The organism is Actinotignum sp. usb-actsch-rep-73 (assembly GCF_059082735.1).
Genome location: NZ_JBHNPV010000073.1, coordinates 1 through 57,671 on the forward strand (window position 1 = coordinate 1; position 57,671 = coordinate 57,671).

Annotated in this window: 53 protein-coding genes (1 of these 53 running past the window's edge); 44 read left to right on the forward strand and 9 right to left on the reverse strand. The window is 56.1% G+C overall.

The window, feature by feature from the left end; genetic code table 11:
* The first annotated feature begins 150 nt into the window (after positions 1-150).
* From AC5RE1_RS05790 to miaB, 14 genes are all read left to right on the forward strand, one after another.
* The gene (locus AC5RE1_RS05790) at positions 151-1,470 is read left to right on the forward strand and encodes a M16 family metallopeptidase (protein ID WP_493938450.1); all 1,320 of its coding nucleotides are present in this window, start codon (positions 151-153) and stop codon (positions 1,468-1,470) included.
* A gap of 21 nt (positions 1,471-1,491) precedes the next feature.
* Positions 1,492-2,244, forward strand: coding sequence for a 4-hydroxy-tetrahydrodipicolinate reductase (dapB, locus tag AC5RE1_RS05795; RefSeq protein ID WP_103633544.1), 753 nt, complete (start codon positions 1,492-1,494; stop codon positions 2,242-2,244).
* Complete coding sequence (locus AC5RE1_RS05800) at positions 2,241-2,816, forward strand: GNAT family N-acetyltransferase (protein ID WP_006681720.1); 576 nt, start codon at positions 2,241-2,243, stop codon at positions 2,814-2,816. Before dapB ends, AC5RE1_RS05800 begins: the two co-directional genes overlap by 4 nt.
* A 60-nt stretch (positions 2,817-2,876) precedes the next feature.
* Positions 2,877-3,773: a 4-hydroxy-tetrahydrodipicolinate synthase gene (gene dapA / locus AC5RE1_RS05805; protein ID WP_006681719.1), complete on the forward strand. Its 897-nt coding sequence runs from the start codon at positions 2,877-2,879 to the stop codon at positions 3,771-3,773.
* A 53-nt stretch (positions 3,774-3,826) separates the two neighbouring features.
* A complete protein-coding gene (locus AC5RE1_RS05810; protein WP_006681718.1) occupies positions 3,827-5,518 on the forward strand; it encodes a ribonuclease J in 1,692 nt (563 codons plus the stop codon).
* A gap of 115 nt (positions 5,519-5,633) precedes the next feature.
* Positions 5,634-6,584, forward strand: coding sequence for a PfkB family carbohydrate kinase (locus AC5RE1_RS05815; protein ID WP_493938451.1), 951 nt, complete (start codon positions 5,634-5,636; stop codon positions 6,582-6,584).
* 125 nt (positions 6,585-6,709) lie between these two features.
* The gene (locus tag AC5RE1_RS05820; protein ID WP_179370502.1) at positions 6,710-9,487 is read left to right on the forward strand and encodes a DNA translocase FtsK; all 2,778 of its coding nucleotides are present in this window, start codon (positions 6,710-6,712) and stop codon (positions 9,485-9,487) included.
* Between the two features lie 18 nt (positions 9,488-9,505).
* Positions 9,506-10,144 carry a CDP-diacylglycerol--glycerol-3-phosphate 3-phosphatidyltransferase gene (gene pgsA / locus AC5RE1_RS05825; RefSeq protein WP_179370501.1) on the forward strand — a complete coding sequence of 213 codons (639 nt, stop codon included), beginning with the start codon at positions 9,506-9,508 and terminating at the stop codon, positions 10,142-10,144.
* Positions 10,145-10,302: 158 nt separating this feature from the next.
* A complete protein-coding gene (locus AC5RE1_RS05830; protein ID WP_006681714.1) occupies positions 10,303-10,617 on the forward strand; it encodes a helix-turn-helix domain-containing protein in 315 nt (104 codons plus the stop codon).
* A 3-nt stretch (positions 10,618-10,620) separates the two neighbouring features.
* Entirely contained in the window at positions 10,621-10,857 is a 237-nt protein-coding gene (locus AC5RE1_RS05835; RefSeq protein WP_006681713.1) for a DUF3046 domain-containing protein, read from the forward strand.
* 217 nt (positions 10,858-11,074) lie between these two features.
* The gene (recA, locus tag AC5RE1_RS05840; RefSeq protein WP_006681712.1) at positions 11,075-12,169 is read left to right on the forward strand and encodes a recombinase RecA; all 1,095 of its coding nucleotides are present in this window, start codon (positions 11,075-11,077) and stop codon (positions 12,167-12,169) included.
* Positions 12,170-12,174: 5 nt separating this feature from the next.
* Positions 12,175-12,777 carry a regulatory protein RecX gene (locus tag AC5RE1_RS05845; protein WP_179370500.1) on the forward strand — a complete coding sequence of 201 codons (603 nt, stop codon included), beginning with the start codon at positions 12,175-12,177 and terminating at the stop codon, positions 12,775-12,777.
* A 41-nt stretch (positions 12,778-12,818) separates the two neighbouring features.
* Positions 12,819-13,313, forward strand: a complete 495-nt coding sequence (locus AC5RE1_RS05850) for a CinA family protein (RefSeq protein WP_006681710.1) — start codon at positions 12,819-12,821, stop codon at positions 13,311-13,313.
* Between the two features lie 10 nt (positions 13,314-13,323).
* Positions 13,324-14,868, forward strand: a complete 1,545-nt coding sequence (miaB, locus tag AC5RE1_RS05855) for a tRNA (N6-isopentenyl adenosine(37)-C2)-methylthiotransferase MiaB (protein ID WP_493938452.1) — start codon at positions 13,324-13,326, stop codon at positions 14,866-14,868.
* Positions 14,869-14,981: 113 nt separating this feature from the next.
* Here the strand turns inward: miaB and AC5RE1_RS05860 are convergent, their stop codons facing one another.
* Positions 14,982-15,536 carry a type III secretion system chaperone family protein gene (locus AC5RE1_RS05860; RefSeq protein WP_179370499.1) on the reverse strand — a complete coding sequence of 185 codons (555 nt, stop codon included), beginning with the start codon at positions 15,534-15,536 and terminating at the stop codon, positions 14,982-14,984.
* Positions 15,529-15,975: a YbjN domain-containing protein gene (locus AC5RE1_RS05865; RefSeq protein WP_006681707.1), complete on the reverse strand. Its 447-nt coding sequence runs from the start codon at positions 15,973-15,975 to the stop codon at positions 15,529-15,531. Before AC5RE1_RS05865 ends, AC5RE1_RS05860 begins: the two co-directional genes overlap by 8 nt.
* A 149-nt stretch (positions 15,976-16,124) precedes the next feature.
* On the opposite strand from AC5RE1_RS05865, the gene miaA reads away from it, so the two are divergent.
* Positions 16,125-17,111, forward strand: a complete 987-nt coding sequence (gene miaA / locus AC5RE1_RS05870) for a tRNA (adenosine(37)-N6)-dimethylallyltransferase MiaA (RefSeq protein ID WP_179370574.1) — start codon at positions 16,125-16,127, stop codon at positions 17,109-17,111.
* 10 nt (positions 17,112-17,121) lie between these two features.
* Positions 17,122-18,030 carry a diaminopimelate epimerase gene (dapF, locus tag AC5RE1_RS05875; protein WP_179370498.1) on the forward strand — a complete coding sequence of 303 codons (909 nt, stop codon included), beginning with the start codon at positions 17,122-17,124 and terminating at the stop codon, positions 18,028-18,030.
* A gap of 55 nt (positions 18,031-18,085) precedes the next feature.
* Here dapF and AC5RE1_RS05880 read toward each other — a convergent pair whose 3' ends face one another.
* The gene (locus AC5RE1_RS05880; protein ID WP_179370497.1) at positions 18,086-18,703 is read right to left on the reverse strand and encodes a class I SAM-dependent methyltransferase; all 618 of its coding nucleotides are present in this window, start codon (positions 18,701-18,703) and stop codon (positions 18,086-18,088) included.
* Positions 18,704-18,819: 116 nt separating this feature from the next.
* Here AC5RE1_RS05880 and hflX point away from each other — a divergent pair, with 116 nt between their 5' ends.
* The 3 genes from hflX (at position 18,820) to AC5RE1_RS05895 (ending at position 23,413) form a co-directional block, all read left to right on the forward strand.
* Entirely contained in the window at positions 18,820-20,358 is a 1,539-nt protein-coding gene (gene hflX, locus AC5RE1_RS05885; RefSeq protein ID WP_006681703.1) for a GTPase HflX, read from the forward strand.
* Entirely contained in the window at positions 20,355-22,316 is a 1,962-nt protein-coding gene (locus AC5RE1_RS05890; RefSeq protein ID WP_179370496.1) for an ATP-dependent DNA helicase, read from the forward strand. Before hflX ends, AC5RE1_RS05890 begins: the two co-directional genes overlap by 4 nt.
* Before the next feature lie 107 nt (positions 22,317-22,423).
* Entirely contained in the window at positions 22,424-23,413 is a 990-nt protein-coding gene (locus AC5RE1_RS05895; RefSeq protein ID WP_179370495.1) for an L-lactate dehydrogenase, read from the forward strand.
* Between the two features lie 101 nt (positions 23,414-23,514).
* On the opposite strand, the gene lexA is transcribed toward AC5RE1_RS05895, so the two are convergent.
* Positions 23,515-24,213: a transcriptional repressor LexA gene (lexA, locus tag AC5RE1_RS05900; protein WP_179370494.1), complete on the reverse strand. Its 699-nt coding sequence runs from the start codon at positions 24,211-24,213 to the stop codon at positions 23,515-23,517.
* A gap of 189 nt (positions 24,214-24,402) precedes the next feature.
* On the opposite strand from lexA, the gene AC5RE1_RS05905 reads away from it, so the two are divergent.
* Together AC5RE1_RS05905 and nrdR are read left to right on the forward strand one after the other, a co-directional pair.
* A complete protein-coding gene (locus tag AC5RE1_RS05905) occupies positions 24,403-24,873 on the forward strand; it encodes a LysM peptidoglycan-binding domain-containing protein (RefSeq protein ID WP_006681699.1) in 471 nt (156 codons plus the stop codon).
* 70 nt (positions 24,874-24,943) lie between these two features.
* On the forward strand, positions 24,944-25,489 hold the full coding sequence (gene nrdR / locus AC5RE1_RS05910) for a transcriptional regulator NrdR (protein WP_006681698.1): 546 nt from the start codon (positions 24,944-24,946) through the stop codon (positions 25,487-25,489).
* Positions 25,490-25,516: 27 nt separating this feature from the next.
* Here nrdR and AC5RE1_RS05915 read toward each other — a convergent pair whose 3' ends face one another.
* The 3 genes from AC5RE1_RS05915 to AC5RE1_RS05925 form a co-directional block, all read right to left on the reverse strand.
* On the reverse strand, positions 25,517-27,238 hold the full coding sequence (locus tag AC5RE1_RS05915; protein ID WP_006681697.1) for an AMP-binding protein: 1,722 nt from the start codon (positions 27,236-27,238) through the stop codon (positions 25,517-25,519).
* Positions 27,239-27,319: 81 nt separating this feature from the next.
* Positions 27,320-28,525 carry a phosphoglycerate dehydrogenase gene (gene serA / locus AC5RE1_RS05920; RefSeq protein WP_040318683.1) on the reverse strand — a complete coding sequence of 402 codons (1,206 nt, stop codon included), beginning with the start codon at positions 28,523-28,525 and terminating at the stop codon, positions 27,320-27,322.
* 65 nt (positions 28,526-28,590) lie between these two features.
* The gene (locus AC5RE1_RS05925) at positions 28,591-30,846 is read right to left on the reverse strand and encodes a UvrD-helicase domain-containing protein (protein WP_179370493.1); all 2,256 of its coding nucleotides are present in this window, start codon (positions 30,844-30,846) and stop codon (positions 28,591-28,593) included.
* A gap of 258 nt (positions 30,847-31,104) precedes the next feature.
* Between AC5RE1_RS05925 and AC5RE1_RS05930 the strand changes: the two genes are divergently transcribed.
* A complete protein-coding gene (locus AC5RE1_RS05930; protein ID WP_285067866.1) occupies positions 31,105-32,265 on the forward strand; it encodes a PAC2 family protein in 1,161 nt (386 codons plus the stop codon).
* A 38-nt stretch (positions 32,266-32,303) separates the two neighbouring features.
* Here the strand turns inward: AC5RE1_RS05930 and AC5RE1_RS05935 are convergent, their stop codons facing one another.
* Positions 32,304-33,131: a fused MFS/spermidine synthase gene (locus AC5RE1_RS05935; protein ID WP_179370492.1), complete on the reverse strand. Its 828-nt coding sequence runs from the start codon at positions 33,129-33,131 to the stop codon at positions 32,304-32,306.
* Between the two features lie 62 nt (positions 33,132-33,193).
* On the opposite strand from AC5RE1_RS05935, the gene dinB reads away from it, so the two are divergent.
* From dinB to dnaE, 22 genes are all read left to right on the forward strand, one after another.
* The gene (gene dinB / locus AC5RE1_RS05940) at positions 33,194-34,444 is read left to right on the forward strand and encodes a DNA polymerase IV (RefSeq protein ID WP_179370491.1); all 1,251 of its coding nucleotides are present in this window, start codon (positions 33,194-33,196) and stop codon (positions 34,442-34,444) included.
* A 35-nt stretch (positions 34,445-34,479) separates the two neighbouring features.
* Entirely contained in the window at positions 34,480-34,878 is a 399-nt protein-coding gene (locus tag AC5RE1_RS05945) for a DUF3040 domain-containing protein (RefSeq protein ID WP_179370490.1), read from the forward strand.
* A 582-nt stretch (positions 34,879-35,460) separates the two neighbouring features.
* Positions 35,461-35,892, forward strand: coding sequence for a division/cell wall cluster transcriptional repressor MraZ (gene mraZ, locus AC5RE1_RS05950; protein WP_006681690.1), 432 nt, complete (start codon positions 35,461-35,463; stop codon positions 35,890-35,892).
* A gap of 119 nt (positions 35,893-36,011) precedes the next feature.
* Complete coding sequence (rsmH, locus tag AC5RE1_RS05955) at positions 36,012-36,992, forward strand: 16S rRNA (cytosine(1402)-N(4))-methyltransferase RsmH (protein WP_179370489.1); 981 nt, start codon at positions 36,012-36,014, stop codon at positions 36,990-36,992.
* On the forward strand, positions 36,989-37,384 hold the full coding sequence (gene ftsL, locus AC5RE1_RS05960) for a cell division protein FtsL (protein ID WP_006681688.1): 396 nt from the start codon (positions 36,989-36,991) through the stop codon (positions 37,382-37,384). The genes rsmH and ftsL overlap by 4 nt, the downstream gene beginning before the upstream one ends.
* 11 nt (positions 37,385-37,395) lie before the next feature.
* Entirely contained in the window at positions 37,396-39,156 is a 1,761-nt protein-coding gene (locus tag AC5RE1_RS05965; protein WP_006681687.1) for a peptidoglycan D,D-transpeptidase FtsI family protein, read from the forward strand.
* A gap of 40 nt (positions 39,157-39,196) precedes the next feature.
* Complete coding sequence (locus AC5RE1_RS05970) at positions 39,197-40,603, forward strand: UDP-N-acetylmuramoyl-tripeptide--D-alanyl-D-alanine ligase (protein WP_006681686.1); 1,407 nt, start codon at positions 39,197-39,199, stop codon at positions 40,601-40,603.
* Positions 40,600-41,685 carry a phospho-N-acetylmuramoyl-pentapeptide-transferase gene (gene mraY / locus AC5RE1_RS05975; RefSeq protein ID WP_006681685.1) on the forward strand — a complete coding sequence of 362 codons (1,086 nt, stop codon included), beginning with the start codon at positions 40,600-40,602 and terminating at the stop codon, positions 41,683-41,685. The genes AC5RE1_RS05970 and mraY overlap by 4 nt, the downstream gene beginning before the upstream one ends.
* Positions 41,682-43,106, forward strand: a complete 1,425-nt coding sequence (gene murD, locus AC5RE1_RS05980) for a UDP-N-acetylmuramoyl-L-alanine--D-glutamate ligase (protein ID WP_006681684.1) — start codon at positions 41,682-41,684, stop codon at positions 43,104-43,106. Before mraY ends, murD begins: the two co-directional genes overlap by 4 nt.
* A complete protein-coding gene (locus AC5RE1_RS05985; RefSeq protein WP_006681683.1) occupies positions 43,107-44,390 on the forward strand; it encodes an FtsW/RodA/SpoVE family cell cycle protein in 1,284 nt (427 codons plus the stop codon).
* Between the two features lie 5 nt (positions 44,391-44,395).
* On the forward strand, positions 44,396-45,511 hold the full coding sequence (locus AC5RE1_RS05990; RefSeq protein ID WP_006681682.1) for a UDP-N-acetylglucosamine--N-acetylmuramyl-(pentapeptide) pyrophosphoryl-undecaprenol N-acetylglucosamine transferase: 1,116 nt from the start codon (positions 44,396-44,398) through the stop codon (positions 45,509-45,511).
* 60 nt (positions 45,512-45,571) lie between these two features.
* Positions 45,572-46,909: a UDP-N-acetylmuramate--L-alanine ligase gene (gene murC, locus AC5RE1_RS05995; RefSeq protein WP_050998829.1), complete on the forward strand. Its 1,338-nt coding sequence runs from the start codon at positions 45,572-45,574 to the stop codon at positions 46,907-46,909.
* Positions 46,881-47,021, forward strand: coding sequence for a hypothetical protein (locus tag AC5RE1_RS06000; RefSeq protein WP_165544437.1), 141 nt, complete (start codon positions 46,881-46,883; stop codon positions 47,019-47,021). Before murC ends, AC5RE1_RS06000 begins: the two co-directional genes overlap by 29 nt.
* Before the next feature lie 121 nt (positions 47,022-47,142).
* Complete coding sequence (locus AC5RE1_RS06005; protein ID WP_006681680.1) at positions 47,143-47,955, forward strand: cell division protein FtsQ/DivIB; 813 nt, start codon at positions 47,143-47,145, stop codon at positions 47,953-47,955.
* Positions 47,956-48,082: 127 nt separating this feature from the next.
* Positions 48,083-49,348: a cell division protein FtsZ gene (ftsZ, locus tag AC5RE1_RS06010; protein WP_006681679.1), complete on the forward strand. Its 1,266-nt coding sequence runs from the start codon at positions 48,083-48,085 to the stop codon at positions 49,346-49,348.
* A 3-nt stretch (positions 49,349-49,351) separates the two neighbouring features.
* Complete coding sequence (locus AC5RE1_RS06015; protein WP_006681678.1) at positions 49,352-50,116, forward strand: purine nucleoside phosphorylase YfiH/LACC1 family protein; 765 nt, start codon at positions 49,352-49,354, stop codon at positions 50,114-50,116.
* 180 nt (positions 50,117-50,296) lie between these two features.
* On the forward strand, positions 50,297-50,767 hold the full coding sequence (locus AC5RE1_RS06020) for a cell division protein SepF (RefSeq protein WP_006681677.1): 471 nt from the start codon (positions 50,297-50,299) through the stop codon (positions 50,765-50,767).
* 10 nt (positions 50,768-50,777) lie between these two features.
* On the forward strand, positions 50,778-51,086 hold the full coding sequence (locus AC5RE1_RS06025; RefSeq protein ID WP_006681676.1) for a YggT family protein: 309 nt from the start codon (positions 50,778-50,780) through the stop codon (positions 51,084-51,086).
* 281 nt (positions 51,087-51,367) lie between these two features.
* Positions 51,368-52,009: a DivIVA domain-containing protein gene (locus AC5RE1_RS06030; RefSeq protein WP_006681675.1), complete on the forward strand. Its 642-nt coding sequence runs from the start codon at positions 51,368-51,370 to the stop codon at positions 52,007-52,009.
* Positions 52,010-52,182: 173 nt separating this feature from the next.
* A complete protein-coding gene (gene lspA, locus AC5RE1_RS06035; protein WP_006681674.1) occupies positions 52,183-52,731 on the forward strand; it encodes a signal peptidase II in 549 nt (182 codons plus the stop codon).
* The gene (locus tag AC5RE1_RS06040) at positions 52,724-53,641 is read left to right on the forward strand and encodes an RluA family pseudouridine synthase (RefSeq protein WP_006681673.1); all 918 of its coding nucleotides are present in this window, start codon (positions 52,724-52,726) and stop codon (positions 53,639-53,641) included. Before lspA ends, AC5RE1_RS06040 begins: the two co-directional genes overlap by 8 nt.
* Before the next feature lie 231 nt (positions 53,642-53,872).
* Complete coding sequence (gene dnaE, locus AC5RE1_RS06045) at positions 53,873-57,424, forward strand: DNA polymerase III subunit alpha (protein ID WP_103633634.1); 3,552 nt, start codon at positions 53,873-53,875, stop codon at positions 57,422-57,424.
* Positions 57,425-57,538: 114 nt separating this feature from the next.
* On the opposite strand, the gene AC5RE1_RS06050 is transcribed toward dnaE, so the two are convergent.
* On the reverse strand, positions 57,539-57,671 hold the 3' portion of the coding sequence (locus AC5RE1_RS06050) for an RNA-binding S4 domain-containing protein (protein ID WP_006681671.1). The gene runs 101 nt beyond the window's last position; 133 of the gene's 234 nt are visible here — the last part of the coding sequence; the start codon falls outside the window, past its right edge; it ends in the stop codon at positions 57,539-57,541.

The window sequence follows — 57,671 nt, forward strand, 5'->3', positions numbered from 1 at the left end:
TATTTTTCAGTCAATACTGCTCTGCCTGAACGTCTCCAACCGGTTGAGCATTGAGCAAGTAGACTCACACACGTGGACGTTGTGAACCTCCGCCTGAACAATCGGGGGAACATCGCGTTAACGGCCAGAAGAAAAGGAAATGGAAGACTCGTGAGCGAACCGATCGAACTGACACTCGATGCGATCGACAATCAGCTACTGGATGACATTGATGGCGATCTGCGACGGACAGTGACTTCGTTTGGTACGCGTATCATCACCCAGCACATTCCTGCCACGCATTCTGCTGGAGTCAGCATGTGGGTTCCTGTGGGATCTCGCGATGAAACCCCCGAAGTCGCAGGTTCGACCCACTTCCTTGAACATCTGTTGTTTAAAGGGACGGATACTCGCTCCGCTTTTGACATCGCCGAAAGTTTCGACCGTGTGGGCGGAGAAACGAATGCGGAAACCGCGAAGGAGCACACTGCATACTGGGCTCGCGTCGTTTCGACCGATCTCACAATGGCGGTGGGGACGATCGCTGACATGTTGACCAACTCGCTCTTGGATCCGGCAGAGTTTGAAATGGAACGAGGGGTCATCCTCGATGAGCTCGCGATGTCAAAAGACTCTCCGACCGAGAACGTCCACGAAGCATTCCATCAGGCAATTCACGGTGATACTCCGCTTGGTCGCCCGGTGGGTGGCACCCCTGACATTATTAGCGCTGTCAGTCGTGACAAGGTGTTCGAGCACTATCACCGCCACTATGCGCCGAACAACTTGATCGTTGCAGTTGCCGGCGATATCGAGCATGAAGCAGTCGTGAACATGGTGACCGATGCTCTGTCGGCGTCCAATTGGGCATCACAGCTGAAATCATCCAGCCGGCCTCGTCAGCGCCGCTCGAAGCTCGCAACCAACGAAGGCGTTCAGTCGGCGGAAATAGTGAGGCGTCGCGATGTTGAACAAGCTCACGTTGTGATCGGCACCAGGGGGTTTCGCGCACTCGCTGATGAATTCCCGACCTTTAACGTTTTGCTCAATGTGCTGGGCGGGTCGATGTCGTCGCGCTTGTTCCAGGAAGTTCGCGAGAAACGAGGCTTGGCCTACACGACCTACGCTTTCGGTTCGTCCTACGCGGAAACCGGTAGCTTCGGCATGTACGCGGGCACATCGCCGGCGAAGGTAGACGAGGTCGAAAAACTCATGCGGAGCCAATTGGAGTTGCTCGCAAGCGAAGGCCCGACCGCCTCAGAGATGGAGCGCGTACGAGGCCAAGTGCGAGGCTCCGTCGTGCTGGGCCAAGAAGATAACTGGTCGCGCATGATGCTTATTGGTCGCGCTGAAGTGTCTGGCCGATACAAGTCCATCGAACAAGCAATTGACGCGATCAACCAGGTGAGCGCTGAAGATGTGAAGGCCATGGCCACCGACCTTGCACACCGTGATTTCTCTCGTGCTCTCGTCCTTCCGAACAACGCCTAAAGACAAGAAGAGGAACTCATCATGATTCACGTAGCAGTCATTGGCGCTCAAGGCCGTATGGGCGCGACCGTCGTTGAAGCAGTGAACGGTGCAGACGACATGGAGTTCGTCGCTGGTCTTGATGCTTCGGATCAGATCACAGCCAGTAACCTTGGTGGCGCCGAGGTTGCCGTCGATTTCTCAACGCCGTCTGTTACTGAAGCAAATGTCCACGCACTGCTGGACGCTGGGGTGAACGTCGTTGTGGGCACAACGGGGTGGAGTGATGAATCCTATGAGCGTGTGCGCGTCCACGCTGAAGAATCTGGCCGTTGCGTCCTGATCGCACCGAACTTCGCGATGTCTGCCGTGCTGGCGATGAAGTTCGCTGCGCTGGCCGCCCCGTATTTCGAGTCCGCTGAGGTTATTGAAATGCACCATCCGAACAAGGTGGATGCGCCTTCCGGTACTGCGGTTGCCACTGCGAAGGGGATCGCAGCGTCGCGCGGAAAGGCCGGATGTGGTCCCATGCCTGATGCCACCCAGTCGGATCCACTGGGTGCCCGCGGGGGAGCCGTAGACGGCGTGCCCGTCCATGCTGTCCGCCTGCGTGGCCTGACAGCCTCGGAAGAGATCCTGCTGGGCAACCCTGGTGAACAGCTGGTGATCCGCACGGATTCCTTCGACCGTTTCTCTTTCATGCCCGGCGTTTTGTTAGGCGTGCGTGAAGTGAGCAAGCATCCGGGTCTGTCGATCGGCTTGGATACTGTCCTTGACCTGCCGGGGCTTCTATGAGCATCGACCTTGGTATGCCGGGAGCAGGTGCACCTCAGTCTGTTTCGAAGTTGCCCGACCGATCGGTTCGCCCCGCATTGGCTCAGGATGCGCCACAGATTGCGCGTATTCAGGCAGCCTCGCTCAAGAGGCTCTTCGGCGCGAGCGCACAGGTGGGCGAACAGGTTCTTGTGCAACAGTGGGCAACAACATTGACTGCTCCTGCTCCCGCTGGGTGCTTCACTCTTGTTGCCCTCCACGCCAACGTGGTCGCCGGTTATGCTCTGGTTGTTCCCGGCGATGATTTCACCGCCGGTGATGGTAGCGCCATTACGGGCCCCTCGTTAATTGCCGAAATGGACGTGGACGAAAGTTTCCGTCGAAGCGGACACGCCTCTCGCTTGGTGCAGGCGTGCGTCGATGTTTCGCGTGCGACCGCCCTCAGTACGTGGATTGATTCAAGGGACGAGGCCCGGATCCGTTTCTTCACCTCGTGCGGGTTTGGGCCGGCAGGGGTGAGGCGCACATTCCCCGACATGCCTGATGTTGTCCAACACCTGTGGTGGACTTCGACGCAGACACCTGACGAGTGATAGGCGTTCACCTAGTGAACTTTGGGCTGTTTCGATGCCTCCGCGTCATATGCTCAACCCATGAACTACACCCCGCGCCGTCTTTTCGGCTCCCTCGCAACCGCAATGGTGACCCCGTTTCACGCTGACGGGTCAATCGATCTCGACTCCGCGGTCCGTTTGGCGAAGAAACTCGTTGACGACGGGTCTGACACAGTTTTGCTGTCTGGAACGACTGGCGAATCTCCGACGACCCATCAGCCGGAGAAGGATGAACTGACGGTTGCTGTGAAGGAAGCTGTGGGTGACCGCGCGTTTATTCTCTGCGGTGCGTGCTCGAACGACACCGCGCACGCTGTGCGTATTGGTGAAGGGGCGCAGGCGTCGGGGGCTGATGGTCTGCTGGTTGTCTCCCCGTATTACAACCGTCCCTCTCAGATGGGTCTGCGTGCCCACGTTCGCGCTATTGCGGACGCAACTGATCTTCCCGTCATGCTCTACGACATTCCGGGACGTACCGGCTTGGCGTTCAGTGATGAGACACTGGACGACCTTGCCACCCACCCGCGTATCAAAGCTGTTAAAGATGCCACAGGCAACGTTGAACAGGGCGTCGAACGAATGCACCGAACTAAGCTCGAGTACTACTCGGGTGATGACGGCTTGAACTTCGCTTGGATGACCGGCGGAGCCTCCGGTTTCGTGTCGGTCGTGTCACATGTTGCCTCGTCGCACTATCGGAAGATGATCGACCTGCTGGATGCCGATAAGGTCTGGGAAGCCCGCGAACTTGCCTACTCGCTTCGCCCGCTGGTGGCTGCCATCATGGGCGGGGGACAGGGGGCTGTCATGGCAAAAGCAGCCCTGTACCTGCAGGGCGTCATTGAAACGCCGGTTCTGCGTCTGCCGTTGGTGGGAGCCTCGAATGACGAAATGGAATCCTTGAAGTCTGCGCTGAAAGTGGCCGAACTGCTCTGACTTGGGTCTGAGTGTTCACGGATTTCCCCTGAGGTCGTGGCACACTTAGACCTATGAAGTCCCTGTATGAGAACCTTTCCGAACCCGCACCCCTAGAAGAGGGCGCCATTCGCATCATCCCACTTGGTGGCTTGGGTGAAGTGGGCCGCAACATGAACGTGCTGGAGTTCGACTCCAAACTCCTCGTTGTCGACTGTGGCGTTCTTTTCCCTGAAGAAACCCAGCCGGGTGTTGACCTGATTCTCCCGGACTTCTCTTGGATTGAAGACCGCATGGACGACGTTGTCGGCATGGTCCTCACCCACGGTCACGAAGACCATATCGGCGGTGTTCCGTACCTGTTGAAACTCCGCGAAGACATCCCAATCTACGGTTCGGAACTGACGCTGGCATTCGTCGAACCGAAGCTTCGTGAGCACAAGCTGACCACCGACAACCTGCATGTCGTAGCAGAAGGTGACCGAATCACTATTGATGACTTCGATCTTGAATTCGTCTCCGTGACCCACTCGATCCCCGACGCTCTGGCTGTCTTTGTCCGCACCCCGGCAGGAAAACTACTGATCACCGGTGATTTCAAGATGGATCAGCTTCCCCTTGACTCTCGCCTGACCGACCTTCGTGCCTTTGCTCGCTTCGGTGAAGAGGGCGTGGACCTGTTCATGGTTGACTCCACGAACGCTGAGGTTCCCGGCTTCATCACTCCCGAACGTGAAATCGGCCCTGTCCTCGATCGAGTATTCGGTGAAGCTCCGGGACAGATCGTCGTTGCATCCTTCGCCTCGCACGTCCACCGCGTCCAGCAGGTTATTCAGGCTGCGGCGCACCACGGGCGGCACGTTTGCCTGGTGGGGCGCTCAATGGAACGCAATATGCGCATCGCTCAGGAAAAGGGCTACCTGACTATTCCCGAGGGCGTTATTGTCGATGCGCGCACCATTGAAATGCTTGAACCCTCCAAGCGTGTCTACATGGCAACCGGCTCGCAGGGTGAACCAATGGCCGCGCTGTCCCGTATGAGCCTTGGAACTCACCGTAGCGTCTCCATTGAGCCCGGCGACATGGTGGTCCTAGCGTCCTCTCTGATTCCTGGAAACGAAAACTCCGTCTACCGCGTCATCAACGACCTCATGCGCCTGGGCGCACGCGTCGTGCACAAGGCGAACGCGAAGGTTCACGTATCCGGCCACGCCGCTGCAGGCGAGCTGATTTACTGCTACAACATCGTGCAACCCACCAACGTCATGCCGATTCACGGCGAGGTCCGCCACCTGGTCGCTAACGGACAACTTGCCGTGAAGACCGGTATCTCACCCGACAACGTGGTGCTGGCAGAAGACGGCGTCTGCGTCGACTTGAAGGACGGCATGGCACGCGTCAGTGGAGCCGTTCCCTGCGAATACGTGTACGTCGACGGTCGCTCCATCGGCGAAATCTCTGAACACGAGCTTGAAACTAGGCGCACGCTCGGCTCCGAAGGCTTTATCTCCGTCTATGCCGTCGTTGAACACGATTCAGGTATGGTGCTTTCTGCGCCGATCATCCGCGCAATCGGTATGGCAGAAGATGATTCGGTCTTTGAAGAGATTCAGCCGGACGTCGAAGTAGCGCTCGCGGAAGCGGCGGCTCCCGGTGGAGTCGACCCCTACGTTCTCCAGCAGGCAATGCGTCGTGTGATCGGTCGTTGGGTGGCGCGCAAGCTCCGCCGTCGTCCGATGATCGTCCCAGTCGTTGTAGAACAGTAGAAGAGGCACACGTGGGGATCTCTTCACCGCACGAGCGTTTGAGGGGGTCCCTATCGCGTACTCTGGTGTCAGCAACCTCAACGAAGAGCCTCAAACTCAAAGAAGCGTGGAAGAAATGACAGGTCGTTTTATCTCAACCCACTCGGTGGTGCTTGTTCTTCCGATGCACATTTCACATTCACCGGTTCGTGGCGCTTCCATCCATGCCGATGCTTCTAGCTCGCGTCCCGGGGGTGGTTTTACAACCCTATCTGCGGTGGCAGCTCTCGGTATCCCGGCTGCGCTGGCTTCCCCGTTAGGCACTGGACCGAACTCGTTCACTGTTCGTCGTCAGCTTGTTGAAGCTGGAGTTGAGGTTCTTATTCCAGAACTGGTGGGTGACATCGGCGTCGCAATGCAGTTGATCGAACCCGATGGGTCGATGACCTCGATTGTGACGTCCGGTGTTGAGTCAGAGCCGTCGCGTACAGCGTTGGACTCTCTTGTTCTTACCCCTGGCGACTTGATCCATATTGCTGCCTCTGACTTGACGAATCCTCATTCTGCGAAGGTCCTTGCGGGATGGGCTGCAGCCCTGCCGTCATCTGTCACTCTTGTTGTGGCCGTTTCCCCGGCAGTTGAGCAAGTTCCCGTAGAACTATGGCGCCAGCTGTTGCATCGTACTGACGTCGTGACAATGAATGTCCGTGAATCGAACACCTTGGCGTCGATCCTCGACTCTTTTGAGCCCGGCACGGGAGTGCGTCACCTCATGCGACCCGAAGCTGCGCTGGTCCGTCGCACGGGCGCGTCGGGGTGCGAATTGCAACGCACACAGACTGATGAACCCGTTATGATCCCCGCCTACAAGACGCACGTCGTCGACACCGCTGGTGTCGGTGATACACACATCGCGACAATGTGCGCCACTCTGATCACCGGCAAAGACGTTGCGGAAGCATGTCGTATCGCGAACGCGGCTGCCGCAATTGCGCTCTCTCATGAATCTGCTCTTCCTGTTCCCTCACGCGAACAGATTGATATCGTCATGGAAACGGGAACAGTCGAGAGCCTCGCGGCACTGTAGAGACTGCACGTGCGCCTCTTTCTTCTATTCGCAGACGTGTCACGAGTGTGAGATCCGCGTGAGACTGCGCTTTAACGGCGCGCCGATCACGATTCGCCAGGTCTACGGGTAGCGTTTTGATCATCATGGCTAAAAGCAACCCATCTGCCCGAAATGGCTCGAACGCCAAGTCGCGCCAGCGCACGTCGAATCAGAAGCAGGCTCAACCCGAGATAACGGAGAAGCCGGGGCTCCTTGCCTCGTTCTTCTCAGCAATCGGGCGTGGCATTGCCTCGATGGTTCGCGCGTTCAATGCAGCTGATGTGCAAGTAAAGCGCGACGGCCTTGCGTTTGTGCTTCTTGCGCTAGCGATCGTTGTCGCCCTGCGCGAGTGGTTCCACATTTCCGGCCAGGCTGGGGATGTATTGCACCACGGGGCAGCCGGCCTCGTTGGTCTATTCTCTGTCGTTGTTCCACTGGCACTTGTCGCACAAGCCGTAGAACTCTTCCGCGCGCGCTCCGGAAACCATGCCTTGCCACACCACACTGCGGGTGGCATTGGGTTGACGGTTGCCCTGACCGGTTTGGTGCATATCAGTCAAGGAAATCCGGCATTCGATGACCTAGCAGCTATTGAATCGGCCGGTGGCATTATCGGCTGGTTTATCGCGCGCCCACTGACGCTTCTGCTGTCAGGGTGGGGGGCTGGCGGAATCCTCATTCTTTTGGGCATTTATTCGATCTTGCTGGCAACTCGTACGCGTGTTGCCGATGTTCCGGCTGCTCTCGCCTCCTTCTTCCGTTCGCTGACCCACCGCGGTGGAGAGGAAGAAATGAGCGATGAAGAACGTGCACGCGAACGCAGGCGTCGTGCGCGCGAGGATCTTGCTGCCGGCGATGATCCTTTCCTTGAACAATATGACGGTGATGAGTCGTTCCGTTCCCCACAGATCAGCGATGACCCGACGGTTGTCCTTGAGCAGGATGCGAATGCGGAAAAGTTTGTTGATAAGCCGGCGCGCAAGTCTCGGTTTGCGAAGAAGGCTGAGCTTTCCCCCGATCCGCAGGACATGCCAACTCAGGTGATTTCCCTGCCTGATGCGACTGCTGGCATCGATGGGCTGACCGCTGATATAGCGACCTCCGAAGTCGATGCGCGTGGGGGAGCGACAAATATTCCTGCTCCGCCGATCACCGATCCTCCTGCTCAGCCCGGTTTCCAGCCGAACTTGGACGATGCAATCACGTACACGCTTCCCCAGGCCAGTCTTCTTGTTGCCGGCCCGCCGCACAAGACGCGCTCCGAGGTCAATGATCAGGTTGTCAATGCGCTGATGCAGGTGTTCGCTGACTTCAACGTTGATGCGAAGGTCACCGGTTTTTCACGAGGTCCGACAGTGACGCGCTACGAAGTTGTTCTTGGTGCCGGCGTCAAGGTCGACAAACTGATGAACCTGACGAAGAACATCGCGTATGCGGTGGCTTCAGCTGACGTGCGTATCCTTGCTCCGATTCCTGGAAAGTCAGCGATCGGCATTGAAATTCCGAACGCTGACCGCGAAAACGTGGCGCTGGGTGACGTATTGCGTTCCGGCGCTGCTATGCGTAACCAGCATCCGCTGGTCGTCGGCGTGGGTAAGGACGTCGAAGGCGGGTACGTTGTCACGAACCTCGCAAAGACTCCTCACATGCTGGTCGCTGGCCAGACGGGTTCCGGTAAGTCGAGCTTCGTGAATTCGATGATTACGTCGATCATGATGCGTGCGACGCCCCAGCAGGTGCGCATGATCCTGGTTGATCCCAAGCGCGTGGAACTGACGATTTACGAAGGAATTCCGCACCTGATTTCGCCGATTATCACTGATCCGAAGAAGGCTGCTGAGGCTCTCGAATGGGTCGTGCGCGAAATGGATGCGCGTTACGATGATCTGGCTGAGTATGGCTTCAAGCACATTGACGATTTCAATAAGGCTGTGGCGTCCGGTCAGGTTCAGGCAAAGCCCGGTCTGCAACGCACGCTTCACCCGTACCCGTATTTGCTGGTGGTGGTTGATGAGCTCGCCGACATGATGATGGTCGCTCCGCGCGATGTTGAAGCCTCGATTCAGCGCATCACTCAGCTGGCGCGTGCCGCTGGCATCCACTTGGTGCTGGCGACGCAGCGTCCGTCTGTTGACGTTGTGACCGGCTTGATTAAGGCGAATATCCCCTCGCGTTTGGCGTTTGCTACCTCGTCCCTGACTGACTCTCGCACGATTCTCGACCAGCCGGGTGCTGAGAAGCTGATCGGTCAGGGCGATGCTCTCTACCTTCCTGCCGGCGCTTCGAAGCCGTTGCGCGTCCAGGGCGCGTGGGTCAGCGAGTCGGAGATTCACAAGGTTGTCGCGCACGTGAAGTCGCAGATGCAACCCACGTACCGCGAGGATGTGGTTGCGCCGGCGAAGAAGGTCAAGGTCGCCGAGGATATTGGCGATGACCTCGATGATCTGTTGCAGGCAGCTGAGCTGGTTGTTTCCTCGCAGCTGGGTTCGACGTCGATGCTTCAGCGCAAGTTGCGTGTCGGTTTTGCCAGAGCAGGTCGACTGATGGACCTGCTCGAGTCGCGTGAAATCGTCGGCCCATCCGAAGGGTCGAAGGCGCGCCAGGTGTTGGTTGCGCCCGAGCAGTTGCCTCAGGTGCTTGCCATGCTACGAGGCGAAGTAGAGACGCTAGACGAAGCAACAGAGGTCGTGCCTTCCATGGGTGACGAGACCGCGTCAACTGGTGATGGCGTTCCCGGCACCGATGTGCGCACTGGTGCGGTCGATGGTGCTATGTCGGCACCGGACCCATATTCAGGACATGATTATGGTGGGAATGCACCACAATGGGTAGATGAAGAGCCCGACGATGATGAGGACGCTTGGCAGCTGACCGGTCGCTAAGCCAAAAAAAGGGGTGCTATGGGAAGTAATGTTTCTCGTGTTGATCATGAACACCATGTTTCTTTATGGAACGTGCCCAATGTTTTAACCGTTTTCCGTCTGGTTCTGGTCCCGGTATTCATTTGGCTGATGTTCCTTGAGGCTTCTGCTGCGCGCTGGTGGGCTGTTTTAGTCTTCATGGTTGCTGCCGCAACAGATCAGCTTGATGGGCATATTGCGCGTTCGCGAAATCTCATCACAGACTTCGGTCGTTTGATGGATCCGATTGCGGATAAGGCGCTTACGCTGGGTGCATTCATCGTGCTCTCGATTGCTGGATTGTTGCCGTGGTGGGTGACGATTCTGATTGCTGTTCGCGAGCTTGGTATTACGGCTTTGCGTGCAGTTTTGTTGCGACGTGACATTGTTGTGTCGGCAAATAAGGGTGGCAAGCTGAAGACGGTTCTGCAGATTTTCGCGATCTGGTTGCTTCTGATTCCGTGGCAGTCTCTGGGTGCTTCGTGGCCCGCATATGCTTCGCTGACCCACGGAATGCTGATCTTCGGTTGGGTTGTCGCAGGCCTGGCATTGGTGATGACTGTCTGGTCTGGTCTGGTTTATGTTGTCGAGGGCGCGAAGCTCTGGAAGGCAAGCTCACCTCAAGTTGAGTCAAAGTGACTCAACTTATTTAATGGTGAGACACACTTCGCCTTTCGCGTCTTATCGTTGAAATTTCGCGGATAATGTCCGCATTTCTTGTGCTATCCAGTCGGTGGGTTGGTCTTATCACGTGGTCTGCACGCGCATTTCTATATGATGGGGGATACTCTTTTCTTATGAATGCTTCACTGACTACCGCACCTTTATTGAGGACTGAGCTTGGCGACGTCCTGCGTGGTATCCGTCAGCGTCAAAAGCGCACGCTCAGAGAGGTCTCTGCCGGCGCTCAAGTTTCGCTGGGATATCTGTCAGAGGTAGAGCGCGGTCAGAAGGAAGCGTCGTCAGAGTTGCTTGAAGCTATTTGCGAGGCCCTCGATGTCCCGCTGTGGTTTGTTCTGCGTGAAGTCTCTGACCGCCTTGCCGTTGTAGATGGCGTTGTCGTTCCGGATACTGTTCCGGATGATCTTGTCCCTGTTACCTTGATTAGCTGACGCGTGAAGGTATCTGAATTCTGGGAGGGCGTTGACGCTGTCTTTGGGGCGACGCTCGGTCGTTCATACACGTCTGACCTCTATCTCACTTCGCTACGTGGAACGTGCGAAGAGGCTCTTGATCGCGGGGTTGCTCCTCAGGAAGTGTGGGATGCGTTGGTCGATGAAGCGGGTGTTGATCCGTCTATGAAGTGGATTCATCGACTGGATCAAAAAGAGCGACGTAGGTCTCGTTCGTAGCTTTCGGCGCGTCGCCCGAAGGTGTAGAACACCTGTTCCATATATCATTTCTTATAGATGGCGCATTTTGCCCCCACTTATCCACAGGTAAGCAGGTGTGCAATGTGGTTTGCCCATGGTCAGGCATATCGTCATTGTGTGTCCTCGGAGAGGGGATCACACTTCAAAGGCCAGAATAATCGTCAGCCGGTGAGGCTCGGATCTTAAGAAGGACATCATGGCAGGTCGCAAGAATGCACCCGTGTCTGCTCCCAAGGGAAATGACCGCAACAAGGCGCTCGAAGTAGCGCTTTCTCAGATTGATAAGCAATTCGGTAAGGGCTCTGTCATGCGCTTGGGCGACGACTCGCGTCCGCCGGTACAGGTGATTCCCACCGGTTCGCTTGCTCTGGATGTTGCTCTCGGCATCGGTGGCTTGCCACGTGGTCGTGTCATCGAAATCTACGGACCCGAATCCTCCGGTAAGACCACCGTTGCTCTCCATGCTGTCGCCAGCGCTCAAAAGGCTGGCGGTAACGCAGCGTTCATTGACGCTGAACATGCTCTTGACCCGGTATATGCAAAGGCACTGGGTGTGGATACGGACGCTCTGCTGGTTTCTCAGCCCGATACCGGTGAACAGGCCCTTGAAATTGCAGATATGTTGATCCGCTCCGGTGGTATCGACATTATTGTTATTGACTCGGTTGCAGCCCTCGTTCCTAAGGCTGAAATCGAAGGCGAAATGGGCGATTCCCATGTTGGTCTTCAGGCTCGCCTGATGAGCCAAGCACTTCGTAAGATCACGGGTGCGCTTTCTGCCACTGGGACCACGGCCATTTTCATTAACCAGCTACGTGAAAAGATCGGCGTATTCTTTGGTTCTCCCGAAACGACAACGGGTGGCAAGGCTCTGAAGTTCTACGCATCGGTTCGCATTGATGTTCGTCGCATTGAAACCTTGAAGGAAGCGGGAGCCCCGGTCGGTAACCGCACGCGTGCCAAGGTCGTGAAGAACAAGATGGCGCCACCCTTCAAGCAGGCCGAATTCGACATCGTCTACGGCAAGGGCATCTCGCGTGAAGGTTCGATTATCGACATGGGTGTTGAGGCTGGCGTCGTGCGTAAGTCGGGATCCTGGTTTACTTACGGGGACGATCAGCTTGGACAGGGCAAAGAAAACGTCCGTCAGTTCCTGATCGATAACCCTGAACTTGCCACAGAGATCGAAAACAAGATTCTGGCAGCCCTCGGAATCGGTGAACCACTTGAGCCCGAAGATGAAAACCAAGATCTTCCTGACATCGATCCGATGGAAGACGCAGGTTTCTAACACCAATGGTTCGTTATCTGGATCCTGAAGATCATCCGGAGCTCGAACGAACGTGCAAGGCGCGCTCCTCAGTCGGAGAGCGTCTTGCGCGCTTAAAAGAGAAGAATGCTGCTCTGACGGGCACTGAAGCGATCGAAGCGGCGCGTGAAGTTGCTCTTCGACAGCTTGATTCTCGGAGTCGTTCGACTGGCGAATTGCGTAGCGCTATCGTCGCAAAAGGTTTCTCAACCGAGACTGTCGACGAAGTGATCGATCGCCTCCAACAGGTTGGGTTGGTTGATGATGCTGCTTTTGCTCGCATGCTTGTTCATGATCGTTTTGAACTTGGTGGGAAGACCGGGCGAGCACTCGTTGAAGAACTACGACGTAAAGGACTGTCGCGCGCTGACATTGAGCAAGCACTTGCTTTGATAAAACCTGATGATGAAGCGAACAAGGCATTCGATCTTGCCTTGCGAAAGCGCAGGTCAATGGGCAGTGTCAGTCGCCAAGTTGCCTATCGTCGGCTGGTTGGTATGTTGAGCAGAAAAGGGTATTCGCCTTCGGTTGTCTCAAGTGCCGTCTTGCAGGTGCTTGCTGATGACGTCGAAGCTGAAGACAACGAATAGCACACCATGCTTTGTGGCTGTGCGTTGAGTGGAAGAACCTCATGCCTGTAGAAGAAGCAGTTGAACTGATTCAACAATGCTCACTGAATCATGTCACCGTCAGCGTTGCTGAATCACTGACCGGTGGAAAACTGTGCTCCACATTGGTTGATGTGCCGGGAGTATCAGCTGTCCTTCTTGGCGGAGTGTGCACCTATGACACCAAATTAAAAGCTCAGATCCTGGGTGTTGATCCCAGCCTGTTACAGTCATTCGGTCCCGTTGACCGGCGCGTTGCAATTCAAATGGCGCGCGGAGTCTGCGAGCTCACTGGTTCAGACCTTGGCATTGCAACGACGGGGGTTGCTGGTCCCGGACCGCAGGGACTTCATCCTGCCGGAACCGTGCATGTCGCCTGCGTGATGGGCGCTGTTGAGCGCCATCGCCTCTTCCACTTCATGGGGGACAGGGAAGCGGTACGCAACCAGAGTGTTAGTGCAGCTCTCAGCCTTGCCCACGATGTTCTTCACTTCACCCGAACCGATGGGAATGATTAAACTGTCCGCGATGGAAACGAATATAGACGAAGCATCTCAGGTAGCTCTTCCGCGCACCTATGCGATTAAAACGCTGGGATGCCAGATGAACGTTCACGACTCTGAGCGTATGGCTGGCTTGCTGGAAGAAGCTGGACTCATCCCGGTTGACCGTGTTCCTGCAGCTCAGGCACGAGCAACTGATGCCGGTGACATGGGTGCCGACGTTGTTGTTATCAACACCTGCTCGGTTCGCGAGAACGCTGCGACGAAGCTGTATGGCAACCTCGGTCAGCTCGCGTCGGTAAAACGTGAACGTCCGGGCATGCAGATCGCCGTCGGTGGATGTCTTGCGCAACAGATGCGTGACGGCATTATCGATAAGGCTCCATGGGTTGATGCAGTGTTTGGAACACACAATATTGATGTGCTCCCCGCCCTGTTGAAGCGTGCTGAACACAACCGCAAAGCTGCTGTCGAAATCGAAGAATCGTTGAAGGTCTTCCCGTCGACTCTGCCCACTCACCGCGAATCCGCGTACGCTGCGTGGGTTTCAATCTCCGTGGGTTGCAACAACACGTGCACCTTCTGCATCGTTCCTCATCTGCGCGGTAAAGAACGAGATCGTCGTCCAGGAGAGATTCTGTCCGAAGTTCAGGCGGTCGTCTTAGAAGGTGCGATCGAAGTGACGTTGCTGGGACAGAACGTCAATTCATATGGTGTCGGTTTCGGTGAACGAGGCGCATTCGCCTCTCTCCTTCGCTCAGTGGGGCAGATCGAGGGTCTCGAACGCGTACGTTTCACATCACCTCACCCGGCTGCCTTCACGGACGATGTGATTGCGGCGATGGCTGAAACTCCTACCGTGATGCCCAGCCTTCATATGCCACTTCAATCTGGCTCCGATGCGGTGCTTCGTCAGATGCGACGTTCCTACAGGCGCGAAAAGTTCATGGGTATTCTCGAAAGAGTCCGCGCCGCGATTCCCGATGCTGCGATTACGACAGACATCATTGTTGGCTTCCCCGGTGAAACCGAAGAAGACTTCCAACAGACGCTGGACGTTGTCGAACAGGCTCGATTCTCGTCAGCGTTCACGTTCCTCTATTCCCCGCGTCCGGGTACGCCAGCTGCCGATCGTGAAGACCAGGTTCCCGATGATGTCGCACTGGAACGCTACAAGCGCCTCGTTGCTCTTCAAGAGCGAATTTGCGCGGAAGATAATGCTGCATTGGAAGGCACCACGGTCGAGGTCCTGATCTCTGAGGGCGACGGTCGTAAAGATGGTGAAACACTGCGCGTTACCGGGCGAGCCCGCGATAATCGCTTGGTGCACGTTGCTTTGCCGGAGGGCATCAGCGAAGCAGATAAGCCACGTCCTGGCGACATGGTGACCGCTACCGTCACTCACGGCGCCCCGCACCACTTGATCGCAGATTCGGCTCTGACAGGTGGTGGTCTATGGACTATGCGCCGTACGCGCGCAGGCGATGCATGGGAGCGTCGCCAAGCTCATGAGGAAGACGAACGCGTGTCGTTGGGTATTCCGAAGATCCGCGTGGGACGACCTCACTGAAACTGCTCGGTTCCCTATAGACGCATAGCAGGTGTGCTCCGCTCGACGAGCGATGCGCACCTGCTATTTCGTTTCGCGAATCGCGCACCAATCGTGTGCGCACTGATCAAGACTTACGCGTGTGCCAGCAAAGCCGGCATTTCGTTCAATGCTTGCAGTGTCACTCCCAGTCCGCGACGCACCATCGCATGGATCTGACGGTCTGACATTCCCTTGCCAGCGAAGAAACGGGTCGCCAAGATAACGACCTTGCTATCTTCAGTTTCAAGAGCGAACGTGGTCGGCTGAAGATGGTCGACGTTCCACTTATTGGTGAGTTCGTTCAGGCGAGGCATGTCGAGCTTAGCTGCTCTCTCAGCGTCGAGCTCCATGCGTGCTTCGATCTGAATCCACGGCGAATCTGCTGGTTCGCGGTGAATCTGGATGCGAGCACCCTCAACATCAGTGATAACAACGAATTCGTTTGAGCCGTGGGACAGTCCATCTCCAGCAACAACGTTTTCAATTCGTTCAATGCTGACCTCAGAAACCTCGGTACCCCACTTTTCAGCGGCTTCATCAGCTTCCATGCCCGGTGCCGGCGTAGCGGTCTGGGACAGGTGCTGGATCGGTGACTCGGTCAGTGGTGAGGCGCCGTCACCCATCGAAAATGACTTCCATTCAGGCATTGGAGGCCTCCTTTGTCCACGGGTCAACGTACATCTGGTCAAGACGGTTTTGGACCGCGATGGATGCGAGCACGAACTGCTGGACCTCTTCTGCCAGCTGCTCATGAGTCGCCCCAGCTACCCAGTTGAAGCAGTGGAAGAGGCGGATACCGATCATCCCTTGCTCGCTGGTGTAGGTTGTCGCCTTCGGCACGTATGTTGAAGCGTTCAACGTGCGCATTGTTTCAAGCAGAGCTTGCTGGTGCGACGGGTGGAAGAAGCGGGGGTAGTCGACAACGCCCTGTGCTGGAGACGTGGGCGGGACGATGAATCGGATTGTACGGTTTGGAAGCAGAGCAGCAACTTGATCCTTGGACGAAATGAAGGGGAAAACGCCCATGTCTTCAAGTGCGCGTGCAATGCGGTCGATGGTGACCGGATCTGTTGTTGTCACACTCATACTGCTACCTTACGGGGTTTGGTAGACGGCGGGAAATAGGAAGTGCCATTTAGACTGAACCCATGGCTGACACTCATTCTTTAATCCCAAGCGCTGATGCGCGCTGCACCACGTCTGATGCTCAGGTGGGGGATTGTGAGAGCCAGGCGATGACTCTAGCGAATCCGTCGCAACTGATTGTTGCTGTTGTTGGACCGACAGCGTCGGGCAAGTCTGATTTGGCTCTGGATCTTGCCGAAGAATTGGGCAGATGCTGGGGAGCAAATGGCGGTCAGATCGTGAGTGCTGATGCACTTCAGCTGTATCGGGGCATGGATGTTGGCACGGCGAAGACGCCGCTGGAGGAACGTCGCGGGATTCCTCACTATCAACTCGATGTTCTCGACATCAGTCAGGAAGCGTCGGTTGCCCACTATCAGAGGCATGCGCGAGCGGACCTAGAGGCGATCCACGGCGAGGGAAGCGTTGCGATCGTTGCCGGCGGTTCGGGTCTTTATCAACGTGCGTTGCTCGATCATATTGAGTTCCCTGGAACAGATCCGAAAGTACGCTCTGCACTGGAAGAAGAAGCGGAAGGCCCGCTGGGCAGTCGGGGGCTTCATGGCAAACTCGAGGCCCTCGATCCGGTGTCTGCTTCTCGCATTGATCCGCACAATGCTCGTCGTATTATTCGTGCCCTCGAAGTCATTGAACTGACTGGCAAACCCTACTCGTCGCATATGCCGGTCAAAGAGTTCGTGAAGCCGTCTGTGATGATCGCGATCCGCCGTGACCTCGATGAATTGGATCGACGCATTGTTCTTCGCACCCAGATGATGTTTGATGACGGTCTGATTGAAGAGACTCGCGCCCTGATCGATCAGGGTTTGCGCGATGCGAAGACGGCGTCAAAGGCGACGGGGTATGCCCAGGCAATTGCGGTGATCGATGGGCAGATGAGCATCGATGAAGCGAAGGAATCGATCGCTATCGCGACCAGGCAGTTGGCCAGGCGTCAGATCAAGTGGTTGCGCCCTGACCATCGCGTGATCTGGATCGATGCCGAAGACGGAACCTCGAAGAACGACCTGCTGGACCGGGCACTGAAGATTGTCCAAAAAACGGCGGACGACTACGCCGGCGCGCAGACCCACTAGCGTTAACGATATGACTGCTCTACGTCCCTCCACTCGTATTGCGAAAGCCCACGGCACTGGGAATTCTTTCGTTGTCTACACAGATGCCGATGACACAAACGATATCGATGCTGTAGAGGTGCGTCGTCTCTGCTCGCCTGCGTTCGGTATCGGCGCTGATGGGCTGATGCGTGCCGTCATGAAGGATGGTCGCTGGTTCATGGACTACCGCAATTCCGACGGGTCGATCGCGGAAATGTGCGGCAACGGTATCCGCGTCTTTGTTGATCATCTGCGCCGCGAAGGCCTGATAACCGATGAGGAAATTGAGGTGGGCACCAGAGGGGGAGTTCGCACTGTCCGCGTTATCGATCAGGGGGGTGAGGCCGAGGTCCTGTACCGCGTTGACATGGGTCCGGCTCGATCCAGTGGAACGGCCGACATTGACGTGACGATCCCGGGCATTGAGCAGACCCTGCGCGGAGTATATGTGGATATGCCGAACCCACATACGGTTGTCGCGCTTGCGGGCGAAGAGGAACTCCACAACATTATCTTCCCGACCACTGATGCGTCCGAAGCCCCCGAGGTTATGCGCCCCACCTATGCGCCCTCGAATGAGCGCGGTACAAACCTTGAAGCCGTCGTTGACCTGACCGGCCCGGAGGATCAGAGTGGCCACATTCGTCTGCGCGTCCTTGAACGCGGAGTGGGTGAGACCCTTGCGTGTGGCACGGGATGTTGTGCGTCGGCCCTTGCAACGGCTATTCGTCGAGGTGAGGGAGCGCCGGCCTCGTGGATCGTTGACGTGCCGGGAGGTCGCGTGTGGGTTGATCTGGACGATGTCCTGAGCTGGGAGAACGGTCAGCCACATGTCACCGACGCTTCAGTGATTCTGACCGGTCCTGCGACTCGCGTTGCTACATTCGAACTCGTCTGAGCCTGTTTCTCTCGCTCAAAGGTCTGCGTCACCCATAAAAAGTGGGGGCAGAAGTTCAGGCGCCCGAACGAACCTTGATAATGCGGTAGCCCTTCTTTGACGCGTACTTTTCAGCGTCGTATCCGCGGCCGTTCAGCCATGAAATGAGGGAATCGGCGCCAAGGTTTCGCTGCACAACAAGATAAGCGACACCCGTGGGGCTCAGGCGGTCGAGCCACCGCACCAGCAGAGCATGCAGAGCCTCTTTGCCGATACGGATCGGCGGGTTTGACCATATGACGTCAAAACGAACGTCATCGGTGGTCACGGCTGCAAGGGCCTCGTCTTCGCTCATCGCGCGCACATTGGTGCAACCGTGAGACGTGGCGTTCCGGCGCGTGAGATCAATCGCCCGATCGTTCACATCAACAGCCCAGACGGTAGCTTCAGGCGCTTCCTTTGCCATTGCCAGAGCAATCGGACCCCAACCGCATCCCACATCAAGGAAAGTGCCGGTGGCGGGAAGGCAAGGAGCTTCGGCAAGAAGCTGGCGAGTTCCTAAATCCAGACGGCTGGTCGAAAACACCTTCGATGAGACGGACATGTCGAAGTTATGGCCTCGTACGCTGTAGGTCAGCTTCGATATCTCGTCGGCGCGAGCAGGGCTGGAATGAGAAAAATACTGTTGATTCACGCTCTTTAGCCTAGCGGGTTGACTGCCTGGCAACGAACGCACTGAGAGGGGCGTAGGTCGCACGCCGACCGAATAGGTGCCACACTTAGAGGGCAGACATACGCGGAAGGAACTGAATGGACAATCCCGGATTCTCGGCTGACGACGAATTGGCACAACAGCGCGCGAATGACGTTGTTGCACGCATTCTGGCGCGTCGAGGCACGGCGCTGGAATCCACCGCCGGTCAAGATCACTCCGCAGATGCTGGCGACCTTGAACGAGAGGCACGTGCCGGTACCCGTCGTATCCAGGGTTATGCCAACGATCGTGAGGAAATCTCCGAAGTCGAATACCGCCAGGTTCGCCTCGAAAAGGTTGTCCTTGTCGGTCTGCGGACGACGCAGACCGAAGAAGAAGTCGAGACTTCGCTACGTGAGCTTGCTGCGCTCGCGCAAACCGCCGGATCTCAGGTCCTCGATGCGGTCGTGCAAAAACGGGTGAAGCCGGATCCTGCCACCTATCTGGGGTCAGGTAAAGCGAAAGAGCTCGCGGGGATCGTGCGCGCCGTTGAAGCCGATACCGTCATTGTTGATGAGGAATTGGCCCCTTCCCAGCGACGCGGACTGGAAGATGTTGTCGACGCAAAGGTCGTTGATCGCACCGCTCTCATCCTCGACATTTTCGCTCAGCACGCGAAGTCGCGTGAAGGTAAGGCGCAGGTCGAGTTGGCTCAGCTCGAATACTTGCTTCCCCGTCTTCGCGGCTGGGGCGATTCGATGTCCCGCCAGGCGGGTGGTCGAGTTGCGGGTGGTGCGGGTATCGGTTCACGAGGTCCGGGCGAAACGAAGATCGAATTGGATCGTCGTCGCATTCGCACGCGCATGGCGAAGCTCCGCGAAGAAATACGAAAGATGGAGCCTGCCCGGCGCACTCAGCGTTTATCGCGTCGTCGCGGAGCTGTCCCTTCCGTCGCTATTGTTGGCTACACGAATGCTGGTAAGTCCACTCTGCTCAACCAACTGACGGGCGCAGGGGTCCTGGTTGAAGACGCTCTGTTCGCCACCCTTGATCCGACGGTGCGTCGGACTCAGACAGCGGATGGTCGCGAATACACGCTGTCAGACACGGTTGGTTTTGTTCGGAATCTTCCCACCCAGCTGGTTGAAGCATTCCGCTCTACCTTGGAAGAAGCGGGCGAAGCCGACCTGCTCGTTCACGTTGTGGATGCCGCGCACCCCGATCCGGTGGGACAAGTTGAGGCTGTCCACCAGGTGTTGGGTGAAATTGAGGGGGCTCTCGGTATCCCCGAAATTATCGTGCTGAACAAAGCCGATCTTGCATCTGCAGAGCAGTTAGCACTGCTTCGCACCTACTTCCCGTCGTCGGTAGCAGTATCCGGATACACGGGCTTTGGAGTCGATGAACTTCGCCATCGCATTGAAGAAGCTCTACCCAGGCCTCGTATTCAGATTGACTGCGTGATCCCATATTCGCGTGGCGACCTGGTCCATCAGATCCACGAGGATGGCGAAGTCGATCACGAAGAATATGTTGCCGAAGGAACGCGCATTCGAGCTCGAGTTGATGAGCACCTTGCAGCGCTCATCCGTGACGTGGCGCTACCGGTCGCTACCGAAGGTGCCCCCTATACTCGCCAGGACAGTGGCGAATGAGTGAGGAAGTAGGACCGGGAAACTCCGAAGCCAGCAAGGCCATCGAGGTTCTTGATGCGGTGATCGAATCAATGGGTGGCACGCAACGTGATGGCCAGCGACGAATGGTCACCGATATCAGCGAGGCCCTGAATTCTGACGGTCATATTTTGATCCAGGCGGGCACCGGTACGGGTAAGTCGATTGGCTACCTCGCGCCACTTCTCAGTCACTGCGTTGCAACTGGCGAGCGCGGCCTCGTCACCACCGCGACTTTGGCACTCCAGAGGCAGATTCTGACGAAAGACGCGCCTGCGGTCCAAGACGCAGTTGCGAAAGTGACGGGTATTCGTCCCACTGTCGCTGTGCAAAAGGGCTGGTCAAACTATCTGTGTTTGAACCGTGTCAACGGTGGGTATCCGGACGAGGGCACACTGTTCGACCCGGCACATGCCCCGTCGGCACACTCGTCGACTTCCGCGCTTGGCAAAGAGGTTCTGCGTCTTCGTCAATGGGCGAAGGAAACCGATACTGGTGATCGTGATGATCTGGTCCCCGGTGTTGATGACCGAGCGTGGAGGCATGTCAGCGTCGCCAAACGTGAGTGTTTAGGCAAGACCTGCCCCTACGTTGATGACTGTTTCGCCCAGCAGGCGCGGGAGGCAGCCGGAGAGGCTGACCTGGTGGTCACGAACCATTCTCTATTTGGCATCCATTGCACGTCGCCGAACGATCTGTTTGAAGACATTGGTCCAGTCGTTGTCGACGAAGCCCACGAACTTGCTGAGAGAGTACGAAGCCAGGCGACGATGACGCTATCGCAGGCCATGATTCATCGCGTATCACGCAGGCTTCGAACCAACGCGAAGCTTGAAACTGATGCTCTTGATATGGCTACAGTCGATTTTGTTGCCGCTCTGACCCCGTGCGGGGAGGGGCTGATGGGCTCTCGTCCTCAGGCGCTTGTCGGCGCATTAGCGCTGCTCGATAATGTCTCACGCGAACTCGGAACTCAGCTACAGGCGTCATCTGCTGATCAAGCAGACAAGATACTTGCGCGCGGGTCCCTGGACGAATTGCGGGACTTTATCGCCGGATGGAGTGAGGACCCGGCATCGATGGCGACTTTTGTGACGAAAGATGACGCGGGGAATATGTCGCTGAATCTAGCGCCCCTTGACGTTGCGCTTCCCGTTGGGTCCAAAGGGTTCTCAGGTAGGCCGGCAATCTTGACCTCAGCGACTCTGACGTTGGGTGGTTCTTTCGACCAGATGGCACGCGATTGTGGATTCATGGTGTCGAAGCAGCCGTGGACGTCGCGCGATGTGGGCACCCCTTTCGATCCGGCGCGCCAGGGGATTCTCTATATTGCTTCCGGCTTGCCAGATCCTGGGCCGGGTGGGTTGTCTGACGCTGCTACGGATGAATTGGTGGCCCTTGCCCAGGCGTCCGATGGGGGAATGTTGGCGCTGTTCAGTTCGTGGAAGGCAGCGAATCAGGGGTACGAGGCTCTGAAGGATCGGACAGAACTCACCGTGTATCGCCAGGGAGATGAAACCTTGAGCGTGCTGGTTGACCGATTCCGTAGGGAGCGCGATGCGTGTTTGGTTGGCACCTTGTCGTTGTGGCAGGGTGTTGATGTTGTGGGCGACTCGTGTCGACTGGTCGTCATCGACCGCATTCCATTCCCGCACCCCGATAATCCGGTGACGAAGGCTCTGTCCCAGGATGCCGATGCGCGTGGTATTGGAGGGTTTTGGGGTGTTTCTCTTCCTCATGCCGCGCTTCTGATGGCGCAGGGGGCTGGGCGTCTGATTCGATCGGCGTCGGACAGGGGAGTGGTGGCGATCCTTGATCGTCGTGTGGACACGAAGTCCTATGGTGGATACCTGCTGAATTCGTTGCCGAGAATGTGGGTCACACGCGATCAGGAGGTCGTGAAAGGGGCCCTAAGTCGCTTGTCCAAGGTTAATTGTTAACAATATCCTGAAATTGGGTGACGTAGTTACCTTGAAGCAATGCGAAATCGAGATAATGTGATTCAAGTTTGAGACTATGAGACTACTCAACGAGGAAGGAAGGCATCGTGCCTGGACGTGTGAATAGCTTGTATCCCCCGAAGTCATCGGGTCGTCCGTCAAAGATCGCTGTCGTGGGGGCTGGGGCCGTTGGCACGGCAGTCGCCTACGCGTGCGCAATGCGCGGTGATGCTCGAACAATCGTTCTTCAGGACATTAACAAGGCCAAGGTTGAAGCCGAAGCTCTCGACATGGCACACGGTATTCAATTCACTCCGTGTGGCAGTGTTGAAGGCTCAGACGATGTTGAAATCGTCCGTGGGTCTGACCTTGTGATTGTGACCGCTGGTGCCAAGCAGAGGCCGGGGCAGTCGCGCCTTGAACTTGCTGGTTCAACTGTTGAACTGATGAAGAAGATTGTTCCGAACCTTCAAAACGTTGCGCCAGACGCAATCTTCATGTTCATCACGAATCCCGTGGATGTTGTTACCTATGTGGCGCTGAAGCTGACCGGTCTACCACGCAATCAGGTATTTGGATCTGGCACTGTGCTTGATACGTCGCGTCTGCGCTACCTGGTGTCGCGTGAAACCGGCGTGGCTACCCAGAATATTCACGCCTACATTGCTGGTGAACATGGTGACTCAGAAGTTGCACTGTGGTCCTCCGCTGAGATTGGTAATGTTCCCCTTGAGCACTGGGGGCCAACCTTGGAGGGTAAACCGTTCGATATTGGATTGCGTAAACGCATTGCTCAGGATGTTGTTGAGTCTGCCTACAAGATCATTGAAGGCAAGGGTGCGACAAACTACGCAATTGGTCTTGCCGCATCGAATATTGCGAGTGCCGTCCTGAGAGACGAAAATCGTGTTCTTACCGTCTCTAGCCTGCTGGAGGACTGGGAAGGCATCTCGGATGTCTGCATGGCTGCGCCGACAATCGTTGGTCGTTCGGGTGCGGGCAGGGTCCTGAATCCGCCGTTGACGCTGAATGAGCGCGATGGTCTGACTGCCTCTGCGACGCGCCTGCGTCAGGTGGCAAGGGACTTGGGCTTCTAAGTTCTGTATCTGTCCAGTGTGGGGAGTGCCCGTTGGGTGCTCCCCACACGTGTGTGCTGTGCGAGCAGGGGTACGAGGCCGGGGCTACGCCCCGGAAGCGACTATGCCAAGGAACGCAGGACGGTGACCACCTTGCCCAAAATGGTGGCTTCATCGCCTGGGATGGGGGCGTAGGATTCGTTGCATGGCAGGAGCCACATATGGCCGTCTGTCTTTGAGAACACCTTGACCGTAGCTTCGCCGTCGATCATGGCGGCAACGATTTCTCCCTGGGATGCGTTCGATTGGGAACGAACAACGACGAAGTCGCCGTCCAGAATGCCGGCGTCCACCATGGACTCTCCGCTGACCTCCAGCATGAACATTTGCCCGTGGCCGGTAAGTCGAGTGGGTAGCTCGAAAACATCTTCCACGTACTGCTCTGCTGTGATCGGAGCGCCCGCGGCAATACGGCCAACCAGGGGGATTGACGAACTGTCTTCGTCAACGTGTCCGGCTGGCAGGTCAATGGTGACCACGTTCGTGACTGTTTGAGGTGCCGGAGTAGTTGGCGCGTCCACGCCGAGCTCCTGTTTCGCTGTTACGGAGAGTTCAAGGGCGCGCGGTAAGCCGGGGACTCGTTGGAGGTAGCCGGCGCGTTCCAGTGCGTCCAAGTGGTACTTCACGGTTGATGGGGAAGCAAGGTGTGCGCGTTGGGCAATCTCTCTGACAGAGGGAGGAAAACCGTGCGCGCTGACCTCTTCGTGAATGACAAGAAGGATCTCTCGCTGGCGACTAGTCAGCGTTGCTTTGTCTGTCATGAGGTTCTCCGTGAGGTTGCGTGCAATTCGGTTTCTACATGGTTGCTGATGCACTTGTTAGGTCAGATTATCTGATTCTGACGCGAAAATGAAACATTTGTTCGAATAAGTCTCGACTTTTGTTTGAAGACCTGTTATCGTACAAGTGTTCGACGAACATATGTTCGATACGTTGTGAAGGAGATCCTCATGAATGCATGTGCCGGTGCTACTCTTGCCCACGACGCTCATCCACACCTGCACCTTGTTCAGGGGATGGCTGATGGCGCCGATGTGGTCTCGATTGAGTCTGCTCCTTCCGCTCGTCGGCGCAAGGGCGTTCTTCGTCAAGATGATCCTGCAACGCGTCGTCGTCCGGCTTGTCGCCACCAATCGGTCGTGGTTCAATCGACCATGTCGATCGGACATGTCGTTCGTGGCGTGTGTGCGACGCTCGCTCTCAGCGTTGTTGCGGGCCTGGCTGGATTCGCCCTGGCTCCCGATGTCTATTCAGGTCCGACCATTGAACATGCTGTGACCGGTGGGGAATCGGTCTGGTCGCTGGCTCAAGGCGTTGATACCGATCGCAACCTGGAAGATGTTGTGACAGATATTCAGCGTTTGAATGGCATCGAAGGTGGCTTGCAGGTGGGGCAGAAGGTTATCCTTCCGCTGAACTAACACTCAGGTCACCCCCACCTCATGCGCGTTTCTTTTTCGTCTTTCTTATTTGCCGTGTAGCGTTAAAGGCGTGCATTGCCCTTTCTGTCATAACCCAGATTCACGAGTCGTCGATACCCGCATCGCAGATGATGGTGCCTCGATTCGTCGTCGTCGCGCGTGCACATCATGTAAGAGGCGTTTCACCACGCTTGAAACATCCTCGTTCCAAGTCGTGAAGCGCGCCGGTGTCGTCGAGCCTTTCTCGCGCAACAAGGTTGTTTCCGGTGTGAAGAAAGCATGCCAAGGGCGCCCCGTTTCTGACGACGATCTCGCAATCCTGGCGCAACAGGTTGAAGAACAACTCCGCTTAACCGGAGTTTCAAACGTCTCTTCCGATGAAGTTGGAAAAGCGATTCTTCCCTTCCTCCGTGACCTCGACGAAATCGCCTACCTTCGTTTTGCTTCCGTCTATCGAGCCTTTAATACCCTCGAAGACTTCGAAGAAGCCATCCGCATCCTGCGTGAGCGTAATAAAGACAATGCCTCCGCATCCACTTCGGGCTCACACTCTTCATCCAAGACGAAGAAGGCGCTATCGAACCGAGAGATTCTGGATTCTCTACTCGACTCGTGATTAAACGTTTCGGCGTCACCGTGACAGCTAGTCGTTCTTTCGATTCGTAAACTGGCGAATTTTAGTTGTCGCAGAGTCGGCGACCTCCATTACCTGTTCGCGAACACGCTTACGCATGACCTTTCCAAGCTGGGAGCGAGGAAGCTCCGTCATCACCACGAGCTGGCGTGGTAGGGCATAGTGAGCAATAGACTTTTCGGCCCACTGGCGAACATCAGCAAGAGTGATCGAAGCGCCGGCTTCAAGGACAATTGCTGCGACGACATCTTCGCCGGTCGAGCCGGCAGGAATACCGATAACCGCTACGTCGCGAACTCCTGGCATAGAGCGAACAGCGTTCTCAACCTGGCTGGGGTACACGTTAAAACCAGAGGCGTTAATCATTTCCTTACGACGATCGGCCATGTAGATGAAGCCGTCGCGCACCTGGACAAGGTCGCCCGTACGAAGCCAGCCCTCTTCGGTGAAGATCTCAGCTGTTTCCTCCGGCTGCTCCCAGTATCCGGAGAACACCTGGGGGCCTCGTGCAATGAGTTCGCCAATTTCACCGTCTTCGACATCCTTCGTCGGATTATCTTGGTCGACAATGCGGATTTGCGTGGACGGATAGGGAACGCCAAGAGCGCCCGGGCGACGGTTCTTTGCTAGAGGGGAACCTAGGAGGATCGGTGAGGCTTCGGTCATGCCATAGCCTTCAATCATCAACCCGCCAGTCTTTTCTTCCCAGCGTGATGCCAAATCAGCAGACAGTGGCATAGCGCCCGAAAGTGAGAACGTCATCGACGTCAGATCGACATCCATGGTGGCTGCCGTAGTCAGCAAACGTTCGTACATTGGTGGAACACCAAGGAAGAACGTACAGGGAAGACGCTTCTGGCTGGTCAGAATCATGGTTGTGTCGAATTTCGGAAATAGCGCAATTGTGGCACCCAAACGCAAGCCCGACAACAAGCCAATGGTGAAGCCAAACGCATGGAACAGGGGAAGAACGCAGTAGAACACTTCAGCGTTCTCGTGCAGGATCGGCACCCATGCGATCGACTGGGCAATGTTCGCCATCAAATTACGGTGTGTAATGCAGGCAGCCTTCGGAACACCTGTCGTACCGCCCGTATGAATCAGTAGCGCCGGATCGTCAGGACTCGCAGGGCAAGAAGTGGTCCAGCGTGGAGCTTGATCTACAGCCTGGTCCCACGAACGAGCCCATGATGGGGGACGCGTCGACAAAGCGTCACGCTTCGTGCGAGCAGACTTGATCGGAAGCTTCAAAAGCAACTGGCTCGGACCGGGAAGAGCCTTCGTCAGGTTGACAGCAAAAACCGTGGTCGCACGATCAAGGAACGTCAGCTTCGACAGGGTCTTTTCCCATGCAATGACAACGCGTGCGCCGTGGCGGTTAAACTCCTCGTGAATTTCGTGGTCAGGAGCCAAAGGATTGTGCTCAACCACGATTGCGCCAAGGTGCATCGTCGCAAGAATTGCAACAACGTGCTGAGGACAGTTTGGCATCGCTAGGGCAACTCGATCCCCCTGGCGAACTCCTGCATTGGCCAGCACAGTTGCTGCCCTGCGTACGCGCGTCATCAGTTGCGCGTACGTGGTTGGGCGCGAGAAGAAGTCCAGAGCAATCTGATGCGGATAACGTTTCGCTACCTCTTCAACCATCGCAGGAATGGTCTGATCCGGCACCTCAATAGTTTCAGGGACGCCGGGGGCGTATTGGGCTCGAAGCTGGTCAGTAAGAGTCACGTTGTCCTCCGATTCTTTACTACCTACGATACCGTAGGTTAGTTGGGACCAGGCCGAGAAAAGACCACATAAGCGTTTTTCCTACAGGGTCGTCGTAATCAGACGAATAGTGTCCTTCATCGAGCGAATCTTCTCGATCGCATCGATCGGAAGTTCGGAAGAAATGTCGGTCAGCACATAGCCGGTTGATCCTGCAGTTCCCAGAATCTGACCACCAACATTCGCGCCCATCTCGGCAAAGGTGTGGTTGATATTCGCCAGAACACCGGGAGTGTTCTTGTGGATCAGACGAATCCTGTAGCGAGACTCTTGCGAAGCATTCAAGCTGAGGTTCGGCAGGTTGATCGACATGTCGGTTGAGCCGGTGTCCTGGTAGTCACTGATTTTCCCCGCGACGAAACGACCAATATCGTACTGAGCCTCTTCCGTTGAACCACCGATGTGTGGAGTAAGAATAACGTTATCCAGCTTGATCAAAGGTGAATCAAAAGGATCGCCATTCTTCTTCGGTTCTTGGGGAAACACGTCAACGGCAGCGCCGGCCAAGTGACCCGACACCAGCGCATCATGCAGGGCATCAATGTCGACGATAAAACCTCGCGACAAATTGATGAACAGCGCACCGGGCTTCATCATCGCGAACTCACGAGCGCCAAACAGATTGGAATTTGTTTCCTGACCATCAACGTGGATCGACACGATATCCGCTTCGCGCAATACGGATTCCATCGTCGGCATCTGGGTGGCGTTGCCCAGAGACAGGCGCTCGGCCATATCGTAGAAGATAACGTTCAAGCCCATTGCTTCAGCAAGCACGGACAGCTGAGTGCCGATATTGCCGTAGCCAATAATGCCAAGCGTGTGACCGCGAACCTCGTGTGCACCATCAGCGCTCTTGTCCCAAATGCCACGGTGGAGGCGAGAATTCTTCACGGTGACGCGACGCGACAGGTCAATGATTTCGCCGATTGCCAGTTCCACAACGGAACGCGTATTCGAATACGGAGCATTAAAGACCGAGATGCCCAGCTCGGTGGCTGCTTCCAGGTCGATCTGGTTCGTCCCAATGCAGAAAGCGCCAATCGCTTTGATCTGCGGGTTGGCTTCGAGAACGCGTCGCGTCACTTGGGTCTTCGAGCGAAGACCCAAGTACTCCACGCCCTCGAGGGCTTTAATCAGCTCATCTTCGTCCAAGGCACCCGCGTGGCGAGACACATCAATCTCGTTCTTTGCGAAAACCTCGTCAGCAACCTTATGGGGATTCTCAAGCAACAGTGCGCGTGTCATGCCACCATAGTGCCAGAAAAACACCAAGCGATTGCACAAGTGTTCGTGCTACGGATAGAACCGTCTTACCACTGATCCATTCCCCTGGGAAGATCGCTCGAAGTGATAGCAACCAAATCATGCGTCGCACGAGTCAAGGCGACGAACAGGTCACCAACACCTTCAGCAAAGATCTCGCCGGGCTCAACCACGATAACGGTGTCGAACTCAAGCCCCTTGGAACTCGAGGCACTGAGCAAAGCAATCCGCGAATCAAGTGCGCTCTCACCTGTGGAATCGGCATGCCATGCGTGGCCTCGTGAATCTGAAACCAGAATCGCGACCCTGCCGCTTCCTTCACCCGAAGTGGCATCAAGTCGCTCACACGCCTGCGATGCCGCCTGAATTGCTGCCGCCCACGCCGGCGAATCCTCGCGTGCGACCAGATCCGTATCCGCTTCAACAGTCACGACGCGGTAGCAGTCCTCAACGTCGCGGACCGCGCTCATCGGGTGAATGACAGGCTTACCTGCGCGTGCCATCACGGCCTCAGCGATGGCGGTCAATGTCGCCGGAGTACGGTAGGACACCGTCAGAACAAATTCATCGCTGTAGGCTCTGCTTGCCGGCCCCAAGGCTTCAACCCACGTCTTCGGACGCTTCGATCCGCGTCGCTGATCCAAATCACCAACAATCGTGAACGACCGCGACGGACAACGACGCAACAAACTACGCCACGCCATCGGGGAGAGATCCTGAGCTTCGTCAACGACAATATGGCCGTATGCCCACTTGCGATCGTTGGCTGCCTGCTCAGCAAGGGGAGTCCACATTCGCTGAGACAATGTGGACTCGGCAAGCTGCTCAGCATTCACGATGCCTCCGCCAAGCCCCTGGCCTTCGATCGCAGCTCGTGCGCGTTCAATTGCAGCACTTTCTGATTCTGAGGATTCGATGCGCGATGTGGGCATCGGTCCAAGCAATTCTTCGAGCTCGTCTAACAGGGGAATATCGGCATCGGTCCACTCAGCACTATGACGCTCAACGAGTGGCAACAGGCGGGGTGAAACGGGGCGGCCTGCTCGATCGTTAATATGCGCCAACAGTTGGGGACGCGCATAGAGGCGACGAAGAAGAGTCTTGGCGGACGTTGGCATCCACGCAAGATTGATCGCGCGACGCGCATCAATGGAGTCGCGGATTTCGCTGATCCACTCTGTTTTATCCTCGTTGGAATCAAGCACTCCACCGGCCGACGAGGCGTCGGAGGCTAGGCGCTCTGCCAGAACCTCCATCAGCTCCAGAGCAAAACCTTCGCGCGCCTGATTGTGAGTGCGACGCGTATGCCGTGCATGGCGGATCGCTTTCGACACGTCATCCGGCGTCAGTGTCACCGTGCGACTCCACACCTGCAACGTGGTCGGTGCCGATAATTCGCGTGGCAACATTTTGACCGCTTGCTTCAGTAGCTGCGCCCAGCCAATATGACCTTTCGCTTGGGCAACGCCCAGTGGCTCCGTTCCACGTGCGTCTACGCCGGGCAACAGGTCGCCCATGGTCGTCGAAACGACGCCAGTTTCACCCAGTGAGGGAAGTACCTGTTCGATGTATCGCAAGAAAATGCGCGACGGCCCGACCAAAAGAACACCGGAACGCTCTAAGCGCTCACGTTCGGCATACAGCAGGTAGGCAATGCGGTGCAGGGCGACGGCTGTTTTACCGGTTCCCGGACCGCCTTGGACGACGATCGCGCCGTCGCGAGGAGCGCGAATGATTGCATCCTGTTCGGACTGAATTGTCGCGACAATATCACCCATGCGACCGTCGCGAGCCTTATCAAGGGCGCTCATCAACGCGCCTTCGCCTTGAAGATCCATACCTTCGGCTCGCGACGAATCCAGCAGTTCATCCTCAAGCGCGACGACGGTGCGCCCGTGAGTTGTAATGTGGCGCCTTCGCACGACACCCTTTGGGTCGACGGCAGTTGCTTGATAGAAGGGCATCGCTACGGGAGCTCGCCAGTCGATCAGGAGGTGCTCGCCGTCGGCGGTCGATAGGGCAACGCGACCAATGTGGTGGTGGTCGCCGTCAGCCATGTCGAGGCGACCGAATACAAGGCGGTCTTCAACGGCCTCGAGGCGTGCTGCCATATCACCAAGGTGAGCCGAGAGTGCCTCGCGTTCTGTCCAGGCCTGAGGATTTCCTGCGCCGTGGATTGCGTGCGTTCGCGCCTGCTGGTCACGGTACTTTTTTCGAAGCTCATCCACCCTTGCATACGCGGCGTCGACATGGCGTTGCTCCGGTATGGACGCCGGCGAAGCAGAAGTCGATGAGTCAGTCATGCGCGTACTTTCGAGGAATGGACAAGATAGCGACCATCTATTGTGCCTGAAAAACTGCGACCAGGTGCAACTGTCCGCGATCTGCGACGCAGGGGAGATAGATTCACGAGGCCGACTATTCGCCCAAGGCGAATATCAGTGGGCCCGTCGGGCGCTCCGGCCTGTTTCCGAGTAGCGTTGATAGTACGAATTGTTCGTCGAGTTGAATTGACGAGCATGGCATTGGACAGAACAGAAATGAAAGGGCATGTGAACGTAATGAAACCGAATGATGCCCTTCTTTTCGAGCGAGGGCCGGCCAGTGAAACTCATTCGCGCATCCTAGTGATGCACTTCTACGGAAGCATGGATGCTGGCGGAGCCGGTCGTATGGCAGTTGCTGAAATGCTTCGCGCCCTGCCGAACGAACGTGTTGCGACTTTTGATTCCGATCAGTTCTTGGACTACCGCTCTCATCGTCCGATCATGACGGTCCGTGATTGGGTCAGCGAAGAAATGGTGACTCATGAAATCGCAATCGACAGAGTTCGCGATGACTTGGGGAACCCGATTTTGCTTCTGCACGGTCCTGAACCGGATGCAAAGTGGGAGGCATTTGCGCGCATTGTTGCTGACTTTGTGAAGGAAGCTGGTGTTGAGATCAGCGTGTCCTTCCATGGCATTCCTTCGAGTGTTCCACATACTCGTGCAACCCCGGTTCACGTGCAGGCCACGGATGCTTCTTTGATTCCGCCTCAGCCGAAGATGGCGGGGTCACTGCAGTTCCCTGCACCGGCAAGTTCCTTCGTTCAGCGTCGTCTTGCTGAACGCGGTGTGAATGGTATTGCTCTTCTTGCTGCGGTTCCGTTCTACATGGCAGAGTCTGGGTACCCGGCGGGCTCCTCTGCGCTGTTATCCAGCCTGTCTGATTTTGCTGATCTGTCGTTGCCGGTTGGTAACTTGGAGTTAGGAGCAGCTCAGGATCAGGGCACGATTGAGCAATTGATCGAAGCAAATCCAGAGATCATGGCGACTATTACGTCCCTTGAAGAGCATTATGACGCGTGGAGTCCTGGCGAATCTTCCTTTTCCTTGAACTCTTTTGGTACTCAGACTCCGCTGGGTCATACTCCTCAACAGGACAAGGACATTGGTGATGTCATTGAGCGCTACTTGGCGAACTTGTCGCAGAGTGAAACAGTATCTGACGATCAGTCGAGCGTCGACGACCAGAGCGTAGAAATGGCGGAAGAAGATCCCCTGACCGCGGCGCTCAAGCGTGTTCACCTGCGTGCAACAGATCCAGAGGCCGTTCGTGCCATGACTCCTCGTCACCGTGCCGATAGCGGGGATGACGCATCGCTGCATGTCGAAGAGCACACCACGGATGAAACCGATCCAAACGAAGAGGCGGATAGCGGAGAAACAGGCGCCATCTGAATTAGGCCTTTGCTCCACGTTTGAGTGTCTTTTCGGCTTCAGCTCGCGCCAGTTTCCTTATATCCGATGTCGGCGTCGCGCAGTGCGGGTGTGCCTGCACGCCACTTCGTCAGATTCGCACCGTGCGTCACCCGAGCGGGTAGAGGAAGGCGCCTCAGTGCGCGGTCAAGGTCTTCAACCGGATAGTCAGCTCCGACATACCCGATGACGATAATGTTGCCACGCCTACCGCTTCGCCCCACCTTCGGATCCTGGATGCTCATCACCTGGCCGAAAACCTCGGAAATAGCGGCAATCTCAGCGCGAGCATCACTGTCGCCACCGTGAGCGCTGTTGAGGATATAGAGTCCGCCGTCCTTCAACTTTTCCCGCGCAATCTTCGCGCACTCGAGAGTCGCAAGATGCGCTGGAACCTGGCCGTTAGCGAAGGTGTCGCGCACGATGACGTTGAATGTGGAATCGCGGAACGAGCTCATCACTTCCCGCCCGTCTCCAATACGTATCGATAGTGCCGGAGATTTCGGCAGATCAAACACACGTCGCGCCAAATCGGGAAGATCCGGATCGATCTCGACAGCGGTCTGCTTCGACTTCGGACGAAGGTAAGACCAGGCGAGTGGCAGAGTACATCCCGCGCCACCAAGGTGGAGCGCGCGGACTGGGGCGGCCTCGTCAATCACGCAATCGAGAGCGCACGTCGCATGCTGCATGTACTCAAACTCGAGGCTGGTCGGATCGTCCACATTCGTGCACGATGACTCGATACCGTTCAAATACAGCGTCGCAAGCGCACCATCCCAACGGATCTCAACCCTCCCAGAGGGGATCTCAAAGAATTCGCTTCCGCGCGCAGTTTTTCGCCTCACGCGTCACACTGTAGTCAGTGAACGAAAGCAGAGTCGACCGCGCTCGCACTGAAGGAGGAGCAATGTCGAACGCTCCCCGCGACGGGCGTGCCCGAAAGTTCTGGGGTGACGACGATTCCCAGACTCCCATCCTGCACGTCGACATGGACTCGTTTTTCGCCCAAGTAGAGATCGCGGAAAATCCAGATTTACGAGGCCGACCAATCATCGTCGGGCATCTCGGCGGACGAGGGGTCGTCACCAGCGCCACGTACGAGGTCCGCGCTCGCGGTGTGCGAGCCGGAATGCCGAGTGCTCGCGCACATGCGCTGTGCCCGGAAGCGACTTTTGTGTTCTCTGGTAGGGGCGTGTATTCCGAATACTCACACAAAGTGATGGCGATCCTGTCGGAAATCACTCCCGTCTTACAGCAAGTGAGTATTGATGAGGCATTCCTTGATGTGTCAGGGTCGCGTCGGCGCCTCGGGTCACCAACCGAGATTGGACATCTGATTCGATCCCGCATCCATGCCGAAGTTGGTTTACCCGCATCGGTTGGAATCGCAGCCACAAAGTCGGTGGCAAAAATTGCCTCGTCAAATGCAAAACCTGACGGGCTACTGCTGATTCCTCGCGATCAAACGGTCCCATTCCTGCACGGGCTCCCCGTTGGAGCACTCTGGGGAGTGGGCGGAAAAACGGGGGAGAGGCTTGCTCTCGCCGGCGTTGACACAATCGGTGATCTCGCGAACCTGGACATGACGTTCCTGACGCGACTTGTAGGCCTTGCAAGCGCGCGCCACCTGCACAATCTTGCCTGGGGCATCGACCCGCGTCCCGTTCGCGGTGGTCGCGAAGTAAAGTCCATGAGTACCGAACGAACGTTTGAGTCTGATATTCACGATAGGAGTGAGCTGGAGGCCTTCCTGCTACAGGCGTCTCACGAATGTGCGGCGCGTTTGCGCAGAGCCGACATGGTCGCATGGGGGATCGGGCTGAAACTGAGGGACGCCTCGTTCCACACGATCGCTCGATCCGTGAAGCTACATGCTCCGACAGATGTGGGACGACAAATCTACGCGGCTGCAAGCGAGCTCTTCGCAAAAGAGATGATGCCGGCATCTGGGATTCGTTTGGCGGGCGTGAAGGTTGAAGTCCTTCAACCGCGATCGGCTGGCGTTGTGATAGCTCTTGACGATGATGGGAAACCGTTGGCTTCGGAGCGAGCAATGGACCAGATTCAGGGGAAATTTGGCAGGGATGCTCTACGGCCAGCAACTTTGTTACCGCAGGTCAGCGGGCATGAATCGCAATCTTCGCCCCCAACCCGTTAGACTCGTCACTAACGGATAGCGGAAAAGGATGCGTCGTGGCTCTATCTGACTATGAAAAACAAGTACTAGAAGAGATGGAACAGGAGTTCCGTCGTGGCGAGCCACGTCTTGCCCGTCAAATGGAGCAGGAAGAAGAAGCTCCAGCTTTGCGGCTTTCAATCCGACGCATCGCTCTTGGAGTTTTCGTTTTTATCGCAGGTCTGAGTGTTCTGGTTGGCGCAGTTTCCCTTGGATACTCAGGTATTTCCATCGTGATGGGCGTGATCGGTTTTGCCATCATGGTTGGTGGCGTCTGGTATGCGATCTCTTCGCCCGAAAAGAAAGCCGCTCCGCTTACACCTGAAGAACAGCGACGAAACCTCGGTTCGTGGTCGCGTTTTATCGAGGACCAAGAACAGCGGTGGGAAGAACGAAAGCGTCGTCGCGATTTTTAAAGAGATCGTCTTCCACCTCGCCTCGAAAACATAAAGAAAAGCCCATGCCCTACGGTCATGGGCTTTTCTGTTGTGTCATCTCTTCGTGTCTTGTAGATGTCGGTGCCTGGCTGAGTCTTTTCTGTTCCCGGGTGCACTTGGTGCGACGGATGTGGGTCTCAAAGCTTGGATTTGTCGCGTTGGGTGTAGTTGGTGCCGTGTGTGGGTTGGTTTTTTGTTCCCGACTGCACTTGGTGCGACGGATGTGGGTCTAAAAGTTCGGTTTTGTCGCGTTGGGTGCGGTGGGTGACGTGGTGGTGCGATTGGGGATGAGGGTCCTGCCTTTTCTAGTCGAGGGGCTTGTGATGTGGCAGGCCTCGTCCTCTCAATCTCAGATGCAGGAGTAGCGGGCAGAGACGGTCTCGCGCAGGAACAATCGGCTAGAACTAAAAATGTGCCCCACTTTTCACCACTAGATATTTTCTCGCAGAAAATCAGACTTTTTAAGAAGAGAAAGTGTTCGAAGCTGCGTCTAAATGGTACTAAAAGTAATAGGTGTGGGGTAAAGTGGTGGAAGTGGGAACCAAGGAAAGGTGGTGAGACATGTTCACTGGTACGTTCGAGCCGAAACTCGACGACAAGGGACGTGTTTTTCTGCCTGCAAAAATCCGTGAAGACATGGGTGAGCAACTTGTTCTCACAAAGGGACAGGACCGTTGCATTTACGTCTACCCGGTTGAAACCTTCAATGAGCGCGCGCAGTCGATCATTTCTGCGCCGACCTCGTCGAAGCAGGTTCGAAACTGGCGACGCGTTTTTATGGCGAGTGCGTTCCAAGAAGCTCCAGATCGACAGGGGCGTATATCCCTCCCTGCAGAACTGCGTAGCTACGCCGGACTCGGCCGTCAGCTCACCGTCATCGGTGTAGGTGATCACGCTGAAATCTGGAATTCCGAAGCGTGGGAGGAAGTCCTCACCGTCGAAGACGACGCGTTCTCGGATACGAACGAAGAAATCTTCCCAGGAATGTTCTAGTTCGTCCCTTTTGGTCTCCACCCGAGGCCCCGACTTCACTTCCCCGATGTCGGAGATCGGTGGGGGACCAAGAGGGATGAAAAGCACTCACATCATCTGCAGGAAAGGGGGGGGGCGACATGGAGCTCACCAAGCAAACGTCCGAGCGTCATATTCCCGTCCTCCTGGACGAATGCCTGGGCATGATGTCTCCTGCCCTCACTGACGATGGTGCTGTTCTCGTTGATTGCACCCTGGGAATGGGAGGCCACTCCGAAGCTGCCCTCAAGCGATTCCCGAACATTCACCTGATCGGTATCGATCGTGATCCTCAAGCAATTTCGCTTGCTTCCGAGCGTCTTGCGCCGTTCGCAGATCGTTTCACCGCGGTTCACACGACCTACGACCACGTCGACGAGGTCGTTGCGACATACGCTCCGGCAGGAAAAGCTGATGCGATCCTGATGGACCTAGGGGTTTCCAGCTTTCAGCTCGACGAAGCGGAACGTGGTTTCTCCTACTCTGCTGACGCTCCGCTCGATATGCGAATGGATCCGACTAGGGGGCAGAGCGCTGCCGAACTTCTGGTCAGTGCAACTGCTCAAGAGATCGCACAGATCTTGCGCGTATACGGTGAAGAACGCTTTGCCTCTCGAATTGCGCGTCGCATCGTGGAAACGCGTGAAACGCAACCTCTGACCCGCACGGGGCAGCTTGCTGACATCGTTCGCGCATCCATTCCTGCTGCTGCGCGTCGTAGAGGCGGAAACCCTTCGAAGCGCACTTTCCAAGCCCTTCGCATCGCAGTGAACGACGAACTCAATATTCTCGAACGTGCTTTGCCTGCGTGCTTTGCCAGCCTGCGCATCGGTGGCCGTTTGGTTGTTGAGTCCTACCAGTCGCTTGAAGACCGCATCGTCAAGGACCTGTTCCGACGTGCGTCTACGGTGGATGTTCCCCAAGGTCTTCCAGTTATTCCAGATTCGATGGCACCGAGCGTCGAACTCCTCACTCGCAAAGTGCACCAAGCTGATGAAGCCGAACGCGCACATAACCCTCGATCCGCATCTGTGCGTCTGCGTGGCGCCCAGCTTGTTCGTGAATGGAAGGAACTCTCATGAGCAGTGCTGCAGCTTCCCGGCGCCCGGTTTCCCGTCCGGAACGTCACGAGTTTGAACTAAGAAGGGAGTTCCGAGTTGTCGAGGGGAGCAAGCCCACCCGCTCGCTTCTGATGTTGGGAATCGTCTCTATCGTCGTGATCATTGCGACGGTTCTTGCTTCGATGGTTCTTCACACTCGCATGGCTCAAACGGCGTTCGAAATCCGTACTCAGCAGATTGAGCTGAATGAGCTTGAAGCTCAGGCGTGGTCGATGCAAGCCCAAATTGAAAAGGCAGCATCGGCTTCCGAACTTGAGAAAGCTGCCACCGCTCAGGGAATGGTGAAAGGTGGTCGGACTGGCTTCATTAATCTTGGAGCTGGCACTATTGAAGGCGGAACGGCCGGACACTGACAGGAGATCGTATGACTCAGCGTTTTGGGCGATCTCTTGCCATCCTCATCATTTTCTTCTTCGGCCTGATGGCCTGTGCGATCCGCTTAGTCGATTTACAGATCATCAAGGCGCCCATGCTTGCAACCGAAGGTGAGGCCGTTCGTACGTCGCAGACGGGCATCGCCGCTAAACGAGGCTCAATTACCGACGCGACGGGCACGATCCTCGCGGACTCGATTCTGACCTACGACATTGCCGTTAATCAGATCAACTTGCGTTCTTATGTTCACTCAGAAACGACGAAGGAAAACGGGGTTGAAAAGACGAAGGTTGTGGGACGAGGCCCGGTCGAGGCCGCCCGCCAGCTGGCTCCGCTTCTGCACATGAGTGAAGCTGAGCTTGGCGGCTTGTTTTTGGGTGACTCGACCTACACGTATGTGAAGCGCAATGTTGATGCGGTGACGTATCGAGAGATTCGTGCTCTGGATATTTACGGCATTGAGTGGGAAGCCACCTACGAACGGACGTTCCCCAATGGGAATGTTGCTGCTCCGGTGATTGGTACGGTCAATGCTGAAGGCGTTGGCTCGTCGGGCATGGAATCGCAGTTCAATACGTTGCTGACGGGCACGCCTGGCTCGCAGCAGTATGAGATTGCTCCGAATGGTGCGATTATTCCTGGCGCGAAGAAGACAACGGTTGAGCCTGTTGACGGTGGTTCCCTGCAACTGACGTTGCATGCTGACTTGCAGCATCTTGTTCAGGACATGCTGGATGCTCGCGTGGAGCATCACAAGGCCGAATGGGGCACCGTTGTCGTTGAAGATGTGACGACCGGTGAAATTTTGGTGATGGCGGACTCTGAGTCGACTATCCCAGATAACGCGAATCCTCAGCCTGTGGCTTCGGTGCAGTATACGGTCGAACCTGGTTCGGTGGGCAAGGTGGTGACGTTCGCGGCCGCGTTGGATGCGGGGACGATCACTCCCACGTCGGTCTTTAATGTGCCCTATTCTTTGGATCTTCCCGATGCGGGTGGTCCGATTACAGACTTCCACGAGCACGATGGTGAAACTCTCACTGCGACGGGTATTTTGGCTGAATCGTCGAATACTGGCACCGTTCTGGTTGGTCAGACTCTGTCGAATGAACAGCGCTACGACATGATGAAAGCCGTTGGCTTTGGTGACCTGACGGGCGTGGAGCTTGCTGGCGAAACGACAGGTATTCTTCGTCCTCCAAGCGAGTGGGCGGGCCGTGATCAGTATGTGTCGATGTTCGGCCAGTCCTATTCGGTTTCACCGCTCCAAGAGACCTCGTTCATGGCCACAATCGCGAACGGTGGAGTCCACATTCCTCCCCGATTGGTCAAGTCGTGGACGAACGCTGACGGGACCGTTGAAACCCCCGAAGAGCCCAAGCCAACGCAGGCCATGAAAGCTGATACGGCGCAGAATCTGATGCTGATGATGGAGTCCGTCGTTGAAGATCATCTGGGTACTGCAGGGGCTGCGAAGGTTGATGGGTATCGCGTCGGTGTGAAAACCGGTACGGCAGATATCGTCGTCAACGGTCAGCATGGCATTGTGTCGACGACCGCCGGCCTGCTTCCCGTTGAAGCGCCTCGGCTTGCTATCTCTGTTGTTCTTTACAATCCTAAAGTTGCCTACATTTCCTCTGATTCCTCGGCGCCACTGTTCGGTGAGGTCGCGCAAGCGTCAGTGCGTAATCTAGGTATTCCAGCTTCGACGACGCCGGCAACGCTGTTCCCGACGACGCCGACTAACTGAGACGATGAAGTGAAGTCGTATGAATCGTAGAGGAAATAGCATGTACAGGTTAGCTGGGTGGATTGCTGAAGCAGTTGCAGGAACCCTGAACGGTGCTGACCGTCAGGTTGTGATGAACCGTGTTGTTACAGATTCGCGCTTGGCGTCAGCTGGTTCAGCGTATGTCGCACGAATCGGCGAGGCCACCGACGGGCATGACTACGTCAAACAGGCCGTTGACAATGGTGCGGTTGCACTGATCGTTGAACACCTCGTTGATGTTCCCTCGTCCATTGCGCAGATTATTGTCGAGGATTCGACCTACGCTTTGGGTCGCCTTGCCCATGCTCACCTTGAAGACTTGCGTGAGCGTTTTGGGCTGGATGTTATCGCGATGACCGGCTCGGCTGGGAAGACGACAACGAAGGATCTGCTTTTCCAGATTATGAGTACTGATGCTCCCAGCGTTGCCCCTCAGCTCTCGTTCAACAACGAGGTTGGACTTCCTCTGACGGTTCTTCAAGCTGATGAAACAACCCGCCATCTGGTTCTTGAAATGGGTGCGTCTGGCATCGGACACATCAAGTATTTGACAGATATTGCGTCGCCGGATGTTGCCATTGAACTGATGGTTGGTCACGCTCACCTGGGTGGCTTCGGGGGAGTCGACGGGATTGAAAAGGCGAAGGGGGAGCTGATTACAGGTTCGCGCCCCGGTGCTCCGGTGGTCTTGAACTACGACGATCCGCGCGTCATGAATATGACGAAACTGTCGACAGGTCCGATTACGACGTTCTCGCCATCAGGCAAAGAGGGAGCCGATTTCCGTGCTCTCGACGTGGACGTTGACCACCTTGGCCACGCACACTTCACGCTTGAAGCCCCCGGTGGTCGTGGCCTCGTGAATCTGAATATCGTTGGCGTGCACCACGTGGCGAACGCACTGGCCGCCATCGCTGGCGCGGTACAGCTTGGTCTTGAACTCGATCAAGCGATTCGTGCGATCAACGAGGCTCGGGCGCTGTCTCCGCACCGAATGGATGTCGTTGAATTAAGCATTGACAGTATGAAAGTCACGATGATTGACGATGCCTACAATGCGAACCTCGATTCCATGAGAGCCGCTTTCGCTACGCTCACTTCGATCGGTGAGGGGCATACGAAGATCGCTGTTCTTTCCGAAATGCTTGAACTCGGCGACGAGTCTGCTGACATTCACCGCCAGGTTGGTCTGATGGCGAAAGATGCCGGAGTCGAGTCGCTGATTCTGTTGGGTCAAGACGGTCCCTATTACGCCGAGGGTGCTGGTGACACCATCGATGCGGAACACGTCGGTAGTGTTGATGAGGCTGTCACGGCTGTTTGTGCGAAACTGAAAGACGATTGTGTGATTCTTGTGAAGGGATCCTTGTTCTCATATTCGTGGAAGGTAGCGGACCAACTCCGCGAGAAGGGAGTCCAGCGATGATTGGCCTTATTGTCGCCTTCGTCATTGCACTGGTGATTTCCCTGTTGGGAACCCCTTTGCTGATCCGATTCCTGATCGCTCACCAGTACGGGCAGTTCATCCGTCAGGACGGACCGACCCAGCACTTGACGAAGCGCGGTACACCCACAATGGGTGGTCTGGTTTTCATTCTGGCAACCATTATCGCGTGGGTGATTGGGGCGTCGATCGCAGGATCCGGACCCTCGTGGTCCGGATGGACTCTGGTTGTTCTCTTCGCAGGTCTTGGCTTTATTGGCCTTTTGGATGACGGCATCAAGATCATGCGTCAGCGCTCCCTTGGTCTGCATCCGACCGGGAAAATTATCGGTCAGATCGCGGTTGCCGCAGTTTTCGCGTGGATGTCACTGACCCGCCCCAATGCCTATGGGACAACGCCGGGTACGCTTCACCTGTCCTTCATTCACCTGTCACCCATCACGCTCGGGTTTGCTGGCCTCGGATTGGGGGTTGTCCTGTATTTGATCTGGACGAACCTGATTGTGACCGCCTGGTCAAACGCGGTGAATCTAACCGACGGCCTCGATGGCCTTGCCACGGGCTGTTCCATTTTCGTTTTCGGCGCATACACGTTTATCGCCTACTTCCAGAAGATTCAATCCTGCTTCCCGCAGGGGCAGGCGACAACTCTCTGCTATCCGACGCGTGATCCTCTGGACCTTGCAGTTTTCTGCGCCGCGATCATCGGTTCGCTTGCTGGCTTCCTCTGGTGGAACGCTTCGCCCGCTCAGATCTTCATGGGGGATACGGGCGCGCTGGCACTCGGTGGTGCGGTCGCTGGCCTGTCGATTCTGACGAACACCGAGTTCATCGCAATCGTGATTGGTGGACTCTTCGTTGTCATCGTGATGTCCGACGTCATCCAGATTTCGGTCTTTAAGGCAACGCATAAGCGTGTCTTCCGCATGGCACCGTTGCACCACCACTTCGAGTTAAAAGGCTGGCAGGAAATCACGATCGTGATTCGCTTCTGGCTGATTGCCGCGTTGTTTGCAGTGGCCGGTGCGGGCATTTTCTACGCTGACTGGGTGACAACGCTGTGAGTGATCGTTACGCCGTCATCGGCCTGGGCAAATCGGGCAAAGCAGCAGCAAAAGCTCTGTTGAAGCGCGGGTACGAGGTTCTTGCTTTCGACCAGCGTTCCGGTACTCCCACAGACGAATTAGGTATTGACGTTCATGTTGTTCCCGATGCTGGGGATCTCGCCTGCGCCGTTATTGACGCTGGTGTTGACACGATCATCGTGTCTCCAGGAATTCCTGCGCACGCCCCTATCTTTGAACGCGCTCAAGCTGTCGGGATCCCGATCTGGGGTGAAGTTGAATTGGCGTGGCGTCTTCAAGAGCAAGGCCCCCATGCGGGTCGCCCCTGGCTGACTGTGACGGGCACGAACGGCAAGACAACGACTGTGGGCATGCTTGCGTCAATTCTTCGGGCCAACGGTGACGACGTTCTTGAGGTTGGCAATATTGGCACCCCCATCACCGAAGCAATCGACTCAGATGCCAGCGTCTTCGCTGTTGAACTCTCCAGCTTCCAACTCCATACCTCCTACACGATTTCGCCTTTGGCGTCCTTGTGCTTGAATGTGGATGCTGACCACCTGGATTGGCATGGAAGCGAAGAAGCATACGTTGCCGATAAGGCGCGCGTATACGAGAACACTCAGGTTGCCTGCATCTACCCGGCCAATGACCGAGTGGTTGAAGCGATGGTTGAAAACGCAGACGTTGTGGAAGGGGCGCGTGCCATTGGGATCACGCTGGGCTCGCCTTCGGTGTCGCAACTGGGCATCGTTGAAGGTGCGCTTGTTGACCGCGCCTACGTTGAAAACCGGCACCGTGAAGCTGCCCACCTGGGTGATTTGAGCGATTTGAGCACGGTCTATGGGGAGAGTCTTTCCCCGGCTGTTGTGATGGATGCTCTTGGCGCGGCAGCACTTGGACGCGCATACGGTGTGCGTCCGCATGCGGTTCGTGATGGCCTGCGCGTTTTTTCTCCAGCAGGACATCGCAGAGCTGTTGTCGGGCAAGTCGCTGATGTCACGTGGATCGATGATTCGAAAGCGACGAACGCCCACGCTGCCAAAGCATCCCTCTATGGGCTTCCTCCTCACTCGGTTGTCTGGATCGTTGGCGGGGACGCCAAGGGACAGGACTTTACCGACCTTATTCGCGACGTTGAGCCGGTTCTGCGCGGTGCGGTGATCATCGGCGAAGACCGTTCGGACCTACTCAAGGCTTTCCGTGCGAGCGCACCCAATGTTCCGGTCGTTGACGTCGGTGGCCATGAGGATTGGATGTTCTCCGTCGTCAATGAGGCTGTCGCTCTTTCGCGCCCCGGTGATTTTGTTGTTCTTGCTCCGGCCTGTGCGTCATGGGATCAGTTTGATAACTACGGTCAGCGTGGCGACGTGTTTGTGAACGCTGTTGAACGTTTGCGTGACCAGTGGAGTGCCAAGTAGATGGCGAAGATCAAGAGCGCCATTGATAGTGTGATCCGTCGTCTTCCGCGTTTTGTTTTTGGTGCGGATGATGAACACTATGAGATTCAACCACTGACGACGTACTACATGATTATCGTCCCCACGGTGGTTCTGACTATTTTTGGTTTGATGATGGGCTTTTCAGCTCAATCGGTGACATCAATCGCCAAGGGCGCCAACCCGTACATGGCGTATTTGCGTCCCAGTGTCATCATTGTCATCGCCCTGATCATTGCCTTCGTTGTTCATAAGATCCCTCGCCATATTTTTGTCCGTTTTGCTCCCCATGCTTTCGGGCTGGGATTGATTGTTCAGGCGATGGTCATTACCCCTCTTGGCCGTTCTGAAGGCGGCAACGCGAACTGGGTGTATTTTCCCGGTATTCCCGTCCTTGTTCAGCCGTCAGAGTTCTTGAAACTCGCTTTGATCGTCTTTCTTGCTTTCATTTTGACCGGACCGAATAGGGATTTTTCAAACTGGCGTCAGATGAGTGTTCTTGCGGGGCTACCCGTGGTTGTCACGCTGATCGACGTCATGCTGGGTCATGACTTGGGTACGTCAATGATTGTGACGGCCGCCGCCATGGGAGCATTGTGGATTGCTGGTTTGCCGAAGCGCTGGTTCGGATACGCGTTCGTCCTAGCTGTTCCGCTTTTGGTGTTCTTGGTCATTCAGAACCCGACGCGTCTTCGTCGAATCTTGGTTGTTCTTCCGGGTTTTGCTCCCAAGCGTGATTTGTCTGCCCCCGAACAGATTGATCATTCGCTGTGGGCTTTTGGCTCCGGTGGTGTTTCTGGACTGGGTCCGGGGGCCTCGCGTGAGAAATGGAATTATCTGCAGGCGGCACACACGGACTTTATTTTCGCCATCGTTGGTGAGGAGTTCGGATTGATGGGTACGTTGGCAGTGCTTACGGCTCTTGCTTTGTTGGTGTGGGGAATGTTCCGACTGGTTCGTTCAACGTCCGACCCGTTTGTCGCTATCGTCGCTGCCGGTGTGGCAACGTGGATCGGCTTCCAGGCTCTCGTGAATATTGCCTCGGTTACTCAGCTCGGCCCGGTTATTGGTGTCCCACTGCCTCTTGTGTCCTATGGTGGATCATCGTTCCTGTTCACCGCGCTGGCCATCGGCGTTGTCGCGTCCTTTGCGCGTAGTGATGCTGGTATGACTATGTGGAGATATTCTGATCCTGCTACTCGTCGTCGTGATCCTCGGGTTACTCCGAAGCTTCGACGAGCAGGTGGATCCAAAGCTCGAAAGTAGGCAACATGTTGGGCAAAGTCGTTTTGGCTGGTGGCGGTACCGCTGGGCACGTGAATCCGCTGTTGGCCACGGCGACGGTTCTTGCCAAACGTGGATATGACGTCGAGGTCCTTGGAACAGCTCAGGGCTTGGAATCAGATTTGGTTCCCGTTGCAGGGTTTCCTTTTCATGTGATTGAAAAGGTTCCTTTCCCACGTCGACCTTCCCCTTCGATTCTCACTTTCCCATTCCGCTGGCGTAAAGCAGTGAACCAGTGTCGTCTGGCGATTCGTGATGCTGATGTGGTTGTCGGCTTTGGCGGATATGTTTCAACTCCCGCGTACTGGGGCGCACGAGGCGCCGGCGTCCCGATTGTCATTCATGAACAGAATGCCAGGCCCGGATTGGCAAATAAGGTGGGGGCGCGCTACGCCAATGTTCTTGCGTTGACGTTTGCGAATACTCCGTTGAAGGCACGCAGGGGCATCACGCAAGTAACGGGTCTTCCTTTGCGTCCTGCTATCGAAGAGCTTGCGTTGGCGCGCCAAGATGCCGACGGTGTCCGTGTTGCGCGCGAGCGTGGGGCGAAGAACTTGGGCGTAGACCCCAAGAAGACGACCCTTCTTGTTACCGGCGGATCTCTTGGAGCTCTCCACCTGAACGATGCCATGATTGATGCGCTTGACGACTTGCCTGACAATGTGCAGGTGATTCACTTGACCGGCAAAGGAAAAGACGCCCCTGTGCGGAGCAAGGTTGACGAGTGTTCGGTGGGCGATCGCTACCTGGTTCTGGATTATCTGACGACCATGGAAGATGCTCTTGCCTGTGCAGACTTGGTTGTCTGTCGTTCGGGTGCAGGAACGGTTGCCGAGATGACGGCTCTGTCGTTGCCGTGCGTGTATGTTCCGCTGGCTATCGGTAATGGCGAACAGAAGCTGAATGCGCATGACCATGTTGCCTCTGGCGGAGCGCTCTTGGTTGATGATGCGTCATTCAACGCAGATACGGTGCGACAGAAGGTTTTCCCGCTACTGACTTCACCGGAACTGTCCGCTATGGCGACAGCATCGGCAGGATTAGCAAAGATCGATGCTGCCTCGCGTTTAGCTGACCTGGTTGTTTCACAGATCGCGCGCTAGGGGGAGAACGTGGAACCTATCGAAGGACACTTCCATTTCATCGGTATCGGTGGAGCGGGAATGAGTGTTGTTGCTGAACTGCTTGCTGCGCGTGGCGCGCGGGTGACTGGTTCAGATTGTGCCGATTCGGATGTTCTTGCGCGTTTGAATGAAAAAGGAATTCGCGCATTCGTCGGCCACGATGCCACTCATGTTGATGATGATGCGACGGTTGTTGTGTCAACTGCGATTCGTGAGTCGAACCCAGAGCTGACCAGGGCGCGTGAATTGGGGTTGGATGTCATTCATCGTTCGCAGGCGTTGGCGCTTGCTGCCAGTGGAATGCGTTTTGTTGGCGTTGCCGGCGCCCACGGGAAGACGACTACGTCTGGGATGATTGCGGTTGGTCTGCGTGGGGCTGGTCTGGATCCGTCGGTCGCGGTGGGTGGAATTGTTCCGCAGTTTGGTTCCGGTGCGCATTTGGGCACGTCGGACGTGTTTGTTGCCGAAGCTGACGAGTCTGATGGCTCGTTCTTGAACTACACTCCGTCGATCGAAGTTGTCACGAACGTTGAGCCCGATCACTTGGATCGCTATGGGACGCGCGAAGCGTTCGAAGCTGTTTTCGTTGACTACGCAAAGTGTCTGGTTCCGGGTGGTCTTTTGGTGTGTTGCGCTGAAGACGCGGGGACTGCCCGCCTGAGCGAGTCGGCGCGTGAGCTGGGTATTCGCGTGGTGACCTACGGGCGCTCCGATAAGTCCGTGGTGGATGCTGACGTGACGATTTGTGATGTAGAGACGACGCCTTCTTCATGTCGTGCACGAGTCAGCTACGGCGATATCAGCGCGGAGCTTTCCTTGGGTGTTCCGGGCGTGCATAACATTCTTAATGCTGTTGGCGCGTGGATTGCCGGCGTGGAGCTTGGCGTTGAACCTGGCCTGATGGCTTCGTCGCTTGCTGGTTTTACGGGGACAGCTCGCCGTTTTGAGCTCCGTGGAACTGTGGGGGACAGGCGCGTTTTTGATGATTATGCGCATCATCCGACAGAGGTTTCTGCCGCGATCGAACAGGCGCGATTGGTTGCCGATGGCGCTGATGTGACCGTGGTTTTCCAACCTCACCTGTATTCGCGTACGCGCTTATTCGCGGATCGTTTCGCCAAGGCGTTGTCGGGCGCGGATCATGTGGTTCTTGCGGATATTTATGCTGCTCGCGAGGATGATGATCCCGCCGTGACTTCCGCTCTGATTGCGGATCAGATTAAGGGCGCTGAGTGTGTCCACGATATGCACGAGGCCGCCCGAATCGGAGCGCGTCAGGCTGGTTCGCGGGGCGTTCTGATCACGATGGGTGCTGGTTCAATCACCCAGTGTGCAGATGATGTTATCGATGAGTGGCAACGCATGGATGCCTCGTGAAGCCACCTCAGCCGCGTCGAACGCCACCCGGATCGACTTCTACGCAACACCAGACGACGTCCACTTCTCGCTTGTCGTCAAAGGGATCTGCTACCCAAAAGTCTTCTTCTGAAAAACCTCCATCACGTCCGGTTGTTGCCCGACCAAAGCGACCGCATAGGGATACTCCAGAGTCTGGGCAACCCCCAGAGCGTCAACAGGCAGCACACAAGCGAGGGGCAAGGAAATCTTCGTTGCGTTCTGCTCGTGTCACACTTGCCCGGCCGGTGGGGCAGCAGGATGCCGCTGCTCTCTTAGGTGGTGAAAAGCGCAACGAGCGTTCTGAGTTTGATCTGCGTCGCCAAGAGCGAGCTCGGGCGCGTCGGATTCTCTGCATCAAGACGATGGCAATGATTGCTGCGGGACTAGCGTTTATCGGTGGTTTGGTGTGGGTATTGCTGTTTTCGCCTCTGCTTGCTTTGAGCGCGTCATCGGTGCACGTTGAAGGCGCAGATGAAACCTTGATCACCGCGGAATCAGTTCTTTCGTCAACTGCGCCGTACGTGGGCACCCCGTTACCTAGGGTTCCGACTGCGGCGATCGCTGAATCCATCGAATCGAATGTTGTTGTCGCTTCAGCTGAAGTGGAGCGACAGTGGCCAACGGGTTTGGCAATTACAATTACTTTGCGAACTCCTGCGATGATCGAGGGAAGTGCGGGCGCGTTCCGCCAGGTTGACGATGAGGGAGTGAGTTTCGCTGATGCTCCTACGTTGATCGAGGGGCTTCCATTGGTGAGCCTCCCGGAGACTGATGAAGAACGAGCCGAAGCGGCCTCGGATGTTCTTTCCTTGTGGTCAAACCTGTCTGAGGCAACAAAAGCGCAGGTTTCGGGTGTGAGTGCCGATGGTAAAACTCTGTCGTTTACGCTGACCAACGGTGCCCAAGTGAAGTGGGGAACTCCTGATGATGGGGCGCTGAAAGCACAGGTTTTGGACGTGCTGTTGGCTCAAAGGAGCGTCCGTGTGTATGACGTTTCATCGCCGACTCATCCTGTCACGTCATAGTCGATTGTTCGTTCAGCGTGTCGCCTTGAAGAAGGTCTACTCAATCCCTAGCTTTCTTCCGAACGAGAGCAGGGTGAAGTTGAACCTTCAACCTGAAGTTGAGGGTTTGATATAGAAAGAGTGACCAATGGACGAACCTCAGAAGAACAAGGCCATAATCAAGGTCGTTGGCGTCGGCGGTGGTGGCGGAAATGCTGTCGATCGCATGATCGAAGCTGGCATGGGTGGTGTCGAGTTCATCGTTGTGAACACGGACGCTCAGGATCTTCTTCTGTCGAACGCTGATATCAAGATCGACATCGGTCGCGAAATTACCCACGGCTTAGGTGCAGGTGCTGACCCTGAGGTCGGACGTAAAGCAGCCGATGACAATGTTGACCTGATCGCTCAGGCTCTCGAAGGCGCTGACATGGTGTTCGTTACCGCAGGTGAAGGCGGTGGTACAGGCACCGGCGCAGCCCCAGTTGTTGCGCGTATTGCTCGCGAACAGGATGCGCTGACCGTGGCTGTCGTCACCCGCCCGTTCTCTTTCGAGGGCAACCGTCGTGCATCCATGGCAAATAAGGGCGTCGAAGCGCTTCGTGAAGCCGTCGACGCTCTGATCGTCATCCCGAACGATCGTCTACTTGAGATTCAGGATGAAGATTTCCCGATCACCAAAGCGTTCGAAGCGGCAGATCAGGTTCTGCACTCCGGTGTTCAGGGCATTACCGATCTGATTACCATCAACGGCATGGTCAACGTCGACTTCAACGATGTGAAGTCGGTGATGAAGGATGCCGGCTCGGCCCTCATGGGTATTGGCCAGGCAACCGGCACAGATCGCGCAGTCGACGCAGTCGAGCGCGCAATCTCCTCGTCGCTCCTCGAATCGACAATCGATGGTGCGCGTGGCGTCCTCCTGTTCTTCCAGGGCGGCTCGAACCTGTCCCTGCAGGAAACCGCACGCGCATCGAAGCTTGTTCAGGAATACGTCCACCCCGAAGCCAACATCATCTTCGGTGCGGTCATCGACGAGACACTGGGCGACCAGATCATCGTCACCGTCATCGCCGCTGGCTTTGACGAGCAGGATCCGCAGACCGACATCGCGTCGCGTCCCAGCGTTATCGGAACCCAAACTCCCGCGCAGTCCACGACACCTGTTGCTACCCCGGCTCCCGTAGCTGCTCCGCAGGAAACTCGCGCGCTCGGTGAGGTTCCGTCCGCTCGCCCAGCCCATCGTGCACCTGTCCAGGTGCCGACCCGTACGGCAACGATTCCAGTTGCTACCCAGCAGCCGGTGCAAGAAGCTCCCTCCGTCGCAGAGGAACCCTCTTTGGAAGTTCCTCGTATCTTTGATGAGGAATCTGAAAGCGCAGCGGATCTGGATATTCCGGACTTCCTGCGCTGAGCGATGCTCACCCAGCTCAACGGTGCCTCGATCCATCTCGTCCAGGCGGGTCGAGGCACCGCCTCGTTAAGGAACAATGTTGCGCACCACGTGGGTGACGACTTTCAGCTGGTGAAGGAGCGAAGGCAGCTTCTTGCCAGCGAGTTTGAGCGCCCGATCCTCTGGATGAATCAAACCCACTCTCATGTGATCGGCCTCGTCGTCATGACAGCAGACGGGCACCCAACGTTGAATCTCGATACCCACACGTCGACGCTGAACCTCAGCGACCCGATGGACACTATTGAAGCCGATGGCGTCATCATCGATGCGCGAGGCTGGCAGGACGCTCCCGGGATTGCAGTCATGACAGCGGACTGCCTACCGATTGTCCTGTCAACGGCGGGCGGAACGATCGTGGCAGCCGTGCACGCCGGAAGAAAAGGCTTGTTCGACGGCATCATTACTCGAGCAGTGACTCTCATGCGTCGTCTTGCTCCAAGCCATGACATTGAGGTGTATATTGCTCCCGCAATCTGCGGTGACTGCTATGAAGTGCCCGCCCAAATGCGTGACGAGTGCGCCGTAGAGCGCCCTGAAAGTGCCTCGCGTACATCGTGGGGAACGCCCGCTCTTGATCTTCCGCGCGCAGCTCAAGCAGAACTGCGAGCGCTTGGGTGTACCCGCATTGAAATTGACCCGCGATGCACTCTCGAAGACCCCACGTTGCACTCCTATCGGCGTGACCGTGAGTGCGGTAGGAATGCCACAATCATTTTCCCGGCGTAGGGCATGTGTTGACCGATGCAGGCAGTGGCATGTCGCGCGGTGATAAAGGCTCTTGAGTCCCTTGCGGCAGGGGCGTAATCGGAATTATCCACTCTGTTTTTTCGACATACCGGCAAGGTTGCGCCGTAACGGACAGCGCGGGCATTAACGTTGCAGAGCCGACACAATCAGGAGGACACAATGGCGGATGGTTTCGGAGCTCGAGCTCGTAAGTTCATGGGCTGGTACCCGGCTGACGAAGTCGAGGATGAAGCCCAGGATTTTGATCTCTACGAAGATGAAACTACGTACGAGACTGAAATTCCGCAGAAAGAGATTTCCTCCGTCGTCACCCCTCTGCACCGTGAGGACCTTGAAGTGAAGACAACGTCTGACCTTTCGCGCATCGTCACCGTCCACCCGACCGCATACTCGGATGCTAAGACGATCGGCGAAGCCTTCCGCAACGGAACGCCCGTCATTATGAACGTCACTGATATGCGCGAAGAAGAAGCACGCCGTCTGATTGACTTCGCAGCCGGCCTGACCTTCGCTCTTCGCGGTGGTTTTGAGCGCGTGACCAACCGCGTCTTCCTGCTGTCGCCCGCAACCGTAGAGGTCACCGGCGATGTGATTGGAAGCCGTCGCGGAACCCTCTTCAACCAGGGCTGATTAGCTTTCGATGACAGCACTTGTATACGCCGGCTGGGCGATTTACTGGCTTGCGAGCATCTACCTGCTGTTCGCGTTCATTCGACTGGTCTTTGATTGGCTTGAGTTTCTTCTGCCGAACTTTAGACCGCGCGGAATCCTGCTTGTTATCGCGAATTTCGTGTACGTGCTGACAGATCCGCCGATTCGATTCCTGCGTCGAAGAATTCCGCCACTGCGCATCGGTGCCGGTTTGTCGCTGGATCTTGGATTCTTGATTGTTTTTGTCGCGCTGATCGTGTTGCAACGAGTAGGAATTTCTCTGGCAACAATTGGCTGACTTCGTGGGTTAAAGGTCGCTGATGTTGCTGGTCAAACGCTGTTATTTGACCGCAATGGTTGTTTTGAACCGTTGGAGAGGTGCCTGACTGGCCAAATCTCGCACGCATAGATTGTGAGTAATGTGTCATGTCATGTGTTCATTGTTGCGTGTGTGACTATTGAGTCAGATATGATAATCCATGATGTGTCGATGGACAGTTGTCCGGCGACTGTCCTGATGCGCAACCGACGTCAATCGCTTGGGATCGCATCGACCCGACGATATTGAGAGGCGAACACATGGCTCTGCTGACTACAGAGGACGTTCTTAACAAGAAGTTCCAGTACGTAAAGTTCCGCGAAGGTTACGACCAGGTTGAGGTTGACGAATTCCTTGACGAAGTCGTTTCGACGATCTACACCCTGAACGTCGAGAATCAGGATCTGAAGGAAAAGCTTGAAGCGGCCGAGCGTCGTATCGCCGAGCTCTCCTCCGGTGCTGAAATTGTCGAGGCTCCGGTTGCCCCGGCAGTCGAGGTCGTAGAAGAGGCTCCTGCTCCGGTTGAACAGACCGTTGAGGAGGCTCCGGTTGCAACCGTCGTCGAGACCCCTGCCGAAACCGTAGCGCCCGTCGACACCGAGTCGGCTGCTTTTGCTACCAACATGCTTACACTTGCTCAGCGCGTCCACGACGAATACGTGCGCGACGGCAAGGAAGAATCCGAGCGTATCATCGCCGAAGCTCACGCCAAGGCCGACGAGATCGTTGCAGACGCTCAGAACCAGCACGAAACCATCCTTGCGAAGCTTGACGAAGAACGCACTCGCCTTGAGGGCACCATTAACGAGTTGCGTTCCTTCGAGTCGGATTACCGCTCGTCGATCCGTGGTCACCTCGAGACCCTGCTCTCCCAGGTCAACCCGGACACCCAGCAGGACTGATCTTTTCATCAGATCTGATCTTCACATCGGTTAAATGGCGGTGGTACCTCTCAGGACCACCGCCATTACCATGTGAAAAGCTAAGAACCATCATCCTTGGCTAGCAGATAGGGCCTCGGGGCGCCTTCACTACGATAAGGCAAACACAAAGAACCCAGAAAGGAGAACCTGACATGAATACCTCCCAGTCAAAGTCTCGCTATGTTATCGCGGGAGCGATTGCGATTGTCGCAGTGGTCCTCGATCAGGTGACGAAGTTCTGGGCGTTGTCAGCATTAGCTGATGACACTCACCCGATTCCGATTATCGGCTCGCTGCTTTCTTTCCAATTGCTTCATAATTCGGGTGCCGCGTTTTCTTTGGGAGAAACGTCCACGTGGGTTTTCACCGTCCTCTCGGTTGTCATCATCGGCATCCTGATTGTTGGACTGAGTCGCTCTGTGCGTGTGAGCGCGGCGGCCTGCCTTGGTCTTCTGGGTGGCGGAGCGATCGGTAACTTGATCGATCGTCTGATCCAGCCCCCGGGCATCGGCGTTGGACACGTCGTTGACTTCATCAACTACAACGGCTTTTTCGTTGGCAATGTGGCTGATATTTGGATTGTGATTGGCGCGATTTGGTTGGCGTGGGAGTTTTCCCGTGATGGAGCGTTCTCCGGTGAAGACAACGCAGATGATGCACCTGTCGTGAATTCATTGAGTGACGAGGCCGCGCATGAGTGATACGCGTTTGCTTCCTGTTCCTGACGCGCTGGTAGAAGAACGCGTTGACGTGGCTCTTGCTCGCATGCTCGGGATGTCGCGTGCGCAGTGTGCGGGGCTTGTTGAAGATGGAAACGTCCTGATTAACGGCGTGGTTCCTTCAAAGTCGACCAAGCTCGGTGCGATGGATCTGATTGAAGTCACTATCCCAGCGCCCGATACAACCCCACCACCGGTCACCGGCATGGACATTCTTTACGACGATGATGACGTGGTTGTCGTTGATAAGCCCGTGGGCGTTGCTGCGCATACGGGGCCAGGCTGGAGTGGCCCGACGGTTCTTGGAAACTTGGAAGCGGCCGGTTATCGCATTACCTCGTACGGTCCCCCCGAGCGCCAGGGGATTGTGCACCGTCTCGATGTGGGAACATCGGGGGCGATGATGGTGGCGAAGTCAGAGCTCGCCTATTCGGTGATGAAGCGCGCGTTCAAAGAACGAACCGTGACGAAGATTTATCACGCGGTCGTTGCCGGTCATATGGATCCGCCGTCGGGCACGATTGATGCTCCTATTGGTCGCCACCCGTCGCGGGAGTGGCGCATGGCCGTCATCGATGGTGGGAAGCATGCGGTGACGCACTATGACACGTTGGAACTGATGGCGGGGGCGTCTCTGCTGGAAATCCATTTGGAGACCGGGCGAACCCACCAGATTCGTGTTCACACCGCGGCAGTGGGGCATCCGTGTGTCGGAGACGTTTTCTATGGGGCTGATCCAAAGAAGGCCAAAGAATTGGGCCTCGTGCGCCAGTGGTTGCATGCCGTTGAACTGACGTTTAACCACCCGCGTACCGGTCTGCCCACAACTGTTCGCTCACCCTATCCCGCTGATCTGCAAGCGGCTTTGGAATCGTTGAGGATCGCCGACTGATACCGCAATCATCGTAGCGGGCACCGGCAAACCACGCCGGCATGTTGTGTACTGAAAGCATATCCATGCACCCCTCACGGGTGTGCAATCTTTGGTCGCCTGATGAAGAAGGCAGGTGCGTCAATACGCCGAAAACCGCTGGTCGAGGTTGTGAATCTGCGTGATTTCAAGGAAAACTCTCACGCTCCTTCCGGGGTGCTTAATCACCCGATGACGGCTACCATCAAGACCATGGCTGATTCCTTCGTTCACTTGCACAACCACTCCGAGTACTCGATGCTTGACGGCGCAGCAAAGACGAAGGCGATGGCTGAAGAAGCGGCTCGTTTGGGTCAGCCCGCTATTGGCTTGACCGATCACGGCTACTTGTTTGGCGCATACGACTTCTACTCGAACTGTAAGAAGGCCGGGGTCAAGCCGATTATTGGTTTGGAAGCCTATGTGACTCCCGGTACGTCGCGTTTTGACCGTCAAAAAGTGCGATGGGGAGAACCCTGGCAAAAGAGCGATGACGTGTCGGGTTCGGGTTCATACAACCACCTGACGCTGATCGCCTATTCAACCGAGGGCATGCATAACCTGTTTCGCCTCGGTTCCTACGCCTCAACTGAAGGACAGTTTGGCAAGTATCCTCGCGCGGATAAGGAACTACTCTCTCAGTTCCACGAGGGCTTGATTGTGTTTACCGGGTGTCCTTCGGGTGCTGTTCAGACGCGTATGCGCCTTGGCCAATGGGACGAGGCAGTTCGTGAAGCAGCCGAGCTCCGCGATATTTTTGGCGCAGAAAACTTCTACGTTGAGCTCATGGACCACGGCATCGAAATGGAACGTCGCACCCAGCTCCAGCTACTGGAATTGGCGAAGTTGATGGATGCTCCGCTTGTCGTGACGAATGACGCCCACTATGTGAAGAAGGAAGACCGTCAGATCCAAGACGCTCTTCTCTGCATCAACTCCGGTTCGCGTATTTCTGACCCCGATCGATTCAAGTTTGATGGCGACGGCTACTACATTCGTCCCAGTGAAGAAATGCGCGAGCTGTGGAAGGAACTCCCACAGGCGTGCAACTCGACTCTGGAAATCGCTGAACGTTGCGAGGTGCACTTCACAACCACCGATGACGGCGCAAACTACATGCCCGACTTCCCGGTGCCCGAAGGCGAAGACAAGACCTCGTGGTTCATCAAAGAGGTTGAAAAGGGCCTCAACTATCGTTTCCCGAACGGTATTCCCGACGATGTCCGTAAGCAGGCGAAATACGAAGAAGATGTCATTATTTCGATGGGCTTCCCCGGTTACTTCCTGACGGTGGCAGACTACATTAACTGGGCGAAGAGCCAAGGTATTCGCGTTGGACCTGGTCGTGGTTCGGGCGCAGGATCAATGGTTGCCTACGCCATGAAGATTACAGAGCTGAATCCTCTTGAACACGGTCTGATCTTCGAACGCTTCTTGAACCCAGAACGTATCTCGATGCCCGACTTCGACGTCGACTTCGACGAACGTAGGCGAGATGAGGTCATTCAGTACGTCAAGGCCAAGTATGGCGAGGATCGCATTTCGCAGGTTGTCACCTACGGCACGATTAAGACAAAGCAGGCCCTGAAAGACTCTGCCCGTATCTTGGGTAAGGACTTCAAGGTGGGCGAGCAACTGACGAAGGCTCTACCGCCGTCCATCATGGGCAAGGACATTAGCGTTCACGGCATCTTTGACAAGGACGACAAGCGTTACGCCGAAGCTGTCGAGTTCCGTAAGTACTACGAAGAAAACCCGGAGACTCACGAGGTCGTTCAGTACGCGCTCGGTCTTGAAGGTTTGACCCGCCAGTGGGGCGTTCACGCGTGTGCGGTCATCATGAGTTCGCATACGCTGACCGACATTATTCCGATTATGAAGCGCCCCCAGGATGGCGCGATCATCACTCAGTTCGACTATCCGACGTGTGAAACACTCGGCCTGCTGAAGATGGACTTCCTGGGTCTTCGTAACCTGACGGTCGTCTCGGACGCGCTGGAAAACATTGCGCTGAACGGCAAGGAAGAACCGGATCTGGAACACCTGGAGTTCAACGATCCAAAGACATACGAACTCCTGTCTGCCGGTGAAACACTGGGCGTTTTCCAGCTTGATGGTGGCGGTATGCGCGACCTTCTGAAGCTGATGAAGCCCGACAACTTCGAAGATATTTCCGCTGTCGGCGCCCTGTATCGTCCAGGTCCGATGGGCGCGAATTCGCACACGAACTACGCGCTACGTAAGAACGGGAAGCAGGAAATTACGCCGATTCACCCCGAATTGGCTGAGGCACTGGAATCGATTCTGGGTACGACCTACGGCTTGATCGTGTATCAGGAACAGGTCATGCAGATCGCGCAGAAGCTGGCGGGCTACTCACTTGGCCAAGCAGATATTCTGCGTAAGGCAATGGGTAAGAAGAAGCCCGAGGTTCTGGCAAAGCAGTTCGAGGCATTCCAGCAGGGAATGCTGGACAACGGCTATTCGAAGGAATCAATCCAGGCTCTCTGGGATGTCGTTGTTCCCTTCTCCGCCTACGCATTCAACAAGGCACACTCGGCCGCATACGGTTTGGTGTCCTACTGGACCGCGTTTTTGAAGGCGAACTACAAGACGGAGTACATGGCGGCTCTGCTGACGTCCACGAAGGACAACAAGGACAAACGTGCGCTCTACTTGGCTGAAGCCCGACACATGGATATCACGGTTCTTCCCCCCGACGTCAATGCGTCGCAGGGTAACTTTGCGCCAGACGGTGAAGCGATTCGTTTCGGTCTGAACGCGATCCAGAACGTGGGAGCGAACGTGGTTGAAGCCATCGTTGAGACCCGAAAGGAAAAGGGCCCGTTTACTTCCTTCCAGGACTTCTTAGACAAGGTGCCTCAGGTTGTGTGCAACAAGCGCACGATTCAGTCGCTGATCCGTGCAGGTGCGTTTGACTCGATGGGCTACACGCGTCGTGCAATGCTGTCGTGTTGTGACGAGGCCGTTGAAGCAATCACCGATGTGAAGCGTAACGAAGCGATTGGTCAGTTCGACCTGTTTGGTGCGTTGGGTATGGATGCCGGCGCTGATAGCGGTTCACATGCCCTGGGAGTCACTATTCCGGATATCCCTGAATTCGACCGCAAGTTCAAGCTGTCTCAAGAACGCGAGATGCTTGGCTTGTACGTGTCGGATCATCCGCTTCGTGGCATTGAAGGAGCGCTGGCTCGCTATCAGGATCACGAGATCGCGCAGGTCGTCGGATCTGAGGATTCAATGTCGAATCAGACAGTGCGTATCGCGGGTCTGATTTCGAATGTTCAGACGAAGGTGACGAAACAGGGTAGTGTGTGGGCCGTTGCGACCCTCGAGGACTTGTCGGGGTCGGTTGAAGTTCTTTTCTTCCCGCGTTCTTACGAGACGATTTCAACGCATCTTGCCCAGGACATTGTGGTTCAGATTGAGGGTCGCGTGAATGTCCGCGATGAGGGCATGTCGATTTATGGCCAGTCGATGACGATTTTGGACTTGCGTGAGGACGGCGATACTCCGCTGGAGCTTCAGCTTCCTGCAACGCGGTGTACGGCGGAATTGCTGGGCGAGTTGAAAGATGTCCTTCAAGCGTTCCCAGGTGATTCTCCTGTTCGTTTACATATCCGCGAGCGCACGGGCACGACGATCGTTGAGTTGGATCAGCGTTTGCGCGTGTCGCCGACGGGACCGTTCTTCTCACATGTGAAGGCTATCGTGGGCATCGACGGAGTCCTGAGCACGCACTGAGCTACTTCGGGGTGCTCGTGCTAAAAGGACGAGGCCGCCCAGCGTTGTTGGTCGTTTCTCGTGTGTCGGGGTCGAATGATGGGATGGCGTGGCCTTGGTTGTTGCGCCTCAGGCTTAGTCGATCTGTGCGACGATGGCGCCATCTGATCCCATGGGGGAGTTAACCTCTACGACGTCACCGTCTGTGAGCTGACGACCTCGCCTGGTTTCAACTGTGTGGTTGACGTATACGTCGCCACCCTGGATG

Bases quoted from the DNA above. Each gene is read 5' to 3' on its own strand.
- AC5RE1_RS06020 (WP_006681677.1), top strand. From the start codon at position 50,297: ATGGCGGATGGTTTCGGAGCTCGAGCTCGTAAGTTCATGGGCTGGTAC.
- dnaE (WP_103633634.1), top strand. From the start codon at position 53,873: ATGGCTGATTCCTTCGTTCACTTGCACAACCACTCCGAGTACTCGATG.
- AC5RE1_RS05865 (WP_006681707.1), bottom strand. From the start codon at position 15,975: ATGAGTGTGACAACAACAGATCCGGTCACCATCGACCGCATTGCACGC.
- lspA (WP_006681674.1), top strand. From the start codon at position 52,183: ATGAATACCTCCCAGTCAAAGTCTCGCTATGTTATCGCGGGAGCGATT.
- AC5RE1_RS05985 (WP_006681683.1), top strand. From the start codon at position 43,107: ATGGCGAAGATCAAGAGCGCCATTGATAGTGTGATCCGTCGTCTTCCG.
- mraZ (WP_006681690.1), top strand. From the start codon at position 35,461: ATGTTCACTGGTACGTTCGAGCCGAAACTCGACGACAAGGGACGTGTT.
- dapF (WP_179370498.1), top strand. From the start codon at position 17,122: ATGACTGCTCTACGTCCCTCCACTCGTATTGCGAAAGCCCACGGCACT.
- rsmH (WP_179370489.1), top strand. From the start codon at position 36,012: ATGGAGCTCACCAAGCAAACGTCCGAGCGTCATATTCCCGTCCTCCTG.
- hflX (WP_006681703.1), top strand. From the start codon at position 18,820: ATGGACAATCCCGGATTCTCGGCTGACGACGAATTGGCACAACAGCGC.
- AC5RE1_RS06015 (WP_006681678.1), top strand. From the start codon at position 49,352: ATGCTCACCCAGCTCAACGGTGCCTCGATCCATCTCGTCCAGGCGGGT.
- AC5RE1_RS05990 (WP_006681682.1), top strand. From the start codon at position 44,396: ATGTTGGGCAAAGTCGTTTTGGCTGGTGGCGGTACCGCTGGGCACGTG.
- AC5RE1_RS05845 (WP_179370500.1), top strand. From the start codon at position 12,175: ATGGTTCGTTATCTGGATCCTGAAGATCATCCGGAGCTCGAACGAACG.
- serA (WP_040318683.1), bottom strand. From the start codon at position 28,525: ATGACACGCGCACTGTTGCTTGAGAATCCCCATAAGGTTGCTGACGAG.
- miaB (WP_493938452.1), top strand. From the start codon at position 13,324: ATGGAAACGAATATAGACGAAGCATCTCAGGTAGCTCTTCCGCGCACC.
- AC5RE1_RS05800 (WP_006681720.1), top strand. From the start codon at position 2,241: ATGAGCATCGACCTTGGTATGCCGGGAGCAGGTGCACCTCAGTCTGTT.
- AC5RE1_RS05815 (WP_493938451.1), top strand. From the start codon at position 5,634: ATGACAGGTCGTTTTATCTCAACCCACTCGGTGGTGCTTGTTCTTCCG.
- AC5RE1_RS06030 (WP_006681675.1), top strand. From the start codon at position 51,368: ATGGCTCTGCTGACTACAGAGGACGTTCTTAACAAGAAGTTCCAGTAC.
- AC5RE1_RS06040 (WP_006681673.1), top strand. From the start codon at position 52,724: ATGAGTGATACGCGTTTGCTTCCTGTTCCTGACGCGCTGGTAGAAGAA.
- AC5RE1_RS06000 (WP_165544437.1), top strand. From the start codon at position 46,881: ATGAGTGGCAACGCATGGATGCCTCGTGAAGCCACCTCAGCCGCGTCG.
- AC5RE1_RS05965 (WP_006681687.1), top strand. From the start codon at position 37,396: ATGACTCAGCGTTTTGGGCGATCTCTTGCCATCCTCATCATTTTCTTC.
- mraY (WP_006681685.1), top strand. From the start codon at position 40,600: ATGATTGGCCTTATTGTCGCCTTCGTCATTGCACTGGTGATTTCCCTG.
- AC5RE1_RS06025 (WP_006681676.1), top strand. From the start codon at position 50,778: ATGACAGCACTTGTATACGCCGGCTGGGCGATTTACTGGCTTGCGAGC.
- dinB (WP_179370491.1), top strand. From the start codon at position 33,194: ATGTCGAACGCTCCCCGCGACGGGCGTGCCCGAAAGTTCTGGGGTGAC.
- AC5RE1_RS05970 (WP_006681686.1), top strand. From the start codon at position 39,197: ATGTACAGGTTAGCTGGGTGGATTGCTGAAGCAGTTGCAGGAACCCTG.
- AC5RE1_RS05850 (WP_006681710.1), top strand. From the start codon at position 12,819: ATGCCTGTAGAAGAAGCAGTTGAACTGATTCAACAATGCTCACTGAAT.
- AC5RE1_RS05905 (WP_006681699.1), top strand. From the start codon at position 24,403: ATGAATGCATGTGCCGGTGCTACTCTTGCCCACGACGCTCATCCACAC.
- AC5RE1_RS05890 (WP_179370496.1), top strand. From the start codon at position 20,355: ATGAGTGAGGAAGTAGGACCGGGAAACTCCGAAGCCAGCAAGGCCATC.
- AC5RE1_RS05820 (WP_179370502.1), top strand. From the start codon at position 6,710: ATGGCTAAAAGCAACCCATCTGCCCGAAATGGCTCGAACGCCAAGTCG.
- recA (WP_006681712.1), top strand. From the start codon at position 11,075: ATGGCAGGTCGCAAGAATGCACCCGTGTCTGCTCCCAAGGGAAATGAC.
- AC5RE1_RS05930 (WP_285067866.1), top strand. From the start codon at position 31,105: ATGAAACCGAATGATGCCCTTCTTTTCGAGCGAGGGCCGGCCAGTGAA.
- AC5RE1_RS05925 (WP_179370493.1), bottom strand. From the start codon at position 30,846: ATGACTGACTCATCGACTTCTGCTTCGCCGGCGTCCATACCGGAGCAA.
- murC (WP_050998829.1), top strand. From the start codon at position 45,572: ATGAGTGTTGTTGCTGAACTGCTTGCTGCGCGTGGCGCGCGGGTGACT.
- dapA (WP_006681719.1), top strand. From the start codon at position 2,877: ATGAACTACACCCCGCGCCGTCTTTTCGGCTCCCTCGCAACCGCAATG.
- ftsL (WP_006681688.1), top strand. From the start codon at position 36,989: ATGAGCAGTGCTGCAGCTTCCCGGCGCCCGGTTTCCCGTCCGGAACGT.
- AC5RE1_RS05860 (WP_179370499.1), bottom strand. From the start codon at position 15,536: ATGCCTGAATGGAAGTCATTTTCGATGGGTGACGGCGCCTCACCACTG.
- ftsZ (WP_006681679.1), top strand. From the start codon at position 48,083: ATGGACGAACCTCAGAAGAACAAGGCCATAATCAAGGTCGTTGGCGTC.
- miaA (WP_179370574.1), top strand. From the start codon at position 16,125: ATGACTCTAGCGAATCCGTCGCAACTGATTGTTGCTGTTGTTGGACCG.
- AC5RE1_RS05830 (WP_006681714.1), top strand. From the start codon at position 10,303: ATGAATGCTTCACTGACTACCGCACCTTTATTGAGGACTGAGCTTGGC.
- dapB (WP_103633544.1), top strand. From the start codon at position 1,492: ATGATTCACGTAGCAGTCATTGGCGCTCAAGGCCGTATGGGCGCGACC.
- lexA (WP_179370494.1), bottom strand. From the start codon at position 24,213: ATGACAGACAAAGCAACGCTGACTAGTCGCCAGCGAGAGATCCTTCTT.
- pgsA (WP_179370501.1), top strand. From the start codon at position 9,506: ATGGGAAGTAATGTTTCTCGTGTTGATCATGAACACCATGTTTCTTTA.
- AC5RE1_RS05810 (WP_006681718.1), top strand. From the start codon at position 3,827: ATGAAGTCCCTGTATGAGAACCTTTCCGAACCCGCACCCCTAGAAGAG.